We start from the raw sequence: 56548 nt of genomic DNA on the forward strand, positions 1-56548 counted from the left end.
GTACTCCGTGATGTGGAGCGAGCACTGCTCCTACAAGTCCTCCAAGAACCACCTGCGCCAGTTCGGCGAAAAGGTGACCGAGGAGATGAAGAAGGACATGCTGGTCGGCATCGGCGAGAACGCCGGCGTAACCAACCTCGGCGACGGCTGGGCGGTGACGTTCAAGATCGAGTCGCACAACTCGCCGTCGTTCGTGGAGCCTTACCAGGGCGCCGCGACCGGCATCGGCGGCATCGTCCGCGACATCATCTCGATGGGCGCCCGCCCGGTGGCCGTGATGGATCCGCTGCGCTTCGGCGCGATCGACCACCCGGACACCGCCCGCGTCATGCACGGCGCCGTGGCCGGCATCGGCGGCTACGGCAACTCCCTTGGCCTGCCGAACATCGGCGGCGAGATGGTCTTCGACTCCGTTTACCAGGGCAACCCGCTGGTCAATGCCCTCGCCGTCGGCGTCATGCGGCACGAGGACATCCGCCTGGCCAACGCCTCCGGCAAGGGCAACAAGGTGGTACTCTTCGGCGCCCGGACCGGCGGCGACGGCATCGGCGGCGCTTCCGTGCTGGCGTCCGAATCCTTCGACGACACCAAGCCCTCTAAGCGTCCCGCCGTCCAGGTCGGTGACCCTTTTGCCGAGAAGGTCCTGATCGAATGCTGCCTGGAACTGTTCAAGGGCTCGCTGGTGGAGGGCATCCAGGACCTAGGCGCGGCTGGCATTTCCTGCGCCACGTCTGAGCTCGCCTCCAACGGCGACGGCGGCATGCAGGTCGAACTGACGTCCGTGCTGCTGCGCGACCCCACCCTGACGCCGGGCGAGATTCTGATGTCCGAGTCGCAGGAACGCATGATGGCCGTGGTCACGCCGGAAAACGTGGCCGCCTTCGAGGCCGTCATGGACAAGTGGGCCGTGGAATACTCCTGGCTGGGCGAGGTTACCGACACCGGCCGGCTCATCATCACCTGGGACGGCGAAGTGATCGTCGATCTCGACCCCCGCACCGTCGCGCATGACGGCCCGGTCTACGACCGCCCGTACGCCCGACCGGAGTGGCAGGACGCCGTGCAGGGCGACACTTTCACCGGGTCCGTGCAGGACGCACGCCGCCCCGCCGCCCCCGCCGAACTCGCCGCCGCCGTCACCGAACTCGTGGCCTCGCCGAACATGTGCAGCAAGGCCTGGATCACCAACCAGTACGACCGCTACGTCGGCGGCAACACCGCCATGGCGTTCCCAGACGACGCCGGCGTGGTCCGGGTCGATGAGGAAACCGGGCTGGGCGTGGCCCTGGCCACCGACGCCAACGGCCGGTACACCTACCTCGATCCGTACTCCGGCGCGCAGCTCGCCCTCGCCGAGGCGTACCGCAACGTGGCAACCTCCGGTGCCATCCCGATGGCCGTCAGCGACTGCCTGAACTTCGGCTCGCCCGAGGACCCCGACGTCATGTGGCAGCTCGCCGAGTCCATCCGCGGGCTGTCCGACGCCTGCATGGTGCTCGGCATCCCGGTTACCGGCGGCAACGTCTCGCTCTACAACCAGACAGGCAGCGTTCCGATCCACCCCTCCCCCGTGGTGGCCGTGCTGGGCAAGCTCGATGACGTCGCCCGCCGCACGCCCTCGGGCTGGCGCGAGGACGGCCAGGCGATTTACCTGCTCGGCACGACGGCGGCGGAGCTGGACGGTTCGGAATGGTCCAACCTGCGCGGTCACCTCGGCGGCCGGCCGCCTGCAGTTGACCTCGCCGCAGAGCGCGAGCTCGGCGAGATCCTGATCAACGCCTCCCGTGACGGCATGGTCGATTCCGCGCACGATCTCTCCGAGGGCGGCCTCGCGGCGGCCCTCGTGGAGTCAGCGCTGCGCTACGGCGTCGGCGCCCGCATTTCGCTGCAGGACGTCCTGGACCGCGACGGCGTCGACCTCTTCACCGCACTGTTCTCCGAGTCCCAGGCCCGTGCCGTCGTGGCGGTGCCCCGCTCGGAGGAGATCCGGTTCAAGGACATGTGCACCGCCCGCGGCTTCGAGCACCTGCGGATCGGCGTCGTGGATGCCGAGAGCGGCACGCTGGAGATCAACGGCGTGGACACCCTCAGCCTGGAGACACTCCGCGAAGCCCACGAGGCGACCCTGCCGAAGTACTTCGGCTGACCCCAGCGCCACCGGGTTAGGCGCGAACGGACACTTGTGGCCCTTTTCGAAGGGCCCCAAGTGTCCGTTCGCGCTTATGCGGGGTCAGTCGTCGCTGCGCAGTTCACGCTGGCGGGCGCTGAGCAGCTCCAGCTCCGGCCGCGCGGCGACCAGGCGTTCGACGGCGGCTAGCACTTCCACGAGGTGGGCCCGGTCTGCAGCGACGAGCCCGGCGCCGATTACGGTACGCCGGTACTGGTCGTGGTACTCGGCCTCGGTCACGGAAACGTCGAAGCGGCGTTTGAGCTCGGCGAGCACGGGCCGGACCACGGACCGCTTCTCCTTCAGGCTGTGCACATCGCCGAGCAGGACATCGAGTTCGATCCAGCCGATCCACATGCCCCAAGCGTACCGAGACCGCAGCATGGGGTCAGATGGTGAGTTCGCCCATCAGGTCCCAGCCTTCGCCGTCGACCTGGCGGCTGACAATCCGGGGTGTTTCCTGCAGCGCCTGCGGCATGTCCGCCATGGCCTGCTTGAAGTGGCTGCTGTTGACGTGGTCTCCGGCGGCGTCATCCTTAAAGGCCTCGACCAGGACGAATTCGTTCGGGTCCTCCACGCTGCGGGACCAGTCGAACCACAGATTGCCCGGCTCCTGCCGGGTGGCGCGGGTGAAGTCCTCCACCAGGCCAAGCCAGCGCTCGGACCAGTCGGGCTTGACCTTGAATTTGACGACGATGAAGATCACGGCGGGCGCCTTTCGGTTGGGGTTTCGTTCTTCCATTCTGGCAACTGGGCATGGCGAGGTCACATCCGGACCAGCAGGAGGCGGAAGCTGCCCGGACGGGAGCCTGCGTGGCAGCTGCAGGAGGCAGGCTCAGCAGGTGCCGATGGCCGCCCGGGCGGCTTCCTGCTGCTGCGGGGTGCCGACCCGTTCGGCCCACTGCTCGGCGAGCTGGAATTCGACCATCGCCTCGGTGCAGCGCCCGGCCTCGTGCAGGGTCCAGCCAAGGTTGTTGTGCAGGGGGACCATCCAGCGTTTGGTCCGGGGGTCCTGCGCGGTGGACGCGTACTCCAATGCGCTGCGGGTCCAGGTTTCGGTATGTGCGGTGTCAGCGATCGCCAGCATGTGCAGGGCGTCTACCGCCAGGAAATCTTCGGCCAGGTGGTCCGCGAGTTCGGCGGCGTGTTCGAACAGCGGAACGGCCATTTGGGCTCGGCCGCCGGAGTTCAGCAGCCGGCCGCGTTCCAGCAACACCCGGACGGCCACGGTGGGTTCGTCGCCGTCGATTGATTCCAGCAGCGCATCGGCTTCCTCGAAGCGGCCCTGCAGCCCGATTGCGCGACCCAACTGGGTGGCGAACTCGGCGCGCTCATCGGCGTCGTAGGCCGGGTCCTCCATCGCTGCGCGGAAGCGGGACTCTGAGAGGCCCGGATCCTCGAAGTTCCACATGCGGTCAAGGGTCTGTTGGTCCAGCATCCACCTGCTCCTGATCAGTTCACACCTGCGGCCAGTTCCTGTGCACTTCTAACGTAGCGGGAAGTCACCAGCCGGCGTGCCCGGTCCGTTACGGGGCCGCCGACGGCATAAAACCAGTTAGCCGGCACGCCGAAGGCAGTGAGCTTGATCAGCACCTGCCCCTTTTCATCAAGGGAGATTTCGAACGACTCCTCACCGCGGACCGGGTGCCCGGGCAGCGTACCGTAGCCGAAGCCCGCCGACTGTGGCCCGGGGCCGGGGACGGGCCGGCGCACCCACACCACCTCGCAGGGCGCGTTGATCCGGAAGGGGCCGACGCCGAAGCCGCTCACGACCCGCGTCCCCGGCACCACGACGTCGGATTCCGCACGCACCCGCAGCCCGGCCCGCCGGTGCACCCGCCAAGTCAACAGCCCCTGCACCGCCCGCCGGTAGGCCGCTTCGCCGTCGCCCACGTACGCCTGGGTGATAAGACCCTTGCCGTCCTCCGGCAGCATGCCGGTCTCGGTGGCCCCGATCCCCGCATAGTTGAGCTCCCCGGCGGCGATCCGCTGCTCCCCCGTCACCAGGCCTCCCCGCGGGCAAACCGTGCCCAACCGAGCTGCAGCTGCTGGCGGCGGCTCAAGGTGGCGACCACAAGGTCGTACGAGTCCTCCACCATGTCGCGGATCATGGCATCGGGCAGCTCACCGTCGAGCCTGACCCCGTTCCAATGCCGTTTGTTCAGGTGCCAAGCCCCGGTGATCTCCGGATGCGCGGCACGCAACTGTTCGGCGAGTACGGGTTCACATTTCAGGCTCACGCTGAAGTCCTTCGGATCCATGGCGGACAAGGCGAACATTTTGGCTTGACGCCGGGTCCCGCCGGGCACCGCTGCGCGGACCTTGAAAACAGCGGTCTCAGGGCCGAACGGATAGTCCTCGAAGGCGCCGGGAAACCCCAGGCAGATCCCGCGGAGTGCTGCTGCGTCCATGCTGGAAGCTTACTTCCCGGCGCTGACATCTGCGGAGGGCCTGCGTCCGGGACCGGGCCTGGGGCTGGGGCAAGGGACGGGGACCTGGCTCAGGCGACGTCGAGGAAGTCCTCGAGCAACACCACTTCAAGACCCGCAGCAAGCTGGGCCGCCCGGAAGGCCGCGAGATCGGCGGCGAATTCCGGCCGGAAATGCATCAGCACGATCTCGCCCGGACGAAGGTCCTTGCCGTACTGGTAGTCCATGTGGCCGTCGTTTGCCTTGGCTTCCCAAGTGACGATGGCCTTCATTCCGGCAGCGGCGACGGCCTGCCGCATGGCGAGGGAATACGCGCCGCCGGGCGGCCGGAACAGCGTGGGGCGGCGGCCGAATTGCTGCTGGGCATAGTCCTGCATGGCGTTCATTTCCGCGAGTTGCTGGGCGTACCCCATCTGCGTGACCATGTTGATGTTGTGGTGCACGGTGTGGTTCTCCACGAGACTGCCGCGGGCGATGAAGTTTTTGAAAAAGGCCGGCTGGTCCGCAACAAAGTCCTTGGCCAGAAAGATCGACGCGGGGTAGTCGTACTCCGCCAGCAGCCGGATCATCTCGGGTGTCTTGGTGACACCGTCGTCGATGGTCAGGAAGACCACCGGCAACTTCGTCTCAATCTTCGTGATCACCGGGGCGAGTCCGTTTTGGATCGGCGGCAGCTTGAAATCCGGAGTGAACCCGGCCAGCCGGGGCCTGGGGCTGGGTCCCTCGGGAAGCACCGGCACCTGCAGGCGACCTGGTCGGACCGACGCCGGCAAGGGCGGCGGCGGCGCCGAAGGCTGCGGCGCCCCTGCCGGCCGGGGCCCCGGATCCCTGCCGGAGGTTAACGCCGTCGCCAGCGCAGCTCCCAGCAGGCCCAGGGCGCTCCTGCGGCCCAGGAGCGCCGGAGGCGCTATCCGGTGGCGTGCATACATGTTGTCTTCCCAGGGTCCGCAAAATGGGTCAGCCGCAGACTAGCAGAGCGAAGCCACAGTCGTCGGCAGGATGTAACTAACCGGCCGGACGCGCGTCACCGATGCTGTGTAGCCCCTCCGGAGTGGTTCCGTTAACTTCGTAATCACCGACCATCCGGGCCTTGAACACTGCCGGGTTATGGGTGGCCACTGTCCGCGCATTGCGCCAGTGCCGGTCCAGGGCCTTTGACTTGGAGGTCGATGAGGCACCTGTGACGTCGAAGAGCTGCTGCGCGGCCGAGAGCACCAGTTCCGGAACCAGCAGCTGGGCCTTCTCCACCGCCACTTCGCCTTTGGTGTACCGCTGCGCCAGGGTGAAGTCCAGGTCCTGGTCCGCTGCCGCGTCGAGCTCCCGGGCGGCTGCGCGCACCACGGACTCGGCCGCAAAAACCTTCGCGGAGAGCTGTCCCACCAGCTGAAGGATGAGCGGGTCATGGCGGAACAGCTCGCCCGAGCCGGTGTTGAAGGTCCGCTTGCGGTCCCGGACCAGCACCCGCGCGTCCGCGAGCGCCGCCCGGCCGACGCCGGCCAGGACAGCGAGCAGAACCAGCTGGAAGAAGGCCGGTTCGTGGGTCGTGGACACCGACCGCTGGATGATGTTCGCGTCGGGCACGACCGCGTCCCGGAAGACGGTGGTGCCCGTGCCGGTCAGTTGCTGGCCGAAGCCGTCCCAGTCGTCGAGGATTTCCACGCCAGGCGCGGTGGTGCTGACGACGGCGTACTGCCGGCCTTCAAGGCCTTCGGTGCTGGCGGTGACGGCGATCCAGTCGGCGAAGATCGTGCCGGTGGTGTAGAACTTTTTGCCGTTCAGCAGCCAGTCCCCACCGGCACGACTCAGCGTTGTGCCGGTGGCGCCGAGGACGTTCCCTGACCGCTCCGTGGCGGCGTTTCCGAAAATCTCGCCGGCAACCACCCGCGGGTACCAGCGCTCTTGAAATTGCTGGTCCTCCAGCCCGACCGTCTCGACGAAGGCGAAGTGCGACCGGTACAGGTGCGCCACGGACGGATCCGATTCTGCAAGTTCGATGAGCAGCCGGAAGAGCGGCTCGAAGCCGATACCGTCGCCGCCGTGCGCCGCGGGCACCCGCAACCGGCCGAAACCGGCCTCGTTCAGCCACCGGACCTGCTCGAAGGGCAGGACCCGGTCCTGTTCCCGGGCCAGCGAGCCTTCCGCGATGCGGGCGAAAACCGGCCTGAACCGTTCGGCGAGTGCCTCGTAGCCCGGTTCGGTGGATGTCGCTGGCGCCGTCGCTGGCGCCGCCGTTGATTTTGTCATTGGTTCTCCCTGGTCCTGGCAGCCGGGCTAGAGCTTGGCCACGTCGGCGGCCGGGTCCTGGTCCCACGGGGTGGGCAGGATCCCGCTCTGGTAGTTGGCGAACCAGGCCTTGACCTCAGATGACTGGTAAGCCTCCTTCAGGGCTGCGGCCTTTTCCGAACCGGCGAAGTCTTTCCGGCCGGCCACCACAATCCGGAACGGGACCTGGTTCGCGTCCGGTTCGAAAGCCAGAGCGTCGGCTCTGGTGTGCTTGACGTCGGCCGCCATCCGGGCGACCAGAAAGCCGGCGTCGACGTCGGGCAGGGTCTTGGCCAGGGATTGCTGGTCCACTTCTACGAACTGCAGTTTCTTCGGGTTGGCGGTGATGTTCTTTTGCGAGGTATGGATCACGGTGGCCTCGGAGAGTTCCAGCAGGCCCGCGTCCCGGAGCATGAACAGGGCCCGGCCGTTGTTGGCGGGGTCCACCGGAATGCCGATTTTGGCACCGTCCGGCAGTTCTTTCAGGGACTTGTACTTGTCGGACCAGATCCCCCCGGGGGCGCTGTAGACGTAGAAGAGACCGACGTTATCGAGGCCTTTGTCCTGGTTGAACTGCTTCAGGTACGCGTTGTGCTGGAAGAAGTTGGCGTCGAACTCGCCGTTCGCCACTGCCAGGTTGGGCTGGATGATGTCTGTGACGTAGGTCGGCTCCAGGGTCCAGCCTTTGGCTTCGAGGAGCTTCTTGGCAATCTTCGTAGGCTCTTGGTACGGAGCGGACTCGGTGACGATAATTTTGATGGTCTTTCCGCCGCCGGCCGCGCTGGCGCCGCCGGGGTTGACGAGGCCGCAGCCGGTCATCGTGGAAACGGTGACGGCGCCGGCACCGGCGAGGGCATACTTGAGGAAACTTCGACGCTGCATGGTTTTCGGTCCTTTGCGGGCTAAAAGCTGATGGCTAAACGCTGATGGTGGCGGGCTTGTTTTCGGCCGCGGCGGAAAATTCGGCGAAGGCTCCGCGGAACGCGGCAGCGGGATGCCTGTCGTTCAGACGCGGGCCCGCGCCGAACAGCTTCTCGCGCAGGGTTCCCTGCCCGTATTCGGCCTGGGCAAGGCCGCGGCCGCGAAGCTCGGGCAGTACGCCGCTGATAAAATCGGTGTAGGAACCCGGGAGGGTCTGGTTGATGATGTTGATCCCGTCGATCCCGGCGTCCTGCCATTCTTCAAGGCGGTCGGCAATCTGTTCCGGTGTACCCACCACGCGGTTGGCCCGGCTGCGGTAGAGCGCAATGTCCCGGAGCGTGGGGTCACCGTTTCGAACCGAGGCACGGATGGCCTCAAGATGGCCCCGGCTGCCTTCGGTGGCCAGGTCACCCAGCGGGGTGTCCAGCGGGAGCCCGCCCAGATCGACGCCGAATCCGCCGCCGACGTGCGCCAGCAGGGCTTCAATGTCCAGTGTCTCCTCAAGCTCGGCGGCCTTGCGGTTCGCCTCCGCTTCGGTGCCTCCGACCACAAAGTGCATCCCTTGGAGGAACTTCACGTCGTCCGGGCGGCGCCCGGCGGCAACCGCCTGCCCACGGACGGCGGCCGTGTACTTCGCTGCCGCATCGGTGCTGGGAGCCAGCGTGAAGGTGGCCTCGGCGTTGGCGGCGCAGAACTGCTGGCCCCGGCCGGAACTGCCGGCCTGGAAGAGCACCGGGGTGCGTTGCGGCGACGGCGCCGAAAGGTGCGGCCCGTCGATGGAGTACCGGGGGCCGCGGTGATAAATTTTGCTGACCTTTTCCGGGTCTGCGTGGACCCCGCCTTCCTTGTCGGTGAGGAGTGCCGCGTCCTGCCATGAGCCCTCCCACAGCTTGTAGGCTGCCTCGACGTATTCGTCCGCCCAGTCGTACCGTTCGTCGTGCTTGGTCAGCTCGGTGGCATTGAAGTTGCGGTGCGCGTTTTCCAGCACGCTGGTGACGATGTTCCAGGCCACCCGGCCGTTACTGATGTGGTCCAGGGTGGACATCTGCCGGGCAAACTGGAACGGATGGCTTTGGATGACGGACGACGTCGCCGCCAGCCCGATCTGGCGGGTCGCGGTGGCGAGTGCGGACAGCAGGATTAGCGGATCGTTGGAGGGCACCTGCAGCCCTTTTTCCAGCAGGGACGCCCAGCCGCCGTCGTAATCCCCGTAAAGGCCCACGACGTCGGCGAAGAAGATCGCGTCAAACTTCGCGTCCTCCAGCTCGCGCGCCAAATCGATCCAGAGTGGGAGTTCGTTGAAGCGGTGCTGCTGCGCTTCGGGGCGGCGCCACTGGCCTCCCATGATGTGGCTGGTTGTGTTCATTACGAAGGCGCTGATCAGCAGGCGCGGGCGGGGTCCGTCGAAGCGGGTACTGGTAATTTTCATGGGTTACTTTCGAAAGTCGGGTTGCATGGGCAGCGGGGAAGCAGGCGGTCAGAGCCGCTTGTCCAGGCGCCGGGCAAGGTAGGAGCCGCTGAGCTGGACGACGGTGACCAGCAGGATCATCAGGAGAATGGCCGTGATCATGAGGGGCGTTTCGTAGCGGTAGTAGCCGTACCGGATCGCAAAGTCACCGATTCCGCCGCCGCCCACCAGGCCTGCCATCGCCGAGTAGGAGACGAAGCTGACGGTCATGATGGTGATGGAGCTGACCAGCCCGGGTTTGGCTTCCACAATGAGCACGTCGCGGACGATCTGGGACCGGCTGGCCCCCATGGACCGGGCGGCCTCCACCACTCCGCCGCCAAGCTGGCTGAGGTTCTGTTCCACGAACCGGGCGAAGTAGGGGATGGCGTTGATGGTTAGCGGGACGATGACAGCTGCGGTGCCGATGGTGGTGCCGACGATGAACCGTGTCACCGGAATGATCGCGATGAGCAGGATCAGGAACGGGAACGACCGGACGAGGTTGACCAGGCCGTCCAGGACGCGGTGCAGCTTGGGTTTGTGCTTGAGCCCGTTCGGACCGATGGTGTACAACAAAATGCCCAGCGGTGTCCCCAGGAGCACGGCCAGCGGGATGGCGACGAGCAGCATGGTGAGCGTTTGCCCCATGGCCGTTGCGATTTCCGGCAGGACTTCAAGGATGCGGTCAAACATGAATCAGTCCTTCCGATGGGATCGCGGCAGGCACCTCGGCGGGGACGGCCCGTGCGGAGCGCTCCAGCTGGATTTTGTCGGAGATCAGGTAGCGCCCGATTGAGGTTGCCGGGTGGAAACCCGGCCGTTCCAGTTCGATGAGGTCGAATTGCTCCACGACGCGGCCGTCTTCCATGACCGCCACGTTGTCAGCGATGGCTTTGATGACGTTCATTTCGTGGGTGACCACCACGATCGTGATGCCGAACTTGGCGTTAACGTCCGCCAGGTACTGAAGCACGGACGACGTCGTACGGGGGTCAACTGCCGACGTCGGCTCGTCGCAGAGCAGCACTTTCGGTTCCGTGGCGAGCGCCCGGGCGATGGCCACCCGCTGTTTCTGGCCGCCGGAGAGTTTCGCAGGATAACTTGCCGCCTTGTCGGCCAGGTCCACAATATCCAGGGTCTCGGCGGCCCGGCGGCGGCGTTCCGCCTTCCCGACGCCGGCGAATTTGAGGGACAGTTCGACGTTTTCCTGGGCCGTCAGGTTGTTGAGCAGGTTGAAGTGTTGAAAGATCATTCCGATGCCGTGCCGGCTGTTCCTCAGTTCCCTGTCGGAGAGGGACATCAGGTCCACCCCGTCCACGAGGACGCGTCCCGACGTCGGGCGTTCAAGCAGGTTGATGTTGCGCAGCAGCGTGGACTTGCCGGCGCCGGAGAATCCGATGATGCCCTGGATACTGCCCCGCTTGATCCGCAGGCTGACATCATCGACGGCGGTAAAGGTGGTTCCGGCCGACGTGAAAGAGGTGGTGACATTCTGGACTTGAATCACAGGTCCCCACCTGCTGTCCGGGCTGGTGTTGGGTTGATGCGTGGGTTCATGATTTCCTCCGGGGTTCACCCAAGGAAGGCCCTGTGGTCCGGCACCAGGGCAGCGCCAAGCTCGGGCTGTTGGTGCCTAGAACACGTGGTTCTCCATCGGTCCTGGCGGTAGCACCGTCCTCAAAGGAGGGGGTTGCTGCGGCGTCACAGAGCCAGATCTCTCAGCCGCTCGGGATGGTTACACCACGAATCTCGCACACGCCGCGGCGGCTTGCGAAGCGGTGCGTCACACGCCGTAAAGGGCGCGTCATACGCGCCCTCACACGGCAGCCCGGCGCGTGGGACGCGGGCCCGCCGCCAGCTGGCCGGCTGTCAGAGGCCGAGGCGCGGCGCTTCCTGCGCGGGGCACGCGTTCATAATGACGTCCAGGCCGGCTGCCTTCGCCCGGGCCGCGGCAGCTTCGTCGATGACGCCCAGCTGCAGCCAGACGGCCTTCGCGCCGACGGCGATCGCCTGGTCGATGACGTCCCCCACTTTCCGGGAGTTCACGAAGCAGTCCACGACGTCGAGTGGGTGCTTGGACGCCGGAATGTCCGCGAGGCTGGAGTAGCCGGTCTCGCCATGGACGTCATCCCCCGGAAGGTTGACCGGAATGATCTCCATCCCCAGCCGGTCCCGGACTAACAGCGCAACATCGTAGGCGGCCCGCCATTCATTGGTGCTCAGGCCCACTATGGCCCACCTGCCCTTGGTGCGCAGGAGCCGTTCGAGTACTGCGGGATCGTTGACATGGGTCATGCGCCAAGCCTACTTCCCGCCGCCAGCGGCAGCACGGCACGAATGCAGCCGGACGAGGCTGCCGAAGATTCGACTGACGCGGCAGACCAGCCAAACGCGTGTCCGAATATTACGCGGCTCATTTGGCCTAATTCGTCCTTTCGGTTTTAGTAGGTAGTGACCATCCCGAGCGGCCGAGAGACCTGGATCGATGAAGCCGCAGCAACCCCCTCCCTTGAGGACGGTGCTACTGCCAGGACCGATGGAGTAACTCTATGACTGCTGTCCTGTACCCGACCTCCCCCGCGGCACCCGCAGACGTCCCTGTCGGCTGGCCCAGTTCCCCGGCACTGCCCGTGTCCTTCCGCTCCCTGCGGCGCACCTTTGGGTCCGGACCCGCGGCGCACACCGTCCTGCGGGACATCAGCTTTGACGTCCGCGCCGGTGAAGTCCTCGCCATCCTCGGCCCATCCGGCTGCGGGAAGTCCACCTTGCTGCGGGCCGCTGCGGGCCTGGACGCCCCGAGCTCCGGCAGTGTCGAGATTGGCGGCGTCCCGGTGCAGGGCGTCGATTCCCGCTGCGCCTTCGCGTTCCAGGAGCCACGCCTGCTGCCGTGGCATACTTTGCAGGCAAATATCGCTATCGGCCTGCCCGCCGCCACCAGCGCCCGGGACGGCAAGGCCAAGGTGGCCCGGCTCCTTGAACTCGTGGGACTTCACGACTTCGCCAAGCACCGGCCGCGCGAAGTCTCCGGGGGCATGGCCCAGCGCGCCGCTCTGGCCCGCGCACTGGCCCGCAACCCCGGAGTCCTGCTGCTCGATGAGCCGTTCGGCGCCCTCGACGCCCTGACCAGGATCAAGATGCAGGACCTGCTGCTGGAGGTCCACCGGGCCGAGCCGACCACAGTTTTGCTCGTAACCCACGACGTCGACGAGGCACTGCAACTCGCCGACCGCATCATCGTCCTGGGCAGCGATCCCCAGTCCCCCGCCGGAGCCGGCGAATCAGAGGTGCCGTCAACGGACCCGGCAGTTGCTCCGGCGCCCGGCGCTGCAATTGTCCGCACCGTCGTCGTCCCCGGCGAACGCCCCCGCGACCGGGCCTCGGCCGAGCTGGCCCGAATGCGCGCCTCGCTCCTGGCCAGTCTCGGCGTCGACGGTCACTGACCGCCTGCACTGTCCGGGCCCGCCGCCCTTCCGGACCTTCCGGCCGCCCATTCCGGCCCGGCTCCCCTGCTCTTTCCCCGCACCGCTCGCACCCGTTCTCGAAGGAACCCCATGCCTTTCGCACGCAAAACCACCCGCCGTTCACTCCTCACCGCCGCTGCCGTCTCCGCCGCCCTGGCGCTCACCGGCTGCGTCGCCGGTGAAGGCTCAGGCGGCCAGCAGGCGGCCAATGCCGCCGCTGCCGGCAGCGGCACCCTGAACATCGACTTCGCCACCTACAACCCGCTAAGCCTGGTGATCAAGAAGAAGGGCTGGCTCGAAGCCGCCCTCAAGGACCAGGGCGTAAGCGTCAAATGGGTCCAGTCGGCCGGGTCCAACAAGGCCAACGAAGCCCTGCGCTCCGGCGCGGTCGACGTCGGCTCCACCGCCGGCTCGGCCGCCCTCCTGGCCAAGGCCAACGGCTCACCGATCAAGACCATCGACATCTACTCCCAGCCGGAGTGGGCCGCCCTGGTCACCAAGGCCGGCAGCGGCATCAGCACCGTGGCCGATCTCAAGGGGAAGTCCGTGGCGGCCACCAAGGGCACCGACCCGTACTTCTTCCTGCTGCAGTCCCTGTCTGAGGCCGGCCTGTCCGCCAAGGACGTCACCGTGCAGAACCTCCAGCACGCCGACGGCCGCGCAGCACTCGAGAACGGCTCCGTGGATGCCTGGTCCGGCCTCGATCCGATCATGGCCGGGGCGGAGCAAAAGGGCGCCAAGCTGTTCTACCGGAATCTTTCTTTCAACACCTACGGCTTCCTCAACGCCACGGAAGCCTTCCTCAAGGACAAGCCGAAGCAGGCCCAGGCCGTCGTCAACGCGTACGAGAAGGCCCGCGCCTGGGCCGTCGCCAACCCGGACGAGACCGCCCAGATCCTCGCGGATGCGGCCAGCCTGGACCCCGCCGTCGCGAAGACCGTGGTGCTGCAGCGCAGCAACCTCGACGTCGACCCGGCCCCGGGCGAGGCGCAGCGCAAGGTCTTGGCCAAGATCGGCCCGACCTTCGTGGAGACCGGAGACGTCGCGAGCCAGCAGCAGATCGACGACGCCGTCGCGTCCCTGCTCGATGACTCGCTGGTGAAGAAGGCGGACCCGTCCGCCATCAAGGACTCCTGATGACACAGCTCGGAACCCCTGGCCTTGCCAGTAACAGAGTTACGCACGGCCGCGCTGCAACCGCGCCCGCAACCCCGGCAGATGCCGCACGGCCAACCACCGCCCCCGCCTCGGCTGGCGATGGGTCCCCGGCGAACGGATGGTCGCCCAACGGGATCCTGACCAGCGGCTGGGCGCGGCTGCTGCTTGGACTGGTCATTCCGGCAGCGGTGCTGGCCGCCTGGCAGCTCTCCACCGCTGCCGGAATGTTCAGCGCGGTGCAGCTTCCTCCGCCGGCCATGGTGCTGGAGGCAGGCCTTGACCTGCTGCAGCGCGGACAGCTCGGCCAGCACGTCGCCATCTCCACCCAGCGCGTGCTGATCGGCTTCGCCGCCGGGGCGGCGCTGGGCCTGGTGCTCGGTTCGCTGGTGGGCCTGTCCCGGTTCGCCGATGCCCTGCTCGCCCCAACGATCGGCGCGCTCCGGGCGGTACCCTCCCTGGCGTGGGTTCCGTTGCTCATCCTCTGGATGAAAATCGGTGAGGACTCCAAGATCACCTTGATCCTGATCGGCGCGTTCTTCCCGGTCTTCACCACGGTCTCGCTGGCGCTGCGCCACGTGGACCGGAACCTGGTTGAGGCGGCCCGGGCCTTCGGGCTCAAGGGCGTGAGGCTGCTGACGACGGTGCAGCTGCCCGCCGTGGTGCCGGCGGTGTTCTCCGGGCTGCGGCTGGCCCTGGCGCAGGCGTGGCTGTTCCTGGTGGCGGCCGAGCTGATCGCCTCCTCGATGGGCCTCGGTTTCCTGCTCACCGACTCCCAAAACAACGGCCGAACGGACCGGCTCCTGCTGGCCATCGTGCTACTCGCGGTGATCGGCAAGGCCACCGACGCCCTGCTGGGGCTTGCCGAGAAATGGGCGGTGAAACGGTGGGCGTAACGCTGACTGAATCCCCCGTGCGGGTCCCGCTGACCGAGGACGAGCGGATCGCGTTCTGGGAAGCGGCCGCCCTGCGGCTGGACTGGGAAGAAGTACCGGGCGGATCGTCCAGCACCGGCAAGCCCTGGCACACGGCGCACCGGTTCATCCCGGCCGATGCGCAGGCCGGAGCCGGCCCGCAGATCAGCTGGTTCGACGGCGGACGGCTTAACGTCGCCTATAACTGCGTCGACCGCCATGTAGCGGCGGGACGCGGAGACAAGGTGGCCCTGTTTTTTGAGGGCGAGCCGGGCGACCGCCGGACCATCACCTACGTGGACCTGCAGCGCGAGGTCTCCAAGGCCGCCAACGCCCTGCTGGACCTGGGGATCGGCAAGGGCGACCGGGTGGTCATCTACCTGCCGGTGATTCCGGAAACGGTGATCATCACCCTGGCCGTGGCACGGATCGGGGCCATCCACTCCTTGGTTTTCGGCGGCTTCTCAGCCGAGGCGCTGAGGTTCCGCGTGGAGGATACCGGCGCCAAGCTGCTGGTCACGACCGACGGCCAGTTCCGCCGCGGCGTTGCCGTCTCGGTCAAGGAGAACGCGGACGCCGCCGTCGCCGGGGACAACGCGATCGAGCACGTCCTCGTGGTCAACCGCACGACCGCACCGGAGCAGCTGGACACCGTCCCGATGACCGCCGGCAGGGATCTCTGGTGGCACGACGCCGTCGCGCACGTCTCAGACGTGCACGAACCCGAGGCGTTCGACGCCGAGACACCGCTGTTCATCATGTACACCTCCGGGACCACCGGCAAGCCCAAGGGCCTGGTGCACACCTCCGGCGGCTACCTCACCCAGGCCTCCTGGAGCTTTGAACACCTCTTCAGCAACCCCGACCCCGCACTGCGGGACTCAGATGTCCACTGGTGTACGGCAGATCTGGCCTGGGTCACGGCACATACCTACGAGCTCTACGGTCCGCTGTCCAACGGCGCCACCCAGGTGATCTTCGAGGGCACCCCCAACACCCCGCATCCGGGCCGGCACTTCGAAGTCATCGAGCGTTACCGGGTCACGCAGTACTACACCGCGCCTACCCTGGTCCGTTCCCTAATGGGCTGGTTCCCGGACGGCGTCCCTGACACGTACGACCTGTCCTCGATCCGCCTGCTTGGCACGGTGGGAGAAGCCGTCAACCCGGAAGCGTGGCGTTGGTTCCGCAGCCACATCGGTGCCGGCACCGCGCCGGTGGTCGACACCTGGTGGCAGTCCGAAACCGGCGCCACGATCCTCTCCCCCGCCCCGACCGACACCGAGTTCAAGCCCGGCTGCGCCGCGCGGCCGCTGCCCGGCGTCGGCACCCGGGTCGTGGACGAGGCAGGCAACACGGTCCCGCCCGGCGTGCACGGCTTCATCGTGGTGGACGCCCCGGGCCCCGCGATCGCCCGCACGGTGTGGGGCAACCCACGCCGCTACTTCGACTCCTACTGGCGGCAGTACCAGGACCAGGGCTGGTTCCTCGCCGGCGACGGCGCCAAGTACGACGACGACGGCGACATCTGGATCCTCGGCCGGGTGGACGACACCCTCAACGTCTCCGGGCACCTGCTGTCCACCATCGAGATCGAGTCGGCCCTCGTGACCCACCCGGATGTCGTGGAGGCCGGCGTCTGCCCCGTCGCGGACCCCAAGACCGGCCACGCGATCGTCGCGTTCGTGGTTCTGCAGGGTGCGGCTGCGATTTCCTCGGTAGCCGCGCATCGCGCGAGCGAGGACATCGCCGCCGACCTCCGCGACCACGTCGCCAAGGCGATCGGGCCGATCGCCAAGCCACGCGACGTCGTCGTTGTGGCCGATGTGCCGAAGACCCGCAGCGGCAAGATCATGCGGCGGCTGCTGACCCAGCTGTTCGAGGGCACCGAGCTCGGCGACACCACGTCACTGCAGAACGAACCCTCGATCGCCGGCATCCAGCAGGTGCTGCGTGAGCGCCTGACACCTGAGAAATACCAGAAGTAAGGAATACCCATGACTGACATCAGCAGCGTCGCCCGCCTGTCCGAACCGCTCAAGTTCGCGTACTGGGTCCCCAACGTCTCCGGCGGTCTGGTGGTTTCCACCATCGAACAGCGCACCGGCTGGGACTTTGAGTACAACAAGAAGCTGGCCCGCATCGCGGAGAACTCCGGCTTCGAATACGCCCTCACCCAGACCCGCTACGCCGCTTCCTACGGCGCGGACAAGCAGCATGAAGCCACCTCCTTCAGCCTCGGCCTGCTGGCCGCGACCGAACGGCTCAAGGTGATCGCCGCCGTCCACCCGGGGATGTGGCACCCGGGGGTGCTGGCGAAGTACCTGATCACCGCGGACCACATCTCCAATGGCCGGGCCGCCGTGAATGTCGTGTCCGGCTGGCTCAAGGCGGAGTTCGAGAACTTCGGCCTCGAATGGCTTGAACACGACGAGCGCTACGTCCGGACCGAGGAGTTCATCCGGATACTGCGCGGGCTGCTAACGGAAAAGAACTTCAGCCAGTCCGGCAAGTACTACAACATCAACGATTTCACGCTGCAACCGGCCCCGGTGGACGTGCCCGGCCGGGCCCACCCGGAGATCTTCTTCGGCGGCAACTCCACTGCGGCGCAGGCCACGGCGGGCCGGGTTGCGGACTGGTACTTCTCCAACGGCAAGGACCTTGAGGGCTTCAAGGACAACATCGTCGGCGTGGTGGCCGCTGCGGGCGAGGCCCGGCGGGGGTCCGAAGGCGCGCTGGCGGCGCCGAAATTCGGCCTGAACGGGTTCGTCATCGCCCGGGATTCCGAGAAGGAAGCCCGCGACACCCTCCGGGAGATCGTCGCGAAGGCGCACAAGCCCGCCGTCGAGGGTTTCCGCGACGCGGTCCAGGAAGCCGGCGCGTCCACCAAGGACGGCAAGGGCATGTGGGCCGACTCCAGCTTCGAGGACCTGATCCAATACAACGACGGGTTCAAGACCCAGCTGATCGGCACCCCGGAGCAGATCGCGGAGCGGATCGTGGAGTACAAGAAGATCGGCGTGAACCTGCTCCTCACCTGCTACCTTCATTTTCAGGAGGAAGTCGCCGCCTTCGGCCAGGACGTCCTGCCGATCGTGCGCGAACTCGAGGCTGACCTCGCCCGCAAGCACGGCACGGAGCTTGTCCCCACCACCGGCACTCCGGCAACCAAGATTGAGGTAAACGCATAATGGCCGACCGTACCTTCGGGTTCCGCACCCGCGCCCTGCACGCCGGGGGCACCCCCGACGCCGAGCACGGCGCCCGTGCGGTGCCGATCTACCAGACCACGTCCTTCGTCTTCAAGGACACCCAGGACGCCGCCAGCCTCTTTGCCCTGCAGAAGTACGGCAACATTTACTCCCGGATCGGCAACCCCACGGTCGCCGCGTTCGAGGAACGGGTCGCGTCCCTTGACGGCGGCATCGGCGCTGTCGCGACGTCGTCGGGCATGGCCGCGGAGTTCATCACCTTCGCTGCGCTGACCCAGGCCGGTGACCACATTGTGGGCCTCCTCCCAGCTGTACGGCGGCACGGTCACCCAGCTGGACGTCACGCTGCGCCGCTTCGGCGTGGACACCACGTTCGTGCCGGGCACCGACCCGGCCGACTACGCCGCCGCGATCCGGGAGAATACCAAGGCGATCTTCGTCGAGGTCGTGGCCAACCCGTCGTCGGAGGTCCAGGACCTGGCGGGGCTGGCGCAGGCAGCGCACGACGCCGGCATCCCGCTCGTCGTCGACGCCACCCTGAGCACCCCCTACCTAGTGCGGCCGATCGAGCACGGCGCGGACATCGTCATCCACTCCGCCACGAAGTTCCTCGGCGGACACGGCACCACCCTGGGCGGCGTCATCGTCGAAAGCGGCCGGTTCAACTGGGGCAACGGCAAGTTCCCCACCATGACGGAGCCGGTGGCCTCCTACGGCAACGTCTCCTGGTGGGGAAACTTCGGCGAGTACGGCTTCCTCACCAAGCTGCGCTGCGAGCAGCTGCGTGACATCGGTCCCGCGCTCTCACCGCAGTCGGCGTTCCAGCTGCTGCAGGGGGTGGAGACCCTTCCGCAGCGCCTCGATGAACACCTCAAGAACGCGCAGGCCGTGGCCGAGTGGCTTGAAGCCGACGAGCGCATCGCCTACGTGAACTATTCCGGACTGCCCTCCCACCCGCACTTCGAGCGGGCACGCAAGTACCTGCCGCTGGGGCCGGGCTCGGTGTTCTCCTTCGGGGTGAAGGGCGGCCGCGCCGCGGGCCAGAAATTCATCGAATCCCTGCAGCTGGCCTCGCACCTGGCCAACGTCGGCGACTCCCGGACCCTGGTGATCCACCCCGGCTCCACCACCCACCAGCAGCTCAGCCCGGAGCAGCTCGAGTCCGCGGGCGTGCCGGAAGACCTGGTCCGGATCTCGGTGGGTCTGGAGGACATCGAGGACATCCTCTGGGACCTCGACCAAGCCCTCGACGCCGCCTCGGCCTTTGGGGCCGAGGGGTCCCCCGCAGCCGGTGCCGATGCATTCTCGGCCGACACCTGCACGATCGGAGCAAACGCATGAGCAGCGAAGAAACCCGCACCTGGACCGGACCGTCCGCGCCGGAGCGGCTGAATCTGCTGCGGCAGGCAAAATCCATCGCCATTGTGGGCGCGTCCGACAAGCCCTCACGGGCGAGCTACTTTGTGGCGACGTACCTGCAGTCCTCCACCCGCTACAAGCTGTACTTCGTAAACCCGGTAGTCAAGGAGATCCTGGGCCAGCCGACGTACGCCTCGCTCGCGGATCTGCCGGAGAGCCCGGACATCGTGGACGTCTTCCGCAAGCACGACGACCTGCCCGGAGTCCTCGACGAGGCCATCGCCGCCGGCGCCAAGACGCTCTGGCTGCAACTGGGCTCGTGGCACGAGGACGTGGCGAAGGAAGCCGAAGCCGCCGGCCTCGACGTCGTGATGGACCGCTGCGTGAAGATCGAGCACGCCCGTTTTCACGGCGGGCTTCACCTGGCGGGCTTCGCCACCGGCGTCATCTCCTCCAAGCGGCAGGTCCTCGCCTAAAGCCGCGCGGCACCTCAAGCCGTTACAGGGAGGACTGCGCCGGGCCGCCGCAGGAGGTCGGCCGCGCAGGCCCGGCTAGGAGCCCGGGACCGTGGACGGGACTTCCGGAACCCCCGGGACCGTCGGGAGCGGACTGACTGGAATGCCGCGCCCGTTCTTGCCTTGGAAACCCGGCACGGCCGGGCGCTTGTCAGGCGTGGGAAGCACCCCGTCACGGCCGACCGCAGGAGGCGTCAGGGCCGGAGCGGGGTGTTGCGGCGCCGGGACGGTTGCTACCGGCGACGGCGGCGCCGGGACAGCAGCGCCGGGGGCGGCAGCGGCGGGAGCAGGGGCGGTTCTGGCCGGCGAAGTTTCGACCGGAACGGGCCACTGGGCAGCCGGAATGTCCGTGGGCGCGGTCCCGGCGGGCTTAGGCGCCGGGGCGGGCGTCGGCGTCGGTGCTCCCGGCTTGAAAATGACGGTGAACGTGTGACCCAGGTTCTCTCGGAAGTCCTGACTGGAGGCGGCCACGGCACCGGCACCCAGGCTCATGGCGCCGACGACGGCGCCGCCGATCAAGGCCATCCGGCGTTTGCGGTTGCGGCGATCCGCCAAATTCGGCACGCTCGCGGTGGTGGTGCCGGTATCGGTGTCGGCCGGTGCGCCAGCCTCGGCCGGTGCGCCGGTTACTGCGGGGACGCCGGCCGTCAGCAACGCCGCGAGGTCGCTGCGGGGCACGGGCGCCTCGTCCGGGACCAGGGTCTGGAGTTTTTCGAGGGTGCTGCGGAGCTCGACGGCATCTTCGAGGCCGGAATCACGGAGCATCGCCTGGATGCTGCCATCCTGCTGGGGGTTGCGCGTGCCGGTCATGATGCTGCGTGGTCCTTTTCGGTTACCAGTTCGCGCAGGGCAGTGAGCCCGCGCCGCTGAAGCTGCTTGATGGCACCCGGGGTCTTGCCCATGATGCCGGCCACCTGTTCGATGGAAAGGTCCGCGATGATCCGCAGGACCAAGACCTCCCGTTGCTCCTCGTTGAGCCGGGAAAGTGTGTGGGTCAGGCCGCCGAGCGATCCGAGGGCTTCGTCTTCCGCGGAGGCAGTTAGCCGCGCGTCGTTCAGCGGGTCGTACTCTGCCAGGTGCGGCGTCCGTTCGGAGCGCCTGTGGTGGTCAACCAGCCTGGCATGGGCCACGGAAAAGATGAAGGTCCGCAGACCCTTCTGGCCGCCGGTGATGCCTGCGAGTTTCGGCAGTACATCGACGAAGACGTCCTGGGTCAGCGCCTCGGCGTCGTCGACGCCTTTGGCCCGGAAATAGCCAAGCACCGCGGGGGAAACCACAGTGTAGACAGCGCTGAAGCCCGAGGGGTCGCCAGCGAGCGCGGCTGACAGTTCGTCATCGCTCAGCTGGTCTGCCAAGAGGCGTTCCTTCCGTTACTGCAGGGGGTGCGGCCCCCGATAGCTTAGTGGCCGCACCCCGTCACCTCCGAAGAGAGGCGTTCCGTCTTACTTGTCGAGCTTCGGCAGCTCGACCGACGGTTTGGCCGGAACGGCCGGGACAGCGCGCGTGGCCGCTCCGCCGTCAGCGGCGGGGATAGCCGGGGTGGCTACAGTCACGCCGGCGTGGGCCTTGGCTTCGGCAGCACCCTTGGCGTTGGCAGCGCCGGCGGCACCGGCTACGGAGGCGTCAACAGCGGCGCCGTCCTCGTCGGCGGTGACGGAGCCCTCGGCGGTGCCTTCGGCGTCTTCGGTGCCCTCGACAGCGGCGTCGCCCTTGGCAGCGCCGTCAACGTTCGGAACGGCAGGGGCGGCCGGAACAGCCGGAACGGCCGGGGTGGCGGGAACTGCGGGCAGCTCCGTGGCCGGAGCGGCGGGAACAGCGGGGGTGGCGGGCGTAGCCTGGTTCACTTCAGCCTGCTGGGTGTTGGAAACCTGGGCCGCGTTGGCCAGGCCGATTCCGGAGAAACCTCCGACCGCGAGAATCGCGGCGCCGACAGCAATCTTGGTGGTCTTGCTAACACTCTTCATGAAAAACGTACATCCTTTGGTTGGTTGAAGGCTGGCCGGCGCCTGATGGGGGCAGGCGCCGGCCTGCACTTGCACTCGAGGTCCGGTCGGCTCCTGATGGGGCAGGTGCCGGCCGGATCCTTCTTTCGAAGCCCGCGGCGCCCGATGGGGCAGGCGCGCGTCGGATCTTTCCCTGTAAGGCCGGTCGTCCGTGGTGGGGGGACCAGGTTCCGTTTGGCGCTTACAAAGCTGTAATCGCCGGGACGCCCCGAAAGGTTACGCAGGGACCGGAATTTCTTTTTTCTTACCGCAACCCGCGCAAAACGACGGCGGCGACCCACCTTCCCGGGTGGGCCGCCGCCGTCGTGGGTCTGCGGGTCCTGTGCTGGCGCTGAGGCCAGCGGTACTAGTCGTTGATCAGGTCGTTGACGACAATGGTCTGGTCGCGGTCCGGGCCGACGCCGATCGCGGAGAAGCGGGTGCCGGAGAGCTTCTCGAGCGCCAGCACGTAGTTCCGGGCGTTCTCCGGCAGGTCGTCCAGGGTGCGGGCGCCGGTGATGTCCTCGGTCCAGCCTTCGAAGTACTCGAAAATCGGCTTGGCGTGGTGGAACTCGGTCTGGGTCATCGGCATCTCGTCGTGCCGGACGCCGTCGACGTCGTAGGCCACGCACACCGGGATCTGCTCGATGCCGGTGAGTACGTCGAGCTTGGTGACGAAGTAGTCGGTGAAGCCGTTGACCCGGGAGGCGTGGCGGGCCAGCACGGCGTCGTACCAGCCGCAGCGCCGCGGGCGGCCGGTGTTGACGCCGAACTCGCCGCCGGTCTTCTGCAGGTACACGCCCATCTCGTCGAACAGTTCGGTGGGGAACGGCCCGGCGCCGACGCGGGTGGTGTACGCCTTGATGATGCCGATCGACCGGGAAATCCGGGTGGGGCCGATACCCGAGCCCACGGACGCGCCGCCGGCGGTCGGGTTTGAGGAGGTCACGAACGGGTAGGTGCCGTGGTCGACGTCGAGGAACGTGGCCTGGCCGCCCTCCATGAGGACCACCTTGCCCTCGTCGAGCGCCTTATTCAGCACAAAGGTGCTGTCGATGACCAGCGGGCGGAGGCGTTCGGCAAAGGACAGGAAGTAGTTCACGATCTCATCCACCTCGATGTCGCGGCGGTTGTAGACCTTGACCAGCAGTTCGTTCTTCTGCCGCAGCGAGCCTTCGACCTTCTGCCGCAGGATGGACGCGTCGAAGACGTCCTGGACGCGGATGCCGAGGCGGGCCACTTTGTCCATGTAGGCCGGTCCGATGCCGCGGCCGGTGGTGCCGATCGCACGGCTGCCGAGGAAGCGCTCGGTGACCTTGTCCAGCACCTGGTGGTACGGGGCCACGAGGTGGGCGTTGGCCGAGACGCGCAGCTTGGAGGTGTCCGCGCCGCGGGCCTCGAGGCCGTCGATCTCCTGGAAAAGGGCTTCAAGGTTCACCACACAGCCGTTGCCGATCACCGGGACCGCGTTGGGGCTCAGGATGCCGGCCGGAAGGAGCTTCAGCTCATACTTCTCACCGCCCACGACGACGGTGTGGCCGGCATTGTTGCCGCCGTTTGGCTTAACGACGTAGTCGACTCGCCCACCGAGCAAGTCGGTGGCCTTACCTTTGCCTTCGTCGCCCCATTGGGCTCCGACGATCACGATTGCTGGCATGGGATCCTCCCCCATTCGTTCGGGCCAAGCTCCGTATGAGCCACCGGGCTTGATCCACCAGGTGGTCAGCGCAGCTCAGCGCCGTTCATGAGAATGCCCCGAATCTACCGCTGTGCGCAGTACCACCACGATCTGTACCACCAACGCCGGAGTCCGGGGCTCTTACCACCCAAGTTTAGCCGAAGTCGGCGTCCGGCACCTTTTTTGGCCGCCACGGGACGGCGACACATACCGGCAACTACTTGCGGGACGGCCCGCAGTGGAATTAAGTGAGAGTGACCATCCCGAGCGGCCGAGGGACCTGGACCGTTGACGCCGCAGCAACCGCGCCGGACCGGCCCGCTTCGTGCGGGCGCCGGAACCGTCGACGGTGCTACCGCCAGGACCGATGGAAAGGAAGACCGCCATGTCCGAAAACGCGCCGTCCCCCAGCACAGCGGACCACAGCACCGACCACATCCGTGTCACCCACGCAGGTTCCCTGCCCCGCACCCCGGAGTTGATCGCCGCGAACGAGGCGAAGGAAGCCGACGGGATCACGGCCGAGTTCCTGGACCTGCTGGAGACCTCAGTGGTTGACGTGGTGCAACGGCAGAAGGACCTCGGAATCGACATCGCCAACGACGGCGAGTACGGGCACACCATGTCCAGCTCGGTCGACTACGGCGCCTGGTGGAACTACTCCTTCTCCCGGCTCGGCGGCCTCGAGCCGACCGACGTGGACCGCTGGGCGGACGCCAAGGTGCGCCGGTCCTCACCCGGGCACATCGTCCTGACTTCGTTCCCGGACCGCCGGGACCGGCAGTTGTTCAATGACGCCTACAACGACCCCTCCTCCGGGATCTTGGCGCACCGGAAGAGTGTCACCCAGCCCAAAATCGCCGGCCCGCTGACCTACACCGGGCAGGCGCTTGTCGCCTCGGACATCGCCAACCTCAAAACCGGCCTGGCCGCGGCCGGGCTGGCGGAGGGGTTCGTGGCTTCCCTCTCCCCCGGCTCCTGCGCACGGGTTGCGAACGAGTACTACCAAAGCGATGAGGAGCTGCTCTACGCCTGCGCCGACGCGATGCGGGAGGAGTACAAGGCAATCATCGATGCTGGCCTCACGGTCCAGCTCGACGACCCGTCCCTGGCCGAAAGCTGGGACCAGATCAACCCCGAGCCGAGTCTGGCGGACTACCTGAAGTTCATCCAGCTCCGGGTCGAAGCCACAAACTGGGCGCTGCGGGACCTGCCGCAGGAGAAGATCCGGCTGCACGTCTGCTGGGGCTCCTGGCACGGCCCGCACACCACGGACATCCCCTTCGCGGACATCATCGACTCGGTCCTGCAAGTTAACGCCGGCGCGTACTCCTTCGAGGCGGCCAACGTGCGGCACGAGCACGAGTGGCGTGTCTGGGAGGACACCAAGCTGCCGGAGGGCAAATCCATCATCCCCGGCGTCGTATCCCATGCCACCAACGTCGTGGAGCACCCCGACCTGGTCGCAGACCGGATCGTGCGCTTCGCGGAACTCGTCGGCCGGGAAAACGTGATTGCTTCGACTGACTGTGGCCTGGGCGGCCGGGTCCACCCGCAAATCGCGTTCGCCAAGCTGGAAGCGCTCGGCGAGGGTGCCAGGCGGGCCACTAAGCGGCTCTGGTAGCCGCGAGGGCCGGGCTGCTACCGGGAGCAGGCCGGCCTTCCGGGCCTACTCGGCGGGCATTTCGCCGGGCTTGATAGACTGGTAAAGACCGAACAGGAATCGGTCCACACCACATTTTCAAACCACACCGGCCGCAGCGCGCCCTTCCTTTGGCGTGCCCGCAGCGGGGTGGCAGCTTTACCAATCCCGCAGGAGACCCAGCAATATATGACAGCCCTGGCCACTGAAAATTTCCGCGAACAGCTCCTGAGCCGCCGTTACGAAGCTAACGTCGCGCCGGTCAACGAACTGTGCGACACCCTGCAGACCGCCAAGACTGGTACCGCCGTCCCCTATGTGGACCCCGCGCACGACGTTGACGAGTGCCGCATCGTCAGCCTGTACTCCAACATCGGGCTTGCCGATCCGTCCGGCTTCATCACTGCCGGCGACGAGGAAGCCGCCACCCGCATGCTCGGCATCCAGTGGAAACTGGGCCTGCGCCCCGAGTTCGTCATGCCGTGGAACGTCCACCCCTGGCACGTGCCCGGTGAGCCGAACGGCAAGTTCACCCCGGACCAGATCTCCGCCGGCCTGAAGCCGCTGCTGAAGTTCCTCGCCCTGGTCCCGCGGGCCTCCGTCATCGTCGCGCACGGCACCGAAGCCAACCGGCTGGCCAACCTGCTGCTCAAGACCGAGGTGCCGATGATCTGGCGCCGCGGCCTCAAGACGTACAAGGTCCGCTCGCTCAGCGGCCGCGCCTTCGCCGGCACCCCGGCCCGCCAGGAGCAGTACCTTGAGGAAATGCGCGTCGCGTACGCCGACGCCATGGCCCGCACCGGCCTGGCTAAGGCCTGATCCCCCACTCGCAAGTAAACGACGACGGCGGGCGCCCACCTTTCGGTGAGAGCCCGCCGACGTCATTTAACCCGTTGCCTGGCGGGTGAGCTCAGCCTACGCTTCGATGGCCGCCTTGGCGGTGGGGTCCGAATCGTTGAGGAACTTCTCGATCCGCTCCGGCTCCTCGGCCTCGCCGATCGCCGCCGAAGCCCGGCCCAGGGAGTACAGCGCGCGCAGGAATCCGCGGTTCGGTTCGTGCTCCCACGGAATCGGGCCGACGCCACGCCACCCGTTGCGCCGCAACGAATCCAGGCCGCGGTGGTAGCCGACCCGGGCATAGGCGTAGGAATCGATGGTGCGGCCCTCGGACCAGGCTTCCTCGGCCAGAACGGCCCAGAGCAGTGACGAGGTCGGGTACTTCTCCACCAGGTCCAGCGCTTCCTGGCCCGCGTCCAGGCCGGCGTTGACCTCTGTCTCGGCGGGCAGCAGCGTCGGCTCGGGACCCATCAGGTTCCGGCGGAATTCGTCCGACACGGCTAGAAGGTCTTGCCGGTGGAACCGAGCTGCTGGGCAGCCTCAACCACGCGGGCGGCCAGGCCCGCCTCGGCGGAGGCGCCCCAGACCCGTGGGTCGTACATCTTCTTGTTGCCGACCTCACCGTCGACCTTCAGCACGCCGTCGTAGTTGCGGAACATGTGGTCCGCGACCGGGCGGGTGTAGGCGTACTGGGTGTCGGTGTCGATGTTCATCTTGATCACACCGTAGGAGACGGCGTCGGCGATTTCCTGCTCGGAGGAGCCGGAACCGCCGTGGAAGACGAGGTCGAACGGGCTGGTCTTGCCGATCTTGGCACCGACCTGCTCCTGGATGTCCTTGAGGATCTCCGGGCGCAGCTTCACGCCGCCGGGCTTGTAGACGCCGTGCACGTTACCGAAGGTCAGGGCCGTGATGTAGCGGCCGTTCTCGCCGGTGCCGAGCGCGTCGATGGTCGCGAGGGCGTCCTCGACCGTGGTGTAGAGCTTTTCGTTGATGGCGTTCTCGACGCCGTCTTCCTCGCCGCCGACCGTGCCGATCTCAACTTCGAGGATCATCTTGGCAGCAGCGGTGCGCTGGAGCAGGTCACGCGCGATCCGCAGGTTGTCCTGCAGGGTCTCGGCGGAGCCGTCCCACATGTGCGAGTTGAACAGCGGGTTGCGGCCGGCCTTGACCTCGGCCTCGGATGCGGCGAGCAGCGGCATGACGAAGCCGTCCAGCTTGTCCTTCGGGCAGTGGTCAGTGTGCAGGGCGATGTTCACGCCGTAATTCTTGGCGACCTCGCGGGCGAACGCGGCGAAGCCGAGGGAACCGGCGACCATGTCCTTGGTGGAGGCGCCCGACCAGTAGGCCGCGCCGCCGGTGGAGACCTGGACGATGCCGTCGGACTCGGCCTCGGCGAAGCCGCGGAGGGCGGCGTTCAGGGTCTGGGAGGACGTGACGTTGACGGCCGGGAACGCGAAGCCGCCCGTCTTGGCGCGGTCGATCATCTCGGAGTAAATCTCTGGCGTTGCAATGGGCATGCTGACTCCTAAAGTGAATTTCGTCTGCGGGCTGGGTTGACCCTGGGGTGAACCTCGTCGGCTAGAACCCATCCTAGCCATTCGTGTGCCGCCGCAGTGGTTCCGGTCACGCCCGGGCTGTAACACTGGCCGCCGACCCTGCCGCGCGCCGAGTTTGCATTTCGCGGCAGTCCCGCGACCCGACCCCGCGCCGAGTTTGCATTTCGCGGCAGTCCCGGAGCCCGACATTGCCGTGAAGTGTCAACTCGCGGGCCAGCCGCGACTCTCCAGCGCGCTGCGGACCTTGCGCAGGGCTGCCGGATGCCCGCCCTCCAGATCCAGCCGGGAGACGCGGACCTCCAGCCAGCCCAAGCGAAGCGCCGTGTCGGCCCGGCGAATGTCCCGGAGATACTGGTCCTCCCCGTTGTGGTGGACGCCTTCGTATTGGAGCGCAATGCGCCGGCGCGGGTAGGCGGCGTCCGGCCACAGGACGGCGGCGCCGTTGCCGCCCCACTGGTCCTCCTCCCGGACCACGTGGTTCAGTACGGGCTCGGGCAGCCCGGACCGAACGAGCAGCAGGCGGAGCCGCGTCTCGGGCGGCGAATCGGCACCTACCCGGACGAGTTCGACGGCGGCCCGCGCCTTCCGCACTCCACGGCTTCCCGGGTGCCGCGCCACCATCTCCCGCAGATCCTCGATGCCGCATAGGGCCGCCCGGGGAACGGGAAACTCTGGACCGTGCGCACAGACCAAGGAATCCCCCGCGGCCACCAGGTCGTCGATGTCGAGGACCGAGGCGAGGTCGAGCCAGGTCCGGGCAGGCGAGGTGAGCCGCACGCCGTCGAGCTCTACCACTTCGTCCGGAAGCAGGCTCAGCTGGTGGCCCACAACGTTGGCCCGGCGGGGCGTGCTGCGGCCCCGGGGCCGGGCAAGGTGGATCCGCCAGTCCACCTCGAGGCGGCCGGAAAGGGGTGCACGCCAAAGACGCGCCGCCGACGCGAGGGTGAGGATGCAGTCGTCGTCGAGGTCGGTGTAGGCCCGCAGCGCCGCGGGACCGGCCGCAGCCGAGCGCACCGGCACCCGGATGCCGCGGGAGACGGTCACCAGGTCGCTGGCCGCGGTGCGCGTGCGAGTGACGCCGGCCTTGTCCACGGCACGTAACGAAAACGAACCAGTGGCCAGGTGGAGTGGAAGCGGTGCCCTGCGCATGGCCCATTCTGGCGGTTTTCGCCAGGTCCGGCTGGAGTTTTCCACAGCCCGCGCTCCTTGGCCGCGCCGAGTTTGCATTTCGCGGCAGTGTCTGCCGCCGGCATTGCCGTGAAGTGCAAACTCGACGGCGAGAGCTACCCGGGGAGCTGGTTGAAGACGTGCCGGCGGATCCAGGCGTGCATCGCGATCGCGGCAGCGGAAGCGGCGTTGATGGACCGGGTGGAACCGAACTGCTCGATCGACAAGGTGTCCACGGCGGCGTCATGGACCTCCGGCGTCAGGCCGGGGCCCTCCTGGCCGAACACCAGCACGCAGTCCCGGGGCAGTTCGTAGGTTTCCAGCGGAACAGAATCGGGGAAAATGTCGATCCCGATGATGGCCAGCCCCTCCCCCTGCGCCCAGCTGACGAATTCGGCCACGCTGGGGTGGTGGCGGACGTGCTGGTAACGGTCGGTGACCATGGCGCCGCGGCGGTTCCACCGGCGTCGGCCGATGATGTGGACTTCCTTGGCCAGGAACGCGTTGGCGGTGCGCACGACCGTGCCGATGTTCATGTCGTGCTGCCAGTTCTCAATCGCGATGTGGAAGGTGTGGCGCCGCGAGTCCAGCTCCGCGACGATCGCCTCGTGCTTCCAATAACGGTACTTGTCCACCACGTTGCGCCGGTCACCGTCCGCCAGCAGGTCGGGGTCCCAGTGCTCACCCTCCGGCCACGGCCCCTGCCAGGGGCCGACGCCGACCTCCGCCTGCGGCTCCGCGCCGCCGTCCGCGGCGGTTTCCATTCCGGTCTCAGTGCGGGTGGACGGTTCGCGGTGGGTCTCGGGCTCAGTCACGAGTCAACAGTAGACTGGGAGCTGTTGCGGCACACTATCGGCGGAGGGCACCATGGCGGACCAGCAAGACCACGGGACAGAGCAACGGACAGACGCCGACGACGTGCGCTCCTCATCCTCGGTGTACCGCAGCGGCCAGGAGATCGAGTGCTGGCTGACGGACATGGACGGCGTACTGGTGCACGAGAACCAGCCGATCCCGGGCGCCTCCGAGCTCATCCAGCGCTGGGTGGACACGTCCAGGCGCTTCCTGGTCCTGACGAACAACTCCATCTTCACGCCGCGGGACCTCGCCGCCCGGCTCAAGAGCTCGGGACTGGAAATCCCGGAAGAGAATATCTGGACGTCCGCGCTGGCGACGGCCCAGTTCCTCAAGGACCAGGTGCGCGGCTCCGAGTCCGGCAACCGCGCCTACACCATCGGCGAGGCGGGACTGACGACGGCGTTGCATGAGGCAGGCTTCATCCTCACCGACCAGGACCCCGACTTTGTGGTGCTCGGCGAAACCCGCACCTATTCCTTCGAGGCCATAACCATGGCCATCCGGCTGATCCTGGGCGGTGCCCGCTTCATCGCCACCAACCCGGACGCCACGGGCCCCTCCAAGGACGGCCCGATGCCGGCCACCGGTGCAATCGCCGCGCTGATCACCAAGGCAACCGGCCGGGAGCCCTACATTGTGGGCAAGCCCAACCCGATGATGTTCCGCTCAGCAATGAACCAAATCGATGCGCATTCGGAGACCACGGCCATGATCGGGGACCGGATGGACACCGACATCATCGCCGGGATGGAGGCAGGGCTGCACACGGTGCTGGTGCTTAGCGGCATCACGCACAAGGACGATATCGCCGCTTATCCGTTCCGGCCCAACCAGATCCTGAACTCCGTGGCGGACCTGAAAAACCAGATCTAAAGAACCAGGTCTAAGCACCAGATCTAAGAACGGGCTCCGGAGCACCGGCCCGGACAGGCAGCACCGCCCGCGGCCGCCCGGACCGCACCAGCAGCGCCGTCCGCTGCTAGAACGCGGTCTTCCTGCCCCCGCCCGAAGGCAGCGGGAGAAACTCGTCCTGGAGGTCCTCCACCAGGACGCGGTAGATGCCCGGGTTCCATTGCGGGCTGGCGTGCGCCGGCCGCGCGCCGTCGGTCTGCAGCGAGTCGGAGACCATGTTCGCCTTGAACCGCAGCATCCAGGTGTCCCGGGCCGTTTCGTAGCTCACGGTCTGGTCCTTTGGATTGCCGATGAAGGCCATCTTGGCGTCCCCGAGCTTGCCGACGAACCGGTTCAAGTCGAAATGGTAGATGTAGGCCGACTCGGTCTGGATCAGCACATTCGACGGGGCGATCGGCGAGAGCTGCTCCAGGGTCTGGTCCAGGATCTGGCCCCAGCTGCGTTCGTGCTTGTTGAGCACCCGTTCGCCGAGTTCGTAGCCCCCGCGCAGCACTGTCGGGAAACGGACGCCGCTCTCGTACAGGAACACCACTCCCTCGAACCAGCTCTGATCCAGGACGTCGCTCCTGCTGGATGGACTTGAGTCGAGCAGAATGAACGCCACTTTAACCCCGTGCAGTTCCAGCAGCCTGGCCGCAACCTGCACGGCCACCATGCCGCCGAAGCTGTGGCCGTAGAAGTAGAGGGTGTCGAGCTGGTGCGCGCGGACGTGTTCGATCACGGCGATCACGATCTTGTCGATTTCGAGGCCCTGGTTGGAGTAGCCGACGGCGGCCAGCTGGCCCCGCTTTGTCAGTCCGCCGCGCAGTGAGTTCAGGATCCACTGCGCCTCCTCCCAGCTCGTCTTGTACCCGGGGAAAAGGAACCAGCTGGCACGGGGAAAGTAGAGCTCGGCGTCTTCGTCGGGGACGACGAGGATCTTGTTGACCCGGCGTTCGGCCTGCACACGCCGGGTGAAGAGCATGTCCGCGGCGAGTACGGAGGCGGCGCCGGCTCCGGCGAGGAAGTTCCGGCGGGAGAACCGTTCCAGCTCCGCGGCGTGCCGGAGTACGCGGGCAGCCGCGTCTGCGGGTGGGTCCCCGTTTGATTCCGTCTTCCGCGGCACCCCTCTACCGTAACTACTGCTGATGTGCTGCAGTAAATGCGGCGCTCGCGCGGCTCCGGGCTAGGCCGTCTCGGTTTCGCGGCCGGATTCTCGCAGTGTCATCTCCACGCTGATGTCCTCGTACTGGGCCAGGAGCTCCGAGGGCTGTACAGCGCCCGGGTCATCGAGCCTGCCGAATACCAAATCACTCGCGGCCAGTAGTTCGTCGTCGGAGAAGCGGGCCAGCGGACGCGTCCCGGAAGGATCTACCGAGGCCGCGAACTCTCCGGGCAGCTCGACGGTCTGGAACACGCGGCCAAAGTCATCGGCAAAGATCTGCAGGTCCAGTGAAACACCGGCAGGGGCAGGCATCGCCCCGGCCGCCTCCAGCTCGGCTGAGTTGCCATCGATGAAGTTCAAATCGTGGCGAAGTCCAGCCAGGGCGGAGGATTCGACGAACACCGCGGAAGCGAGATCTACACGGATGTGAGAGCTAAGGCCGGCTCGGCGGATGCGCTGGATCAGCTGTATCAAGACCGCGCGCGAGCAACGGTTGAGGCTTCCCCGGACATCAATCCGGACGACATCCGAGAGGGCGTCGAGCTTGATTTGGGCGTTAAGAGATTGGTCCATAGGAACTCCAAATAATGGTGTCTATGGCCGACGGCTCAACCTTGACCAGCGTAACCGCCCGACGGTGGTGGCACAAGTCATCGGAGACTATCCGGCCGTGTGCCGTCCCGGTTCCTGGAAGTGCGTGCGGGGCGCCATTCCGCCGACAGTTTCGACCAGTGACGTGGCAATATCCCGCAGTTTCACGTTGCCGTTGCTGGACGCCTCGGTGAGAATCCGGACCGCCGCCTCCTGGCTGCACCGGTTCTGGGCCATCACGATACCCACGGCCGTGTCGATCACCGTCCGCGACTCCAACGTCGCCCGCAGGTTGGTGGCGCTGTCGGTATGCAGCGAGAAACGGACGGCCAGCCGGAGCGCCCGGGAGATCTGCCGGGTGAAGTACCGCGCCCGAGCCGCCATTTCCCCATCAAACTTGTGCGGCGCGTCCGAATACAGGTTCAGCGCAGCCTGCGCTTCTCCCTGAAGGTGGAAGGGCACGGACAGCACGGACCGCAGACCGTGCGAGGCCACCGCGCTGGCATAGTCAGGTCCCCAGCGGTTCTCTTCCAGAAGGTCGGGAACGTAAACCTCGCGTTCCTCCTGCGCGGCCGTCAGGCACGGCCCCTGCGACAGCCGGTACTGGATCTCGTCCACCTCCCGCGCGTCATCGCTGCTCCACCCGATGGTCACCGCTTTCCGGTCCCGCAGCAGAGTGATTCCGCACAGCGCGTCGTCGCCCTCACCGGCTACCTGATGCGCGGAAAAACGAGCGAGGTCGTTGAGGAACTCTTCAAAGTCGGTGCTGTCGAGGATGAGGTTCTGAACCTGGTCGACAGTGCTGATGGGTGCCGGACTCAGGTCTTCCTGGGGCGGGAGCATAGCGCATTTCTCCAACTACGGGTGCGAGACGCCGACGGGCGTCTGGAAAATCATAAAACGCCACGCAACGGCCGTCCACCGGCGTACGCTCCGGGCGAAACCTAGCTCAGGCCCAGCTCGTCCTTGCCAAAGGCGAAGAGGTAGGGGACGCCGGCTTCGGCTTCGATCTTTTCCTTGGCGCCGGTAGCGCGGTCCACGATCACCGCGACGGCCACAACATTGCCGCCTGCCTTGCGGACACCCTCGACGGCGGCGAGCGCGGAACCGCCGGTGGTGGAGGTGTCCTCCAGTACCAGGACCTTGCGGCCCTCCACCGCGGGGCCCTCGACCTGGCGGCCCATGCCGTAGGACTTCTGCGCCTTGCGGACCACGAACGCGTCCACCGTACGGCCGGCGTCGACGGCGGCGTGCATCACGGCGGTGCCGACGGGGTCTGCTCCCATGGTGAGCCCGCCGGCGCACTCAAAGTCGATTCCGGAGTCGTCCATCAGGGACAGCATGACTTGGCCGACGAGCTTGGAAGCCTCATGGTGCAGTGTGATGCGGCGCAGGTCGATGTAATAGTCGGCCTCGGCGCCGCTGGAGAGGGTGACCTTGCCGCGGACCACGGCGAGCTCCTTAATCAGTTCCAGGAGGCGGGCGCGGGCGGCAGCGGCGTCGGCTGCAAAGTTCCGGGTGGCAGTCATGGCACCCACTTTAGTGGCTGGGCGCAGTCTCCCCCGCCGAAACCCATCCGTGGCTCCATAACGGCCGTTTTGGTGCCCCAAAAGGGCCGATACGGAGCGCTCGACGGCGAAGGAAGGCTAAGGCTGCGGCTGCGGCCGGGCTGCAGGGCGCCGGGCGAACCCTGGGGCGTGCTCCGGCCGCGGCCCGAAGCCGATCAGCCTCGGCATGATGCGGCGGACCGCCGGGACCCGCCGGGCCACGAACAGCACCGCACCGGGAATCTTTGTCCGTTTGCCGGCCATGACCGGGCCAAAGACCGTCCGGTGCATGAGCCGCTGGGCGGTCTGCACGACGACGGTGGGCGGGCGCCGCCGTCGTTCGACCTTCCTGAGGTCGGCCGAAGTGACCCGGCCCCGGAGCAGAGCGGGTGCGAGGAGGTCTGCCGTTGCGACGGCGTCCTGGATGGCGAGATTGATGCCGACGCCGCCGGCCGGGGACATCGCATGGGCGGCGTCCCCGATGCACAGTAGGCCGTTGATGTGCCAAGAATGCAGCCGGTCAAGGCGCACGTCAAGCCAGTGCAAGTCGTCCAGGGCGCGGATGGCGTCAACGCGGTCGGCGAGGTCGGGGCGGAGTGCAGCGATCCGCCGTCGAAAGCCGTCGACGCCCTCTGCCCGGATCCGGGCGTCCGCACCCTTCGGTGCGAGGTAGGCGATCTGGTAGTAGTCGGTGCGGGTCAGGGCAACCAGCGCCTCGCCGGGTCCGAGTGCTGGAATCAGACCCGCGATTTCGCCTGCTTCTTCTGGGTGGCGGGGCAGCCGGAACCACCACGTGTCGAAGGGCACCGGGAAATCCGTCAGCGCCAGGCCGGCAGCGGCGCGCAGCGCGGAATGCCGCCCGTCAGTGGCCACCACCAGCTCCGCGAGCAAGTCAACGGAGGTGCCGTCGGGGCGTTTAACGTGGACGCCGCGGACCCGGCCGCCGTCGCGCACCAGCCCCGTGACGGTGTGGCGCATGAGCAGGGTGAAGCCTGGCTCCTCGGCTGCGGCGGCGGCCAGGAAGTTCAGGAAATCCCATTGCGGCATCATCGCGATGTAGTTGTAGGGCGGCCGCAGCGATTCAAAGTCGCCCAGCGTCACCGGCGGCCCGCCAGGGACCGGCAGCACGACACTCTTCAGGCGGCTTTGCGGCAGCCGGCGGAACTCCTCGCCGAGGCCCAGTTCGTCGATCAGCCGGACCGTAGAGGGGTGGACGGTGTCGCCCCGGAAGTCGCGCAGGAAGTCGGCGTGTTTTTCAAGGACGGTCACTTTGACCCCGGCGCGGGCCAGCAGCAGGCCGAGCATCATGCCTGCCGGCCCGCCGCCCACCACCAGGCAGCCTGTCTTCTCCATGGCCATACGCTACGCCGGTGCGGCGTCCGCCGGGAGGAGTTTTCCGCGCCGGTTTTTCGCCCGCGCCACGGTTTCGCACCGGGGCTGCGGGGATCCGGGGCGCACTCGTCCAGAAGTGCCGCACTTTTCCGGAAACGGGCCGCCCAGGACTGCGGCGCCGGCAACAGTTGGGCATGATTGACAGGGCTGGCTAGGCTGAGTGGCATGCGTGAACTTCAGGCAAAGATCATCGAAGAAATGGGCGTGCAGCCCCGGATCGACCCTGCCGAGGAGGTGCGCAAACGCGTTTCGTTCCTCAAGGAGTACATCAAGGCCAGCCATACCAAGGGCTTCGTCCTCGGCATCTCCGGCGGCCTCGATTCCACCCTGGCGGGTCGGCTGGCGCAGCTTGCCGTCGAGGAGCTCGACGCGGAGGGGGTGGAAGCGAACTTCGTGGCGGTGCGGCTCCCGTACGGCGTGCAGCACGACGAGGACGACGCCCAGGCGGCCCTGAACTTCATCCAGGCCAAGACGGAGTGGACGTTCAACATCGCGGCCGCGGTGGACGGCTTCGAGAATGAGTTCGAAAAGACCACCGGCGACGGCATCTCCGACTTCCATAAGGGCAACACCAAGGCCCGGACCCGCATGACTGCCCAGTACGCCCTGGCCGGCGAACACAACTACCTGGTGATCGGAACGGACCACGGAGCGGAATCGGTCACCGGGTTCTTCACGAAGTACGGCGACGGCGGCGCGGACATCCTTCCGCTGTTCGGGCTGAACAAGCGTCAGAACCGGGCCCTGCTCGCCGAGCTCGGCGCCCCCGCCCGGCTCTGGGAAAAGGTGCCCACGGCCGACCTCCTGGACGACAAGCCCGGGCGCACCGACGAGGAGGAACTTGGCCTGAGCTATGACCAGATCGATGACTACCTTGAGGGCCGCGAGATCGACGAGGCGGCAGCGAAATTGATCGAGCAGAAGTACCTCGTGACCCGGCACAAGCGCACCGTTCCGGTGTCCATTTTTGACACCTGGTGGAAAAGCCCCGGTCCAGAGGAGCCCCGGGCCGGCCTCTGAGCCCGTCCGAATGACGCCGCGGCACTTCGGAACCACTCACCCGTTCACGAGGGGCCAGGCCGACAGCAGTGCCGCGCCCGCGGGGGCACTTTGGGGTGCGAATCCAACCCCGGTCTTGGGGTGCGGCGTGTCCGCGTCAAAATGCCCCCCGGACGGCGGACGGTTCCGGCGCCCGGCCGGCCGGCCGGGTGGCCCCTAAGTTCGGGATCAGTCCCGGACTTCCACCGTCCCCACCATGCCCATGAAGTCGTGCAGGGCGCAGATGTAGTCGAACTCACCGGCCTTTGTGAAGGTCACGGTGTAACTGCTGTGCGGCGGCATAATTCCTGAGTTCAGGTCCCCTCCGCCGTAGTGCGCCGGGTCGCCGGCCGGGGCAGCGAAGTTGGCCGGCTCCTTGCCGAACGTGACGGTGTGCGGTGCGCCCATGCCGTTATTGACGAACGTGACGGACTCCCCCACCCGGACTTCGATCTTCTGCTGGACAAAGCGCATCACCATCGACGTCCCGTTATCCGTTCCGGCGATGACAGTATGCTCGTCGGCAAGGTCCCGGGCGTCGTCCCACTGCCGATAGCCATCCCGCAGGATGGCCCGTTCCTGCTTCTCCGCCTTGCGATCGTACTGCGACTGGCTGAACGGGTAATCGGTTCCCGCCGCCCGGACGTGGACCGTTCCTTTCATGGCCATGCCATGCACCAGGCAGTAGTAGGTGAAGTCCCCTTCATCCGGGAACCCAAGCGTGTACTTCCGGACCTGTGTGAACTCCGTGTCGGAGACGTTCGTCATGATCCCGGAGTTGTAGTACGAGTGCCCGTCGTAGTCCTTTCCGCCCATCTGGGTGATGTTCTCCGGCCGTCCGGGGTCGAAAGGCTGGGTGGACTCCAGGGACTGGCCCGCGGCCAAAAAGGTCACGGTATGGATTTCGGCGGAGTTGGCCCGCCAGATGACCTTATCGCCCGCGTTCACATAGATATTTTCGGGAAGGAAGGACATGCCCTGAATAGCTTGGTCCTGGGACTCGGAGCCAACCTGGACAGTCCATGTTCTGGACGAATTGCCGCCGTCGGCGGTGGCCGCTCCGCCGACGGCGACCGGCAACACCAAGGCAACGGCGAATGCGATGAAGAGGCGCAGCAAGTGCGGCGCGGAATGGATAGGTGTTTGACGAGTCATCAGACTCATTCCTTCTGAACTGGGGCTAGAGCCGGAGAACCGGCTGGGAAGGTGCGTCGCCGCCGCCACTCTCGACGGCGGTTCGCTCCGGCCTGGACAGCGTCCGCCGTGATCTTCTCTCACTCCCAGTCCCCAGCATCAAGGCGGGGAAGTATATTCGCGCCAGACACGCCACCGGACAAGGGGGCAGGCGCTCTGCGCATGCAGCCAAGGCTGCAGTTTTCATCGTGCTCCGCTGCGACCGGTTTGTCGAGGCATTTGGCCTGACTGCTGCGGCCTGGCCTGCGTCTCCGCCTGAGACTCCGGCTCAGGCTCCCTGGAGCTGCAGTGAGATCCGGTGCGCCTCGTCCATCAGCAGCCGTCCCAGTTGCTCGCGCCGGTCCTCACGGAAGCGGGGTTCGATCCCGGTCAGCGACAGCGCCCAGGCCGGGCGGCCGTGCCGGTCGAAAACGGCGGCTCCCATTCCCCAGCTGCCCTCCAGCACCAGGCCCGGGTTGACGGAGTAGCCTGCCTGCCGCGTAGCCTCCAGGTTCGCCCGGACCAGTTCTTCGGTGTGGACCGCGGCAAAGCCGCCGGCATGCTCGGACCAGCCGGCCAGCAGTTCCTCCTGCTCCGCCTCCGGCAGGAACGCCATGATGGCAGTGCCGGCGGAGGCGACGCCCAGCGGAAAGCGGACTCCCTCATGCAGGACGAAGGAGCGGACCGGAAAGCTGCCCTCCTCGCGGAGCAGGCACACTGTCTCGCCGCCGCGTCGGATCGAGAAGAAAGCGCTCTCCCCGGTCTCCTCCGCCAGCCGGCGCAGGCTGGGCCGCGCGACCTCCTCCAGCGGAAAACGGGCCGAAGCCACCGATCCCATGAGCAGGATTTCCGGCCCCAGCACCCAGTTGCCGTTAAGCGGGTCCTGGTCCAGCAGACCCTCGCGCCGCCAGCGAAGTGAGCAGGCGGTAGGCGGTAGGCCGGGTAAGCCCGGATTCACGGACCAGTTCCATGAGGGGACACCCTTCCGGCTTCCGGCCCACAATTCTGAGCAGACCCGCCACACGGCTCACCACTTGGGCCCCTTGGACCGGAACTGAGCTCATCCTTTTCCTCTAATCCTCACCTCGTTGCGCTACTAAGCATCCATAATATGGACAAACAAAAGCATACCGTCCACAGTGTAAAAAGGCTCGGCGGCGCGGAAATCACTGCCATTGACAGTGTTCCACGCCACACTCTAAGCTCCTTCTTCAGGTGCACAGTCCATAAAGTGGATCACGACAGCGGCCCCGGCCGACCGATCGTAATCCGAAAGCTCAATGAGGAGATGCGATGTCAAAGGTGAAATCGGGCGCGGCTGCCGCGCTGCAGGATGTACTGCGGGACGGCATGACGCTCGCCGTCGGCGGCTTCGGCCTCAGCGGCATCCCGGCGGACCTGATCGAGGCCGTGCGCGACTCCGGGGTCAAGGACCTCACCGTGGTGTCAAACAATATGGGCATCGACGGGAAGGGTCTGGGCGTGCTGATCGAAGCCGGCCAGGTCCGCAAGGTAATCGCTTCCTATGTCGGTGAAAACAAGCTGTTTGCAGAGCAGTACCTGGCCGGCAAACTCGAGGTTGAGTTCACCCCGCAGGGAACCCTCGCCGAGCGTCTCCGCGCCGGCGGCGCCGGCATCCCGGCCTTCTACACCAAGACCGGTGTCGGGACCCTCGTCGCCGAAGGCAAGCCGCTCGCGGAGTTCGACGGCGAAACCTACGTCCAGGAACGGGCCATCAAGGCCGACGTTTCGCTGGTCCACGCCCACACCGCCGACACCGACGGCAACCTGATCTACCGCTACACCGCCCAGAACTTCAACCCCGTCGTCGCCACCGCAGGCGCCGTCACGGTGGCCGAAGCCGAAGTCATCGTGGAGCCCGGCACACTCGACCCCAACCACATCGTCACCCCCGGCGTCTTCGTCCAGCGCCTGGTCCAGGCCAGCGACCGGGTCAAGGACATCGAACAGCGCACCGTGCGCCCGCGCGGCGAGACCGCCGACACAGCATCCGCCGTCGCCGTCTAATCACCCCCAAAGCGCTGCCCGACACACTTTTAGGAGAACCACCATGGCTTGGACCCGGAACGAAATGGCCGCAATCGCGGCGGAAGAACTCAACGACGGCGATTACGTGAATCTCGGCATCGGCATTCCCACGCTGGTTGCCAACAACCTGCGTGAGGGCGTCCGCGTCGTGCTGCAGAGCGAGAACGGCCTGCTCGGCATGGGGCCGTTCCCGTACGAGGGCGAGGAGGACGCCGATCTGATTAACGCCGGCAAGCAGACCGTCACCGTCCTGCCCGGCGGCAGCATCTTCGATTCCACAACCTCCTTCGGCATGATCCGCGGCGGCCACGTCAAAGTCGCCATCCTGGGCGCCATGCAGGTCTCCGGCGCCGGCGACCTCGCCAACTGGACCATCCCCGGCAAGATGGTCAAAGGTATGGGCGGCGCCATGGATCTGGTCGCCGGCACCCCGCGCGTCGTGGTTCTCACTGAACACAACGCCAAGGACGGCACCGCCAAGATCGTCAAGGAATGCACCCTCCCGCTCACCGGGCTCAGCTGCGTCGACCGCATCATCAGCGACCTCGCCGTGTTTGACCTGGTAAAGGTCGACGGCGGGCGCCGGCTCACCCTCACCCGGCTCGCTCCCGGCGTCACTGTCGAGGAGATCCGCGAAAAGACGGAAGCGGAGTTCGACGTCGATCCCTCCCTCGCCGAAACCGCCGCCACAGCGTCCACTCCCCTCGAAGGAGCAACAGCATGAGCCTCAAGGACCAGTTCGGCAAGGACGTCCTGCTCACCGGCTGGGGGCACAGCCGGTTCGGCAAGCTCACCGACGAGACCCTCGAGTCGCTGATTGTGCAGGTCGCTACCGAGGCGATCGGCAACGCCGGGATCGAACCGGGCCAGATCGACGAGATCTACGTCGGCCAGTTCAACTCCGGCATGATGCCGCTGGCCTTCCCGTCCTCGCTGGCGCTGCAGGTCTCGGAGCAGCTCGCCAACGTGCCATCGACCCGGGTCGAAAACGCCTGCGCCTCCGGTTCTGCGGCGTTCCAGCAGGGCACCAAGTCCCTGCTGGCCGGGACCGCCCGGACCGTCCTCGTCATCGGCGCCGAGAAGATGACCCACGCCGGGGCCGACGTCGTGGGTGCGGCCCTGCTCGGCGCGGACTACGACATGGCAGGCAAGCCCTCCAGCACCGGCTTCACCGGCCTTTTCGCCGAGGTCGCGAAGCATTATGAGAAGCGCTACGGCGCTGGCGCAGGGAATCTGTCCGATGTGCTCGGCAGCATCGCCGCGAAGAACCACCGCAACGGCGTCGACAACCCCTACGCCCAGCTCCGGAAGGACCTCGGCGAGGAGTTCTGCCAGACCGTCTCGGACAAGAACCCGATGGTCGCGGATCCGCTGCGCCGCACCGACTGCTCCCCCGTCTCCGACGGCGCCGCCGCCGTCGTGCTCAGCCTCGCCCCCACCGGAGGCGCCACCGCGCCGGTCCGGCTGGCCGGCTTCGGCCAGGCCAACGATTTCTTCCCCGCCGACCGTCGGGACCCCACCGCCTTCGCCGCGACCCGCGTCTCCTGGCAGCGCGCCCTGGGTATGGCCGGCGTCGGACTGGAGGATCTGGACTTCGCCGAGGTACACGACTGCTTCACCATCGCCGAACTGCTGATGTACGAGGCCATCGGCCTGACTGAACCGGGCCAAGGCGCCCGCGCCATCAAGGAAGGCTGGGTCTTCAAGGACGGCAAGCTGCCGGTCAACGTTTCCGGCGGGCTCAAGGCCAAGGGCCACCCGGTGGGCGCCACCGGCGTCTCCCAGCACGTCATCGCCGCCATGCAGCTCACCGGCACGGCCGGCGACATGCAACTGGCCACAGCGCGCCGGGCCGCGGTGCAGAACATGGGCGGCGTCGGCATCGCGAACTATGTCAGCGTGCTTGAAGCCGTCTGAGTGCCCGCCCGTGGAGCCGGTGCTTCAGGGCCACCGGGGGCTCAGGACTAGACTCGGTTCGACCCCATCCAGCCCCACGCGAGGAGCCCCCATGCGCGCCACCATCATCCACGGCCCCGGTGATATCCGGGTCGAAGACCGCGACTACCCCACCATCTTGCAGCCCACGGACGCCGTTGTGAAGGTCACCGCCTCCTGCGTCTGCGGCTCCGACCTCTGGCCCTACCGCGGGGTGCGGCCCACCCATGAGCCGCGCGCAATCGGGCACGAGTTCATCGGCCTGGTCGAAAGTATCGGCGACGCCGTTACGGACCTTGCGGTGGGCGATCTGGTGATCGCGCCGTTCGTCGTCAGCTGTGGAAACTGCCCGCAGTGCCTCACGGCGTCACCGTCGCCTGCGACCACCTGGCCGGCTGGGGCGGCAAGGACGACACCGGACTGCCGATCGAGGGCGGTCAGGGCCAGGCGGTCCGAGTGCCGCTGGCGGACGCGACCCTGGTTAAGGTGCCGGGCGTGACCGAGCCTGACGACGCGCTGCGCGCCAGCCTGTTGACCCTCTCCGATGTCATGGCCACCGGCCACCACGCCGCCCTTGCTGCGAAAGTAGGTCCCGGCCGGACCGTCGTCGTGGTGGGCGACGGCGCCGTCGGCCTGTGCGGTGTCCTGGCCGCCAAGCGGCTGGGTGCTGAGCGCATCATCGCCATGTCCCGGCACGCCGACCGGCAGGCCTTCGCGCGGGAGTTTGGCGCGACGGACATTGTGGTCGAACGCGGCGAGGACGGCGTCGCAAAGGTCCGCGAACTGCTCGGCGGGGTCCTGGCCGATTCCGTGCTGGAATGCGTCGGCACCAAGGAGTCCATGGAGCAGGCGCTGCACAGCGTCCGGCCCGGCGGCGCCCTTGGCTTTGTCGGTGTGCCGACCGGCGGGGGCGAAGTTCCCCTTCGCTACCTCTTCGACACCAACATCACCATCGGCGGCGGCATGGCCCCGGCACGCACCTACATTCCGGAACTGCTCGCTGACGTGCTGGACGGCAGCATCAATCCGGGACGGGTCTTCGACGTCGTGATGCCGCTAGAGGAGGCGCCCGAGGCGTACCGGGCGATGGATGAACGGCGCGCCATCAAGGTCCTCCTGACCCCCTAGCCCGGCCGGTCGGCCGACGCCCGCCCACCGCTTCGGGACGCTCTTGCACTGCCGGGACAGCGGGTCTAGCGTGAGGCGCATCAGCACCCGCAGCCGTCAAGGAGCCGTCATGGCCAGGTTTGTGCAGATCATCGAATTCCAGTCCTCCCGCCCCGAGGAAATCGAAGCGCTCGGCAGACCCTCCCGGGCGGAGGGAGGAACCCCGCCGACCTTCCGGCGGCTTGTAGCCACCGCGGACCGCGACCGGCCGGGGACGTACCTCACCATCGTCGAATTCGACTCCTATGACTCGGCGATGGAGAATTCCAGCCGTCCGGAGACTTCCGAATTCGCGGCCCGGATGGCGGCGCTGTGCGACTCCCCTCCGGTGTTCCGCAACCTGGACGTCCTATGGGAGGACGCCGGCGACACAGCGACCGCCTAGGCGGTCGCCATGCACACCGAACAAGACCACTCCGCGCCTGCCGGCGGAGGGAAGGACAGTTCTGAGCCGGACACCCACCTGACCGGCGGCGACGGCGTGGACGGTTTCATTCTGGACTTGGCCCAGGCCGGTTCCGCACCGCTCCGCCTGGTCGGCGGCAAGGCGCTGAATCTCGGCAAGCTCACCGCCGCTGGCCTTCCGGTGCCGGCTGGCTTCTGCCTGACCACGGACGCCTACCGGTTGTCAGCTCCAACCGGCCTGCAGGCACTTGCCGCCCGCCTCGACGGCGTTACAGCAGGGGCGTCCGACGGCGGCACCTTCGACGTCGGCGCTTCCGACGCCGGGGCCACTGCAGCGGAGCTCGACGGACTGCCGGCCCGGGCGCGTGCGCTGATCGGCGCAGCCGCTGTCCCGCCAGCCGTCGAAGCCGCACTGCGGTCCGCCTACGCCGCCCTCGGGGCGGAGCCGGCGGTTGCCGTCCGGTCTTCCGCCACCGCGGAGGACCTGCCCTTCGCCAGCTTCGCAGGCCAGCAGGACTCCTACCTGGACATCACAGGCGCCGACGCGGTTGTGGACGCCGTCAGACGTTGCTGGGCCTCGCTCTGGAGTGACCGGGCGGTGGCGTACCGCTCCGCCAACGGCGTCAGCCACCGGGACGTGGGGCTCGCCGTCATCGTGCAGGTCATGGTGGATGCCGCTACCGCGGGCGTGATGTTTACCGCCAACCCGGTCACTGGCACGCGGACCGAGACCGTGGTCAACGCCAGCCCCGGGGCAGGACAGGCGGTGGTCTCGGGCGCGGTGAATCCGGACCAGTTCACCCTCGCCACGGCGTCGGCCGCGGTCCTGCGCCGGGTGCCGGGCGACGATGACCCGGAGCGGTGGTGGAGCCTCGACGACCCTGAGCTCGCCCGCTTGACCCGGCTGGGCGACGCCGCGCAGCGCCTCTTCGGCACGCCGCAGGACGTGGAGTGGGTGCTCGACGCTTCGGACAAGGTCTGGCTGACTCAATCCCGGCCAATCACCTCGCTGTATCCGCTGGAGGATCCGTTCTCTCCCGGGACGCCCGCTATCGGCGGTGACCCAGACGGTGACCCAGACGGAGGCAAAGGGACGCGGGTCTACCTGTGCGGGACGCTGCTGCAGGGACTTACCCGCCCGATCACGCCGATGGGGCTCGTGGCCCTGAGCAAGGCACGGAATGACAAGGGACCGTGGCAGTACGCGAACCCGGGGCTGCGCATGTTCGTAGACCTGACGGCAATGACGCAGAACAAATGGGGGCGCCGCTACCTGACACAGATGCTCCCGCTCGCTGACGGCAGATCAGCCGCCCTCGTCCCGGAGCTGCTGGCTGATCCAAGGTTCGCGGTCCGGAAGCACACCCACACAATCCCCGGAGCGACGCCCCACAAGCCCCGGCTCCGGAAGCCCGGCAAGGAGGCCGCCGCCAGCCTGCGCATGGTTCTGGGTCTGATCCCGGCGATGCTCGGCGCCGCGCTCCGTCCGGAAGCGGAACTTCGCCGCGCTGAGGCCTACGGGCAGCGGCTGGAAGCGGATTTGGTACTACCCGAACCGGCCACCGCTCGGCAGCGCCTCGACTACTCAGAGCGGCTCCTGCGACGGACGATCGACGGGCTGATCCAGGCCACCCTGCCCGGCCCCTCCGTCGGCTACATTATGCTGGCCGTCGCCCGGCGCTTGCTGCGTGGCATTGCCGCGCCGCGGGAACTGGAAGCCGTGCTGCGCGGCCTGCCCCACAACGTGACCACAGAGATGGATTTGGAGCTCTGGCACCTGGCGGTGGACATCGGCGCCGACCAGGCCTCACGGGACGCCTTTCTGGCGCGGGAACCGGCCGACCTCGCGGCAGCCTACCGGGCCGGCCTGTTGCCTGCCGTCGGCCAGGAGGGAGTGCAAGCCTTCCTGGCCCGGTACGGCCACCGCGCGGTGGCGGAGATCGACCTCGGCATGCCGCGCTGGTCCGAGCAGCCTGACCACATCCTGGGCATGATCACCAACTACCTGCGCGTGGAGGACCCGGAACAGGCTCCGGAGCAACAGTTCCGCCGGGCAGCGGAACACGCGGAGGAACGGATCCGCAGTCTGGTGGCCCAGGCCGGCACCCGCGGCCGGTGGCGCGCCAGAGCACTCGAACTGTGCCTGCGGCGGGTCCGGCAGCTGTCCGGCCTGCGCGAGCTGCCCAAGTTCCACATCGTGACGATTCTGGGCGAAATGCACCGCCAACTGCTGCTCGTCGGCGCCGAGCTGGTGCGTGCCGGCGTCATCGTCGACGCCGAAGATGTGTTCTTCCTGGACTTCGATGAGCTCCGCGTGGCACTGCGGGGAGCCCGGATGCACCCCCTCGTCGCCAGCCGCCGGCGGTTGTACGACGTCGAACTCCGCCGCCGCCACATCCCGCGCGTGCTGCTCTCCGACGGGACCGACCTGGAAGCAGCCGTGATGGCGAAGGCGCCACCGTACGGCGCCCTGAGCGGCACCCCCGCCTCGGCTGGCACCGCAACAGGGAGGGTCAGGGTAATCACGGACCCGGTGGGGGCGCGGCTTGAGCCAGGCGAGATCCTGGTGGCCCCCTCCACGGACCCCGGCTGGACCCCGCTTTTCCTGACAGCGGGTGCCTTGGTCATGGAGATGGGCGGCGTCATCTCGCACGGGGCAGTCGTCGCCCGCGAGTACGGCATCCCGGCGGTGGTGGGGGTGCCTGATGCGACCACCCGGCTGCGCACCGGCCAGAGCGTCACTGTCGACGGCGCGGCCGGCACCGTCCGCGAGCTGCCGGACTAAGAGCCCGCCAAGCTACAAACCGCCGTCCGGGCTGGCCGACGCGCCGGGCGTTATCTTTAGTCCATGGTGTCAACAGGCCGCGCGGTCCCCGGCGCACCCGAACCGGACCCGGAAGTTTTCGGGTCAGGGCTCATCGACGTTGCTGCCCGGCTGGATGCCGCAATAGCCACTGCGGACTGGTTCGCGCTGCCGGCGGGCGCGGTCCGCGGTGAGTTCCAAGCACCCAGCGGGGCCCTGGCCACGCTGAGCATGGGTAATCCGGGCAATCCGCCGGTTTTGCTGGTCCCGGGCGCCACCGGGTCCAAAGAAGACTTTGCGCTCATGCTGCCCCAGCTTGCGGCCGCCGGCTACTTTGTCCTCAGCTGCGATATCGCCGGCCAGTATGAATCGGCCGGTGCCGGCCCGGAGCACCTCGTCCCGCCGCGGGAACACTACGGCTACCAGCTGTTCACCGGGGACCTAATCGCTTTGCTTGAGGCCGGCACTGGTCCCGCGCACGTGGTTGGGTACTCGTTTGCCGCCATCGTCGCCCAGTTGGCCTTCGTGCAGCGGCCCGAGCTGTTCCGCAGCCTGACTCTGCTCAGTTGCCCGCCCCACTCGGGCAACTGTTTCCGCGGCGTACAGCGGATCGGGCGGTTTAGCGCTCTGGCGAGCCCCAGGGTCGGTGCGGCGCTGATGATTTGGGGCATCCGCAGCAATCTCGTCCGCGTCGCCCCCTCCCGGATCCGTTTCGTAAGGTCGCGCTTCCGCCTCACCCGCCGGGCTTCGGTGCGCGACATCTTCGGTCTGATGCAGCACGTTCCGGACCTGCGTCCGGAGCTGGCCGCTGCGACCCTGCCGAAGTTTGTCGCCGTCGGGGAACACGACCTCTGGCCGCTGGCGTTGCACCGCCGCTTCGCGCAGGCAATCGGCGCGAAAATCGCGGTCTACCGCGGCGGCCACAGCCCAAGTGAAACGTCGCCGCACCAGATGAGCCGGGATCTGATAGCCCTCTACGCCGAGGCCGGTTGAGAGAAGGACGGGGCCGGGGGCCCGGGCGCCGGTCGGGCGGGGATTCCGGAGGAGCTGGCGCCGGAAGTTAGCGACCCGAAGGACCCGCTTCGGCCGTCACGGGAAATTAAGCCAGCACTCAGACCCTTGCACCCGGGCGCCGCGCCCCGTACGTTGGGGGCAGCGGAAGAATGTCTCCGCAGCCGTTGGCCTTGCATGGCCGCCGGAGATCAGCAGCGTTTCAGAAGGATAAAGCATGGCTACAGGCACAGTTAAATGGTTCAACGCCGAAAAGGGTTTTGGCTTCATTGCCCCGGATGACGGGTCAGCCGACGTTTTCGCCCACTACTCGGCAATCGCCAGCAGCGGCTACCGCTCGCTGGACGAGAACCAGAAGGTCGAGTTCGACGTCACCCAGGGTCCGAAGGGCCCGCAGGCCGAGAACATCCGTCCGCTCTAAACTTTCAGGAATGGCCCGCACCGCCGGGCCGTAACTCCTAGAAAACACCGCAGCCCCTCCGGAGTACGTATCCGGAGGGGCTGTTGTGTTCCTAGCCGACGTGGACCCAGGGCCGTCGGGTAACGTCGGGTTCGGCTTCGCGCAGCACCTCGCGGGTGACCGGCGCGATTTCCCCTTCGCCGAACGCGAGGAAGCGCAGCAGGTTGGTGACCGGGTTTCCCTCGGTCCAGCGGAAGTAGATGTGCGGCATTAGACCGGTCACGTCCCGGATGTGCAGCAGCACCGAGGCGATCGTGTTGGGGACCACGGGGCCGTGCACTTCCAGGATCCGGTATCCGTGCCGCATGATGCCCCTAACCTCGAGTTCGGTCTCGAAGTCGGAGGAATCGTCCACGATCACTTCGAGGAAGACGGCACGGTAGTCCAGCGGAAGGTGGCTGACTTCGATGGCTGAGTCGAGTTTTTGCCGGTATGCCTCTGCGCTGAGGCGCAGCGGTTCGTGGGCGACGATCTGCAGCGGACCTTCCAGTTCATCGGACATAAACTCCAGCGCCTGCCGGTCCAGGTGGACGTGGGTGGCGTGCAGTTCGAAGGAGCGCCCGGCGCGGGAAAGCAGGGAGATCACGATGATGCCGAGGATGAAGATCGATGCGATCCGGATGCCTTCGGGGCGTTCAATGATGTTTGCCACGGTGGTGTAAATAAAAACAACGGCAACGATGCCGAAGCCCACCGTCCGCTTACCTTGCCGCTGCCTGCGGGCCGACAGGGTCACGGCGACTGCCGCGGAAGTCATCAGCACCAGCACGCCGGTGGCGTAAGCACCGCCCTGCGCGTCGACGTCGGCGTCGAAGATCCACGTGATGAGGAAACCGATGAGGGTGAAGACCAGGACGAGGGGACGGACAGCCCTCGCCCAGCCGGGGGCCATCCCGTAGCGGGGCAGGTACCGCGGTACGAGGTTGAGCAGCCCGGCCATGGCGGAGGCGCCGGCGAACCAGAGGATCGCGATGGTGGAGAGGTCATAGACGGTGCCGAAGCCCACGCCTAGCTGCTCGTGCGCCAGGAAGGCCAACGCGCGGCCGTTGGCCTGGCCGCCGGGCTGGAACTCGCGCTCCGGAATCAGCACCACCGTGGTGAAGCTGCTAACTATCAGGAACGTGCTCATGATGAGCGCTGCGGTGGTCAGCAGCCTGCGGGCGCCCCGGATCCGGCCGGCCGGGAAATCTTCGGTGTCGTCAGCATGGCCCTTGATCTGCGGCATCACGGCGACCCCGGTCTCGAACCCGGACAGGCCGAGGGCAAGTTTGGGGAACACCAGCAGCGCGAAGCCGACGGCCAGGAGCGGATTCCCGTGTGAGGTAGAGATCGCCTGCCACCAGTTGCCCACAGCAAGCGGATGCGTCAACACCTCCCAGAGAGACACGCCGACGACCACGACGTTCAGACCCAGGTAGAGTCCCACAATCACGACGGCGACGCCGATCGCTTCCTTGAAGCCCCGAAGGAACACGGCCGCGAGCATAGCGAGCAGGATCAAGGTGATGGGGACGTTCTGACCCTGCAGCCAGCTAGGCGCTACCGGATTCTGGATAAGGTGCGCGGTTGCGTCAGCGGCCGACAGTGTCATAGTGATCGTGAAGTCTGTCGCTGCGAACCCGAGCAGGACCAGGACGAAGAGCTTGCCGCCCCACCGTGGCATCAATCGTTCCAGCATGGCAATGGATCCTTCACCGCGGTGGCTCTCGCCGGCAACACGGCGGTAGACCGGCAGTGCGCCAAGTAAGGTGATGGCCACCAGCACCAGCGTGGCGAGCGGCGAGATCACCCCGGCCGCGAGCGCGGCGATTGCGGGCTGGTAGCCGAGGGTGGAGAAGTAGTCGACGCCGGTCAGGCACATGACCTGCCACCACGAGTGTTTCTTTTCGTGCTCGGTAGGCACCCCGCCCGGACCCTGATGTGCGCCTTTGCTGTCCTGCAGCCCGACGAGCAGCCACTTCCGCAGCACGGTCCTGCGGCCGGGGCGCGGTGCCGACGGATCGGCCGGCGGCCTGCTCAGCGTTGTCATGGTGTCCCTTCCTCCCGGCGCCTCCCTAAAGGGCGGACGCCGCTTGCTGTCCTCACTTGCGAAGCTAGCAGCGGGCTTTGCGCCGCCCATTACCGGGGCAGGGATATTGATGAATCCTTGACGCCACCCGCCCCAGCTGGACTCCTGAAGGGATGGAAGAATGACTGCATGGCACGTGGAACGCTCCGCATCTTCCTGGGTGCGGCCCCGGGAGTGGGCAAAACCTACGCCATGCTCCGGGAGGGCCACCGGCTCCGGTCCGCCGGTGAGGACGTGGTCGTCGCGGTGGCCCGTGACCGCGGCCGCCGGGACACCCGGAAAATGCTTGAGGGCCTCGAAGTGATCGAAACCAGGCGGTTGCCCCTGGGCCCGGTGGAGGTGGAGGAACTCGATCTGCCCGCGGTGCTCCAGCGGGCGCCAGCGACCGCGCTCGTCGATGAATACGCCCACACCAACGCCCCGGGAAGCCGGAACCAGTTCCGCTGGCAGGACGTCGACGAATTACTGGCCGCCGGCATCAACGTGTTCTCCACGCTGGACATCCAGCAGCTCGCCTCCCTGACCGACGTCGTCAGCGCGATCACCAGGGGCCGGCCGGCCGAAACCGTCCCCGACGAAATCGTCAGGCGGGCCGACCTGCTGCAACTCGTGGACCTCTCCCCGGAGCTTCTGCGGCTTCGGCTCGCGGCCGGAAAGATCGTGCCGGCCGACAGGATCGATGCGGCACTTTCCGACTTCTTTCGCCCCGGCAACCTCGCGGCCCTCCGGGAGCTTGCCCTGTTGTGGCTGGCGGACCGGGTGGATGAAGGCATGGCCAGTTACCGGGCAGGCAACCGGATCGACGCCAGCTGGCCCACACGGGAGCGCGTCGTCGTCGGCCTGTCCGGCGGCCCTGAAGGCGCAGGGCTGATCCGTCGCGGCGCGCGGTTGCTCCACCGTGCCAGCGGCGCCGATCTGCTCACCGTCCATGTCATCTCCGCGGAAGGCGCGGCCGCGGAGTCGCCGCAGGTTTTGGAAGCACAGCGGAAGCTGGTCCAGGACCTGGGTGGAAGCTTCCACGTCGTCACCGGGGATGACCCGGCGGCGGCCCTACTGGATTTTGCGCGCAGCGTCAATGCCACCCAGCTGGTACTCGGCGTTTCCCGCGCCGGTTTAGCGGCACGGATGCTAGCCCTCTTGCGGGGCGGGGACACTACCGCGCGGGTGCTTCGCGGTTCTGGCGGTATTGATGTCCATCTGGTCCCGCAGGAGGGCCAGCAGCACGGCCGTCGGCCGAGACGGGAGTGGGACCTGGGCCGGCGGAGGGTCCGTGCCGGGTTCGGGCTGGCCCTCACCGTGCCGATGCTGCTCCAGCTGCTGCTGGGACTCAATCCGGACCCGAACCTGGCCACCTCCATGCTGGTCCTGCTCACAGGCTCCGTGGCGGTGGCACTGGTCGGCGGGCTCTGGCCCGCGGTTCTCGCCGCGCTGTGGAGCAGTGTGCTCGTGAACTACTTCTCCACACCCCCAATCGGCAACCTGACCATCAGCGACGCCCAGAATGTCCTCGCCCTGCTGGTATTCGCCGGCGTGTCAGGCACTGTCGCCGTCGTCGTCGACCGCTCCGCGCGGCGGTCCAAGGAGGCGGCCCGCGCGCGGGCGGAGGCCACCGCCCTGGCCCAGCTGGCACGCGGCGCCCCAGGCACGGAAGACACGGTCACGGGCCTGCTGGAACAAGCGCTGGATGTCTTCCAGGTCCGCGGCGCCGCGCTGTTCGGCCTCGTCCCCGGCAGTGACGCCCCCGGTCCGGGCGCCGCGGAACCGTCGGGCGCCGTCCCGCCGGCGGTAAGGGAGCGGTGGCGGCAGCTTGCCGGCGCAGGGGAGCTCTCACCAGCCGCCGGGCCGGACAGCGGGGTGCCGGCTGCCCCGAGCGGGGACAACGTCGAACAGATCAACGCCACCACGCGTCTGGTCCTGTCCGGGCGGGTGCTGGCAGCAAGCGACCGCCGCCTGCTCGGCGCCTTCGGCGTGCATCTGCTGGCTCAACTGGAAAACCAGCAGCTGCTGGCCAGCCGAAGCCAGCTCCGGCGCCTGGCCGAGAGTAACTCCATGCGCACCTCGCTGCTGCGGGCTGTCTCCCACGACCTGCGCACTCCCCTGGCCGGTATCAAACTGGCGGTAGGAGGCCTCCGCCAGGCCGGAGTCCGCTACACCAAGGAAGAGGAACAAGAACTGCTGGAAACCATTGAGGAGTGCTCCGACCGGCTGGACGGCCTGGTGGCGAACCTGCTGGACATGTCACGGATCACCTCCGACGCCGTCCAGCCCCTGCTTCGGCCCGTGCGCTGGTATGACGTGATCAGCGGCAGCCTGCACAGCCTCCCGGCTGCCCGGGTACGGGCCCGGGTCCGGGTGGAGCTACCCGCCAACATGCCCGAAATCGAAGCTGATCCGGGCATGCTCGAGCGGGTCATCGCGAATATCGTCGAGAACGCCCTCAAATACGCCCCCGATTCGGACATTGTGGTGACGGGCACGGCCGGCGGTCTCAGCCCGGCATCGGTGGACGGGCGTCCCGCCGGGGAACTGCGGATCATCGACCATGGCACCGGCATTCCTGCCGACAAGGTGGTGGAGATGTTCCGTCCCTTCCAGCGCCTGGATGACGGGAGCGCCAGCGGTGTGGGCCTGGGCCTGGCCATTGCCAGAGGGTTCACCGAGGCGATGGGCGGCCGGCTCAAAGCGGAAGCCACCCCCGGCGGCGGTCTAACCATGGTGGTCAGCCTGCCCCTCTCCGAGGGCGCCCCCTTCCAGCAGCACGCCGGGCAGGCACCGCTGGAACCTCAGTCGCTCCTCACCGGCCGCCACCACCTCCCGCCGCTCCTCTCCTCCCCCACAGACGCGCCATGACCGCCGTCCTCGTCGTCGACGACGACCCCTACCTGTTGCGTGCCCTCCGGATCACGCTGCGGGCCCACGGCTACGAGGTCACCACGGCGGCCGACGGGCAATCCGCGCTCGTGGCTGCCGCGCAGACGCCGCCGTCGCTGGTCATCCTGGATCTGGGCCTGCCCGATATGGATGGAACGGCCGTGCTGGCGAAGCTCCGCCGCTCCAGCCGGGTTCCCGTGCTGGTCCTCTCGGCCCGCCACGGTTCCACCGACAAGGTCCAGGCCCTGGACGCCGGAGCGGATGACTACATCACCAAGCCGTTCGGGCTGGACGAACTGTTGGCCAGGCTGCGGGCACTGTTGCGGCGCAGCCCGGATGGTTCGGACCGTCCGGTCGTCACCACCGACGCCTTCACCGTGGACCTCGGAAAGCACCGGGTCACCCGCGACGGCGGGGACATTCGGCTCACGCCGACGGAGTGGAAAATGCTGGAGGTACTGGTCCGCCACCCCGAGAAGCTAGTCACCCAGCAGCAGCTGCTGTCGGAGGTGTGGGGGCCCGCCTATGCAAAGGAGACCAACTACCTCCGGGTGTACATGGCCCAGCTGCGCCGCAAGCTGGAACCCGACGCCGCCGCTCCCCGGCACCTGATTACTGAGGCCGGGATCGGGTACCGCTTCCTACCTTGAGGCCCGCCGCCTGTGGGCCTGCCGGCCGCCGGCTGAAGCGCGGTTTAGACGAATGCAGACTTCCCGGTCACCGCCCGGGCCACGATCAGCGAATTGATTTCATAGCTGCCCTCGTAGGTGTAGAGAATTTCAGCGTCGCCGAAGAGCTTGCCCATCTCGTAGTCGCTGCTGATCCCGTTGCCGCCCAGCAGCGAGCGCCCCATCGCAACAGAGGCCCGGGCCAGGCGGGTGGTGGTCGACTTGGCCATGGCTGCCTGCACCATGTCCAGTTTGCCCTCCTGCTGGATCCGCGCGAGCTGGGCCATCAGGGCCAGCGACACACTGGCGTTGCCCAAGATTTCGGCCAACTGCTGCTGAACCAGCTGAAAGCGGGCCAGTTCCCTGCCGAATTGCTTGCGTTCCAGCGCGTAGGCGCGGGCGACGTCGAACGCGGCCAGCTGGATTCCGGCGCCCTGCCAGCCCACCCAGGCCCGCGAGTCCCGCAGCAGCTCGTTGGCGCGGGAAAAGTTCGTCGCTCCCGGAAGCAGGTTGGATTCGGGAATTCGGACTTCGTCGAGCACGATGTCGGCGTTCTGCATGATCCGCAGCCCGATCTTGTTCGCGATCTTGGTGGCCGTGTAGCCGGGCCGGTCCGTCTCCACGATGAAGCCCTTTATTTGCTGGTCCGCGACGTCGCGGGCCCAGACCAGGGCGAAGTCGGCGATGGTTCCGGCGCCGATCCAGCGTTTGGCCCCGCTGATCACCCACTCGCCGTCGTCGAGCCGCGCCGTGGTGGACAGGCCGCCGGCAATGTCCGAGCCGTGGTCCGGTTCGGTCAGGGCGAAGGCACCCAGCTGGGTGAACGCCGTCAGCCCCGGCAGCCAGCGGGCTTTCTGCTCGGCCGAGCCGAGCTCATCGATCATGCCGACAATCAACTCGTTGTGGATGCCCACCAGCGCCGAGAGCGAGACGTCGGCGCGGGCCACCTCGACGTACATGAGTCCCTTGAAAAGCTTGGATGTGCCGTCCGTCTGCAAGCCGCCCAGACCGTACTTGCCCAGCTCCGCGAGCAGGTCGAACGGGAATTCTTCGCGGTTCCAGTAGTCGATCGAGGCGGAGCGGATCCGGGCCTGCAGAAACTCACGGATCTCCTGGTAGCGGGCCCGCTCGTCCGGGGACAGCAGATCCGTAATGTACATAAGGTCGGCGTCCGGAAACGGCGGTACGACGGGCGTGGGGACCAGAGTTTCCTTCTCACCCTCGCCTGCGGCTGCTTGGAGCGCGGTCTGTCCGCTGGCACTTCCTGGTGACTGCACGGGCACGCATCCCTTCGTTCTGTGCCGCGCATCGGCAGCAACGTCGACTCTTCCAAACCCTTGGATGTCCTAGTATATTGCACAGTGATGTTGATCACTAGGGATGTTGATCGCTGCGAAAAGTGATCACCCGGCCGGCGGCGGCCGTCTTGGCTGCTGTCGGCCACCGGCTGCGAAAGGTGCACCCATGACCGTCACTGAGGAATTCCGCGCCGCGAGGGACCGGCTGCTGGCTCTGCGGGAAAACTACGCCGCCGCCCGCGAAGAATTTCAATGGCCGCGCTTCGAAGAGTTTAATTTCGCTCTCGACTGGTTCGACCAGCTCGCCGCCGACCCGGCCAAGGCCGACCGGCCCGCCCTGGTCATCGTGGAGCAGGACGGCGCGGCGACCCGACGCAGCTTCGCCGACCTCTCGGCACGCTCCGCCCAGGTCGCCAACTGGCTCCGGGCGCAGGGCGTCCGGCGCGGGGACCGGATGATCATCATGCTCGGCAACCAGGTAGAGCTGTGGGAATTGATGCTGGCCGGGATCAAGCTCGGCATCGTCATGATCCCGACCACCACCCTGATGGCGCCGGCGGACCTGCAGGACCGGGTGGAACGCGGCGGGGCGCACTGGGCCGCCGTCGGAAGCGCCAATATCGCCAAGTTTGCCGACGTGCCGGGCGACTACACCTTGATCGAAATCGGCGAGGGCGGCGGCACGGAGTCCACGGCCCTGCAGTACGCCGATGCGTCCGCGAGCGCGAAGGACTTCGTCCCGGACGCGCCGACCCGGGCTGATGAGACCCTGCTGCTGTACTTCACCTCCGGCACCACGTCCAAGGCCAAGCTGGTGGAGCACACCCACACCTCCTACCCGGTGGGTCACCTCTCCACGATGTTCTGGATCGGCATGGAACCGGGCGACGTGCACCTGAACGTAGCCTCCCCGGGCTGGGCGAAGCACGCCTGGTCCAACGTCTTCACGCCCTGGATCGCCGAGGCCTGCGTGTTTATCTACAACTACGACCGCTTCGACGCAAAGGCGCTGATGGAGCAAATGGACCGCGAACGGGTCACCAGCTTCTGTGCGCCGCCGACGGTCTGGCGGATGCTGATCCAAGCCGACCTGACCCTGCTGAAGAATCCGCCCACCAAGGTGGTCTCCGCGGGTGAGCCGCTGAACGCCGAGGTGATCGACCAAGTGAACCGGGCGTGGGGCCAGACCATCCGGGACGGTTTCGGCCAGACCGAAACCACCGTGCAGATCGCCAACACCCCGGGCCAGCCGATCAAGATCGGCGCGATGGGCAAACCGCTGCCCGGCTACGACGTCGTCCTCGTCGATCCCGCTACCGGCGAGGAGGCGGACGACGGCGAGCTGTGCCTGCGCCTGGACCCGCGTCCCGTCGGGCTGATGAAGGCCTACTACGGCGACCCGGAAAAGACGGCGGAGGCCTTCCGGGACGGCTATTACCACACCGGCGACATGGCGAGCCGGGATGAACGAGGCATCATTACGTACGTCGGCCGGGGCGATGACGTGTTCAAGTCCTCCGACTACCGGCTTTCCCCCTTCGAACTGGAAAGCGTGTTGATCGAGCACCCTGCGGTGGCGGAGGCCGCCGTCGTGCCCTCCCCCGATGCCCTCAAGCTGTCTGTGCCCAAGGCGTTCGTGGTCCTGGCCGCGGGCCACGAACCCGGACCGGAACTGGCAGAGGACATCCTGCGCTACTGCCGGGAGCACCTGGCCCCGTTCAAACGGATCCGCCGGCTGGAGTTCACCGAACTGCCCAAGACCATCTCCGGCAAGATCCGGCGGGTGGAACTGCGCCGTCACGAGGAACTGCGCCACGGCACCAGCAGCATGCCCGAAGGCCTTGGCACCGAGTACTCCGAGGACGACTTTCCGGGACTCAAAGGGCAGGGCTAGGCATGGGCGCCCCGTTGCCACGTGACCCGATCGCCGACGCCCAGCGGAACTGGGAGCGGCACGGCTGGGCCGACGTTGCCGCGCCGATGGCGGCGATCACGGCCATTATGCGGACCCAGCAGATCCTGCTGGCCCGGATCGAGACCGCGCTGAAGCCGTTCGGCCTGACGTTCGCGCGCTATGAACTGCTGGCCCTGCTCAGCTTTGCCCGCAGCGGCGCACTGCCGATGAACAAGGCGAGCGCGCTGCTGCAGGTCCATCCCACCTCGGTGACCAATGCCGTGGACCGGCTGCAGGAGGCGGGGCTGGTGCTGCGGTCCCCGCACCCCACGGACGGCCGGACCACGCTGATCGAGCTCACCTCCGAGGGACGCACACTGGCGAAGCGGGCGACTGCGGTGCTGAACTCCGACGTCTTCGGCCAGTCCGGCTTCGAGCCGGACGACGTGGAGCAGTTGATCCGGATTTTGGGCGACTTCCGGCGAAACGCCGGAGACTTCAGTAGCTGACGGCCAGGCGGCGGGGCCTGGGCTCACGACGCGCAAATGCGC

The 56548-nt window shown here is 67.2% G+C and carries 50 protein-coding genes, 3 pseudogenes and 2 riboswitches (1 of these 55 running past the window's edge); of the genes and pseudogenes, 24 read left to right on the forward strand and 29 right to left on the reverse strand.

Features of this window, described 5'->3' with window-relative positions; translation table 11 throughout:
• Positions 1-2146 carry the 3' portion of a phosphoribosylformylglycinamidine synthase subunit PurL gene (purL, locus tag QFZ61_RS01835; RefSeq protein WP_307032779.1) on the forward strand. Its footprint begins 188 nt before the window's first position, so the window shows 2146 of its 2334 coding nt (coding positions 189-2334); the start codon falls outside the window, past its left edge; its stop codon occupies positions 2144-2146.
• Positions 2147-2230: 84 nt separating this feature from the next.
• On the opposite strand, the gene QFZ61_RS01840 is transcribed toward purL, so the two are convergent.
• The 12 genes from QFZ61_RS01840 to QFZ61_RS01895 all read right to left on the reverse strand — a co-directional run bounded on the left by QFZ61_RS01840 (position 2231) and on the right by QFZ61_RS01895 (position 11524).
• The gene (locus tag QFZ61_RS01840; RefSeq protein ID WP_307032781.1) at positions 2231-2524 is read right to left on the reverse strand and encodes a DUF503 domain-containing protein; all 294 of its coding nucleotides are present in this window, start codon (positions 2522-2524) and stop codon (positions 2231-2233) included.
• A 31-nt stretch (positions 2525-2555) separates the two neighbouring features.
• Positions 2556-2873 (reverse strand): putative quinol monooxygenase, encoded by a 318-nt coding sequence (locus QFZ61_RS01845; RefSeq protein ID WP_307032783.1) that lies wholly within the window; start codon positions 2871-2873, stop codon positions 2556-2558.
• A 129-nt stretch (positions 2874-3002) separates the two neighbouring features.
• Positions 3003-3605, reverse strand: coding sequence for a hypothetical protein (locus tag QFZ61_RS01850; protein ID WP_307032786.1), 603 nt, complete (start codon positions 3603-3605; stop codon positions 3003-3005).
• 14 nt (positions 3606-3619) lie between these two features.
• A complete protein-coding gene (locus tag QFZ61_RS01855) occupies positions 3620-4171 on the reverse strand; it encodes a DUF1990 family protein (RefSeq protein WP_307032788.1) in 552 nt (183 codons plus the stop codon).
• Complete coding sequence (locus tag QFZ61_RS01860) at positions 4168-4578, reverse strand: MmcQ/YjbR family DNA-binding protein (protein WP_307032790.1); 411 nt, start codon at positions 4576-4578, stop codon at positions 4168-4170. Before QFZ61_RS01860 ends, QFZ61_RS01855 begins: the two co-directional genes overlap by 4 nt.
• A gap of 89 nt (positions 4579-4667) precedes the next feature.
• Positions 4668-5330, reverse strand: a complete 663-nt coding sequence (locus tag QFZ61_RS01865) for a polysaccharide deacetylase family protein (protein WP_307032792.1) — start codon at positions 5328-5330, stop codon at positions 4668-4670.
• A 271-nt stretch (positions 5331-5601) separates the two neighbouring features.
• A complete protein-coding gene (locus QFZ61_RS01870; RefSeq protein WP_307032794.1) occupies positions 5602-6840 on the reverse strand; it encodes an acyl-CoA dehydrogenase family protein in 1239 nt (412 codons plus the stop codon).
• A 27-nt stretch (positions 6841-6867) separates the two neighbouring features.
• A complete protein-coding gene (locus tag QFZ61_RS01875; RefSeq protein WP_307032796.1) occupies positions 6868-7740 on the reverse strand; it encodes a MetQ/NlpA family ABC transporter substrate-binding protein in 873 nt (290 codons plus the stop codon).
• A gap of 34 nt (positions 7741-7774) precedes the next feature.
• On the reverse strand, positions 7775-9208 hold the full coding sequence (locus QFZ61_RS01880; RefSeq protein WP_307032798.1) for an LLM class flavin-dependent oxidoreductase: 1434 nt from the start codon (positions 9206-9208) through the stop codon (positions 7775-7777).
• A 48-nt stretch (positions 9209-9256) separates the two neighbouring features.
• Entirely contained in the window at positions 9257-9922 is a 666-nt protein-coding gene (locus QFZ61_RS01885) for a methionine ABC transporter permease (protein ID WP_307032800.1), read from the reverse strand.
• A complete protein-coding gene (locus QFZ61_RS01890; protein WP_307032802.1) occupies positions 9915-10736 on the reverse strand; it encodes a methionine ABC transporter ATP-binding protein in 822 nt (273 codons plus the stop codon). Before QFZ61_RS01890 ends, QFZ61_RS01885 begins: the two co-directional genes overlap by 8 nt.
• 140 nt (positions 10737-10876) lie before the next feature.
• Positions 10877-10967: riboswitch (SAM riboswitch) on the reverse strand.
• A 131-nt stretch (positions 10968-11098) separates the two neighbouring features.
• Positions 11099-11524, reverse strand: a complete 426-nt coding sequence (locus tag QFZ61_RS01895; RefSeq protein WP_307032804.1) for a CoA-binding protein — start codon at positions 11522-11524, stop codon at positions 11099-11101.
• 157 nt (positions 11525-11681) lie between these two features.
• A riboswitch (SAM riboswitch) is annotated at positions 11682-11772 on the forward strand.
• 6 nt (positions 11773-11778) lie between these two features.
• Between QFZ61_RS01895 and QFZ61_RS01900 the strand changes: the two genes are divergently transcribed.
• The 7 genes and pseudogenes from QFZ61_RS01900 (at position 11779) to QFZ61_RS01930 (ending at position 19809) form a co-directional block, all read left to right on the forward strand.
• Entirely contained in the window at positions 11779-12669 is an 891-nt protein-coding gene (locus QFZ61_RS01900) for an ABC transporter ATP-binding protein (RefSeq protein WP_307032806.1), read from the forward strand.
• A gap of 111 nt (positions 12670-12780) precedes the next feature.
• Complete coding sequence (locus QFZ61_RS01905; protein ID WP_307032807.1) at positions 12781-13827, forward strand: aliphatic sulfonate ABC transporter substrate-binding protein; 1047 nt, start codon at positions 12781-12783, stop codon at positions 13825-13827.
• Positions 13827-14741 carry an ABC transporter permease gene (locus QFZ61_RS01910; protein ID WP_307032809.1) on the forward strand — a complete coding sequence of 305 codons (915 nt, stop codon included), beginning with the start codon at positions 13827-13829 and terminating at the stop codon, positions 14739-14741. The genes QFZ61_RS01905 and QFZ61_RS01910 overlap by 1 nt, the downstream gene beginning before the upstream one ends.
• Positions 14717-16747: an acetate--CoA ligase gene (gene acs, locus QFZ61_RS01915; protein ID WP_307032810.1), complete on the forward strand. Its 2031-nt coding sequence runs from the start codon at positions 14717-14719 to the stop codon at positions 16745-16747. Before QFZ61_RS01910 ends, acs begins: the two co-directional genes overlap by 25 nt.
• A gap of 9 nt (positions 16748-16756) precedes the next feature.
• Positions 16757-17953: a dimethylsulfone monooxygenase SfnG gene (sfnG, locus tag QFZ61_RS01920; RefSeq protein WP_307032812.1), complete on the forward strand. Its 1197-nt coding sequence runs from the start codon at positions 16757-16759 to the stop codon at positions 17951-17953.
• Positions 17953-19315: pseudogene (locus QFZ61_RS01925) on the forward strand (O-acetylhomoserine aminocarboxypropyltransferase/cysteine synthase family protein). Before sfnG ends, QFZ61_RS01925 begins: the two are co-directional and overlap by 1 nt.
• The gene (locus tag QFZ61_RS01930) at positions 19312-19809 is read left to right on the forward strand and encodes a CoA-binding protein (RefSeq protein ID WP_307032814.1); all 498 of its coding nucleotides are present in this window, start codon (positions 19312-19314) and stop codon (positions 19807-19809) included. Before QFZ61_RS01925 ends, QFZ61_RS01930 begins: the two are co-directional and overlap by 4 nt.
• A gap of 75 nt (positions 19810-19884) precedes the next feature.
• Here QFZ61_RS01930 and QFZ61_RS01935 read toward each other — a convergent pair whose 3' ends face one another.
• The 4 genes from QFZ61_RS01935 to QFZ61_RS01950 all read right to left on the reverse strand — a co-directional run bounded on the left by QFZ61_RS01935 (position 19885) and on the right by QFZ61_RS01950 (position 23487).
• Positions 19885-20658 (reverse strand): hypothetical protein, encoded by a 774-nt coding sequence (locus QFZ61_RS01935; protein WP_307032816.1) that lies wholly within the window; start codon positions 20656-20658, stop codon positions 19885-19887.
• Positions 20655-21203, reverse strand: a complete 549-nt coding sequence (locus QFZ61_RS01940) for an RNA polymerase sigma factor (RefSeq protein ID WP_307032817.1) — start codon at positions 21201-21203, stop codon at positions 20655-20657. Before QFZ61_RS01940 ends, QFZ61_RS01935 begins: the two co-directional genes overlap by 4 nt.
• An 87-nt stretch (positions 21204-21290) precedes the next feature.
• Positions 21291-21812 carry a hypothetical protein gene (locus tag QFZ61_RS01945; RefSeq protein WP_307032819.1) on the reverse strand — a complete coding sequence of 174 codons (522 nt, stop codon included), beginning with the start codon at positions 21810-21812 and terminating at the stop codon, positions 21291-21293.
• Positions 21813-22197: 385 nt separating this feature from the next.
• Positions 22198-23487, reverse strand: a complete 1290-nt coding sequence (locus QFZ61_RS01950; protein ID WP_307032821.1) for an adenylosuccinate synthase — start codon at positions 23485-23487, stop codon at positions 22198-22200.
• 406 nt (positions 23488-23893) lie between these two features.
• Here QFZ61_RS01950 and QFZ61_RS01955 point away from each other — a divergent pair, with 406 nt between their 5' ends.
• Positions 23894-25132 (forward strand): cobalamin-independent methionine synthase II family protein, encoded by a 1239-nt coding sequence (locus QFZ61_RS01955; RefSeq protein ID WP_307032823.1) that lies wholly within the window; start codon positions 23894-23896, stop codon positions 25130-25132.
• A 207-nt stretch (positions 25133-25339) separates the two neighbouring features.
• Positions 25340-25969 (forward strand): uracil-DNA glycosylase, encoded by a 630-nt coding sequence (locus QFZ61_RS01960; protein ID WP_307032825.1) that lies wholly within the window; start codon positions 25340-25342, stop codon positions 25967-25969.
• 96 nt (positions 25970-26065) lie between these two features.
• On the opposite strand, the gene QFZ61_RS01965 is transcribed toward QFZ61_RS01960, so the two are convergent.
• The 4 genes from QFZ61_RS01965 to QFZ61_RS01980 all read right to left on the reverse strand — a co-directional run bounded on the left by QFZ61_RS01965 (position 26066) and on the right by QFZ61_RS01980 (position 29477).
• Positions 26066-26485 carry a DUF3151 domain-containing protein gene (locus tag QFZ61_RS01965; protein ID WP_307032827.1) on the reverse strand — a complete coding sequence of 140 codons (420 nt, stop codon included), beginning with the start codon at positions 26483-26485 and terminating at the stop codon, positions 26066-26068.
• A gap of 2 nt (positions 26486-26487) precedes the next feature.
• Positions 26488-27507 (reverse strand): class II fructose-bisphosphate aldolase, encoded by a 1020-nt coding sequence (gene fbaA, locus QFZ61_RS01970; RefSeq protein ID WP_307032829.1) that lies wholly within the window; start codon positions 27505-27507, stop codon positions 26488-26490.
• Between the two features lie 240 nt (positions 27508-27747).
• Entirely contained in the window at positions 27748-28695 is a 948-nt protein-coding gene (locus tag QFZ61_RS01975; RefSeq protein WP_307032831.1) for a hypothetical protein, read from the reverse strand.
• 134 nt (positions 28696-28829) lie between these two features.
• Positions 28830-29477 carry a TrmH family RNA methyltransferase gene (locus QFZ61_RS01980; protein ID WP_307037951.1) on the reverse strand — a complete coding sequence of 216 codons (648 nt, stop codon included), beginning with the start codon at positions 29475-29477 and terminating at the stop codon, positions 28830-28832.
• Positions 29478-29580: 103 nt separating this feature from the next.
• On the opposite strand from QFZ61_RS01980, the gene QFZ61_RS01985 reads away from it, so the two are divergent.
• Positions 29581-30444 (forward strand): HAD-IIA family hydrolase, encoded by an 864-nt coding sequence (locus QFZ61_RS01985; protein ID WP_307032833.1) that lies wholly within the window; start codon positions 29581-29583, stop codon positions 30442-30444.
• Between the two features lie 106 nt (positions 30445-30550).
• Here QFZ61_RS01985 and QFZ61_RS01990 read toward each other — a convergent pair whose 3' ends face one another.
• The 5 genes from QFZ61_RS01990 to QFZ61_RS02010 all read right to left on the reverse strand — a co-directional run bounded on the left by QFZ61_RS01990 (position 30551) and on the right by QFZ61_RS02010 (position 35118).
• Positions 30551-31588 (reverse strand): thioesterase domain-containing protein, encoded by a 1038-nt coding sequence (locus QFZ61_RS01990; protein ID WP_307032835.1) that lies wholly within the window; start codon positions 31586-31588, stop codon positions 30551-30553.
• 60 nt (positions 31589-31648) lie between these two features.
• On the reverse strand, positions 31649-32200 hold the full coding sequence (locus QFZ61_RS01995; protein WP_307032837.1) for a hypothetical protein: 552 nt from the start codon (positions 32198-32200) through the stop codon (positions 31649-31651).
• An 87-nt stretch (positions 32201-32287) separates the two neighbouring features.
• A complete protein-coding gene (locus QFZ61_RS02000) occupies positions 32288-33061 on the reverse strand; it encodes a GAF and ANTAR domain-containing protein (RefSeq protein WP_307032839.1) in 774 nt (257 codons plus the stop codon).
• 101 nt (positions 33062-33162) lie between these two features.
• A complete protein-coding gene (gene pyrE, locus QFZ61_RS02005) occupies positions 33163-33747 on the reverse strand; it encodes an orotate phosphoribosyltransferase (RefSeq protein ID WP_307032841.1) in 585 nt (194 codons plus the stop codon).
• Between the two features lie 117 nt (positions 33748-33864).
• Positions 33865-35118, reverse strand: coding sequence for an FAD-dependent oxidoreductase (locus QFZ61_RS02010; RefSeq protein WP_307032842.1), 1254 nt, complete (start codon positions 35116-35118; stop codon positions 33865-33867).
• Between the two features lie 204 nt (positions 35119-35322).
• Here QFZ61_RS02010 and nadE point away from each other — a divergent pair, with 204 nt between their 5' ends.
• The gene (gene nadE / locus QFZ61_RS02015) at positions 35323-36177 is read left to right on the forward strand and encodes an ammonia-dependent NAD(+) synthetase (protein ID WP_307032845.1); all 855 of its coding nucleotides are present in this window, start codon (positions 35323-35325) and stop codon (positions 36175-36177) included.
• 207 nt (positions 36178-36384) lie between these two features.
• Here the strand turns inward: nadE and QFZ61_RS02020 are convergent, their stop codons facing one another.
• Positions 36385-37350, reverse strand: a complete 966-nt coding sequence (locus tag QFZ61_RS02020) for a plastocyanin/azurin family copper-binding protein (RefSeq protein ID WP_307032847.1) — start codon at positions 37348-37350, stop codon at positions 36385-36387.
• A gap of 307 nt (positions 37351-37657) precedes the next feature.
• A pseudogene (locus QFZ61_RS02025) lies at positions 37658-38432 on the reverse strand (IclR family transcriptional regulator).
• A 229-nt stretch (positions 38433-38661) separates the two neighbouring features.
• Between QFZ61_RS02025 and QFZ61_RS02030 the strand changes: the two are divergent.
• The 8 genes and pseudogenes from QFZ61_RS02030 (at position 38662) to QFZ61_RS02065 (ending at position 47159) form a co-directional block, all read left to right on the forward strand.
• Positions 38662-39396, forward strand: a complete 735-nt coding sequence (locus QFZ61_RS02030; RefSeq protein WP_307032849.1) for a CoA transferase subunit A — start codon at positions 38662-38664, stop codon at positions 39394-39396.
• 43 nt (positions 39397-39439) lie between these two features.
• Entirely contained in the window at positions 39440-40141 is a 702-nt protein-coding gene (locus tag QFZ61_RS02035; RefSeq protein WP_307032850.1) for a CoA transferase subunit B, read from the forward strand.
• A complete protein-coding gene (locus QFZ61_RS02040) occupies positions 40138-41334 on the forward strand; it encodes an acetyl-CoA acetyltransferase (protein WP_307032852.1) in 1197 nt (398 codons plus the stop codon). The genes QFZ61_RS02035 and QFZ61_RS02040 overlap by 4 nt, the downstream gene beginning before the upstream one ends.
• Positions 41335-41425: 91 nt before the next feature.
• Positions 41426-42480: pseudogene (locus tag QFZ61_RS02045) on the forward strand (zinc-dependent alcohol dehydrogenase family protein).
• A 109-nt stretch (positions 42481-42589) separates the two neighbouring features.
• Positions 42590-42904 carry a hypothetical protein gene (locus QFZ61_RS02050; RefSeq protein WP_307032854.1) on the forward strand — a complete coding sequence of 105 codons (315 nt, stop codon included), beginning with the start codon at positions 42590-42592 and terminating at the stop codon, positions 42902-42904.
• Positions 42905-42913: 9 nt separating this feature from the next.
• Positions 42914-45709, forward strand: a complete 2796-nt coding sequence (locus QFZ61_RS02055; RefSeq protein WP_307032856.1) for a PEP/pyruvate-binding domain-containing protein — start codon at positions 42914-42916, stop codon at positions 45707-45709.
• A 63-nt stretch (positions 45710-45772) separates the two neighbouring features.
• Positions 45773-46720 (forward strand): alpha/beta fold hydrolase, encoded by a 948-nt coding sequence (locus QFZ61_RS02060; protein WP_307032858.1) that lies wholly within the window; start codon positions 45773-45775, stop codon positions 46718-46720.
• Positions 46721-46955: 235 nt separating this feature from the next.
• Positions 46956-47159 (forward strand): cold-shock protein, encoded by a 204-nt coding sequence (locus QFZ61_RS02065; RefSeq protein WP_013599688.1) that lies wholly within the window; start codon positions 46956-46958, stop codon positions 47157-47159.
• A gap of 91 nt (positions 47160-47250) precedes the next feature.
• Here QFZ61_RS02065 and QFZ61_RS02070 read toward each other — a convergent pair whose 3' ends face one another.
• Positions 47251-49227, reverse strand: a complete 1977-nt coding sequence (locus tag QFZ61_RS02070) for an amino acid transporter (protein ID WP_307032860.1) — start codon at positions 49225-49227, stop codon at positions 47251-47253.
• Between the two features lie 168 nt (positions 49228-49395).
• Between QFZ61_RS02070 and QFZ61_RS02075 the strand changes: the two genes are divergently transcribed.
• Both QFZ61_RS02075 and QFZ61_RS02080 read left to right on the forward strand, forming a co-directional pair.
• On the forward strand, positions 49396-52116 hold the full coding sequence (locus QFZ61_RS02075) for a DUF4118 domain-containing protein (RefSeq protein ID WP_307032862.1): 2721 nt from the start codon (positions 49396-49398) through the stop codon (positions 52114-52116).
• A complete protein-coding gene (locus tag QFZ61_RS02080) occupies positions 52113-52787 on the forward strand; it encodes a response regulator (protein ID WP_307032864.1) in 675 nt (224 codons plus the stop codon). Before QFZ61_RS02075 ends, QFZ61_RS02080 begins: the two co-directional genes overlap by 4 nt.
• 44 nt (positions 52788-52831) lie before the next feature.
• Here QFZ61_RS02080 and QFZ61_RS02085 read toward each other — a convergent pair whose 3' ends face one another.
• A complete protein-coding gene (locus tag QFZ61_RS02085; RefSeq protein ID WP_307037952.1) occupies positions 52832-53965 on the reverse strand; it encodes an acyl-CoA dehydrogenase family protein in 1134 nt (377 codons plus the stop codon).
• A gap of 304 nt (positions 53966-54269) precedes the next feature.
• Between QFZ61_RS02085 and QFZ61_RS02090 the strand changes: the two genes are divergently transcribed.
• Positions 54270-55997, forward strand: coding sequence for an AMP-binding protein (locus QFZ61_RS02090; protein ID WP_307032866.1), 1728 nt, complete (start codon positions 54270-54272; stop codon positions 55995-55997).
• A gap of 2 nt (positions 55998-55999) precedes the next feature.
• Positions 56000-56506 (forward strand): MarR family winged helix-turn-helix transcriptional regulator, encoded by a 507-nt coding sequence (locus QFZ61_RS02095; protein ID WP_307032867.1) that lies wholly within the window; start codon positions 56000-56002, stop codon positions 56504-56506.
• Positions 56507-56548 lie beyond the last annotated feature (42 nt).

Origin of the sequence: Arthrobacter sp. B3I4 (assembly GCF_030816855.1) — a bacterium.
In the GTDB taxonomy this organism is placed as follows: Bacteria; Actinomycetota; Actinomycetes; order Actinomycetales; family Micrococcaceae; genus Arthrobacter.

Excerpts from the sequence above, each read along its gene's own strand:
- QFZ61_RS01840 (WP_307032781.1), bottom strand. The coding sequence starts at position 2,524 with ATGTGGATCGGCTGGATCGAACTCGATGTCCTGCTCGGCGATGTGCAC.
- QFZ61_RS01850 (WP_307032786.1), bottom strand. The coding sequence starts at position 3,605 with ATGCTGGACCAACAGACCCTTGACCGCATGTGGAACTTCGAGGATCCG.
- QFZ61_RS01860 (WP_307032790.1), bottom strand. The coding sequence starts at position 4,578 with ATGGACGCAGCAGCACTCCGCGGGATCTGCCTGGGGTTTCCCGGCGCC.
- QFZ61_RS01870 (WP_307032794.1), bottom strand. The coding sequence starts at position 6,840 with ATGACAAAATCAACGGCGGCGCCAGCGACGGCGCCAGCGACATCCACC.
- QFZ61_RS01875 (WP_307032796.1), bottom strand. The coding sequence starts at position 7,740 with ATGCAGCGTCGAAGTTTCCTCAAGTATGCCCTCGCCGGTGCCGGCGCC.
- QFZ61_RS01880 (WP_307032798.1), bottom strand. The coding sequence starts at position 9,208 with ATGAAAATTACCAGTACCCGCTTCGACGGACCCCGCCCGCGCCTGCTG.
- QFZ61_RS01885 (WP_307032800.1), bottom strand. The coding sequence starts at position 9,922 with ATGTTTGACCGCATCCTTGAAGTCCTGCCGGAAATCGCAACGGCCATG.
- QFZ61_RS01895 (WP_307032804.1), bottom strand. The coding sequence starts at position 11,524 with ATGACCCATGTCAACGATCCCGCAGTACTCGAACGGCTCCTGCGCACC.
- QFZ61_RS01900 (WP_307032806.1), top strand. The coding sequence starts at position 11,779 with ATGACTGCTGTCCTGTACCCGACCTCCCCCGCGGCACCCGCAGACGTC.
- QFZ61_RS01905 (WP_307032807.1), top strand. The coding sequence starts at position 12,781 with ATGCCTTTCGCACGCAAAACCACCCGCCGTTCACTCCTCACCGCCGCT.
- QFZ61_RS01910 (WP_307032809.1), top strand. The coding sequence starts at position 13,827 with ATGACACAGCTCGGAACCCCTGGCCTTGCCAGTAACAGAGTTACGCAC.
- acs (WP_307032810.1), top strand. The coding sequence starts at position 14,717 with ATGGGCGGTGAAACGGTGGGCGTAACGCTGACTGAATCCCCCGTGCGG.
- sfnG (WP_307032812.1), top strand. The coding sequence starts at position 16,757 with ATGACTGACATCAGCAGCGTCGCCCGCCTGTCCGAACCGCTCAAGTTC.
- QFZ61_RS01930 (WP_307032814.1), top strand. The coding sequence starts at position 19,312 with ATGAGCAGCGAAGAAACCCGCACCTGGACCGGACCGTCCGCGCCGGAG.
- QFZ61_RS01935 (WP_307032816.1), bottom strand. The coding sequence starts at position 20,658 with ATGACCGGCACGCGCAACCCCCAGCAGGATGGCAGCATCCAGGCGATG.
- QFZ61_RS01945 (WP_307032819.1), bottom strand. The coding sequence starts at position 21,812 with ATGAAGAGTGTTAGCAAGACCACCAAGATTGCTGTCGGCGCCGCGATT.
- QFZ61_RS01950 (WP_307032821.1), bottom strand. The coding sequence starts at position 23,487 with ATGCCAGCAATCGTGATCGTCGGAGCCCAATGGGGCGACGAAGGCAAA.
- QFZ61_RS01955 (WP_307032823.1), top strand. The coding sequence starts at position 23,894 with ATGTCCGAAAACGCGCCGTCCCCCAGCACAGCGGACCACAGCACCGAC.
- QFZ61_RS01960 (WP_307032825.1), top strand. The coding sequence starts at position 25,340 with ATGACAGCCCTGGCCACTGAAAATTTCCGCGAACAGCTCCTGAGCCGC.
- fbaA (WP_307032829.1), bottom strand. The coding sequence starts at position 27,507 with ATGCCCATTGCAACGCCAGAGATTTACTCCGAGATGATCGACCGCGCC.
- QFZ61_RS01975 (WP_307032831.1), bottom strand. The coding sequence starts at position 28,695 with ATGCGCAGGGCACCGCTTCCACTCCACCTGGCCACTGGTTCGTTTTCG.
- QFZ61_RS01980 (WP_307037951.1), bottom strand. The coding sequence starts at position 29,477 with ATGGAAACCGCCGCGGACGGCGGCGCGGAGCCGCAGGCGGAGGTCGGC.
- QFZ61_RS01985 (WP_307032833.1), top strand. The coding sequence starts at position 29,581 with ATGGCGGACCAGCAAGACCACGGGACAGAGCAACGGACAGACGCCGAC.
- QFZ61_RS01995 (WP_307032837.1), bottom strand. The coding sequence starts at position 32,200 with ATGGACCAATCTCTTAACGCCCAAATCAAGCTCGACGCCCTCTCGGAT.
- QFZ61_RS02000 (WP_307032839.1), bottom strand. The coding sequence starts at position 33,061 with ATGCTCCCGCCCCAGGAAGACCTGAGTCCGGCACCCATCAGCACTGTC.
- pyrE (WP_307032841.1), bottom strand. The coding sequence starts at position 33,747 with ATGACTGCCACCCGGAACTTTGCAGCCGACGCCGCTGCCGCCCGCGCC.
- QFZ61_RS02010 (WP_307032842.1), bottom strand. The coding sequence starts at position 35,118 with ATGGAGAAGACAGGCTGCCTGGTGGTGGGCGGCGGGCCGGCAGGCATG.
- nadE (WP_307032845.1), top strand. The coding sequence starts at position 35,323 with ATGCGTGAACTTCAGGCAAAGATCATCGAAGAAATGGGCGTGCAGCCC.
- QFZ61_RS02020 (WP_307032847.1), bottom strand. The coding sequence starts at position 37,350 with ATGACTCGTCAAACACCTATCCATTCCGCGCCGCACTTGCTGCGCCTC.
- QFZ61_RS02030 (WP_307032849.1), top strand. The coding sequence starts at position 38,662 with ATGTCAAAGGTGAAATCGGGCGCGGCTGCCGCGCTGCAGGATGTACTG.
- QFZ61_RS02035 (WP_307032850.1), top strand. The coding sequence starts at position 39,440 with ATGGCTTGGACCCGGAACGAAATGGCCGCAATCGCGGCGGAAGAACTC.
- QFZ61_RS02040 (WP_307032852.1), top strand. The coding sequence starts at position 40,138 with ATGAGCCTCAAGGACCAGTTCGGCAAGGACGTCCTGCTCACCGGCTGG.
- QFZ61_RS02050 (WP_307032854.1), top strand. The coding sequence starts at position 42,590 with ATGGCCAGGTTTGTGCAGATCATCGAATTCCAGTCCTCCCGCCCCGAG.
- QFZ61_RS02055 (WP_307032856.1), top strand. The coding sequence starts at position 42,914 with ATGCACACCGAACAAGACCACTCCGCGCCTGCCGGCGGAGGGAAGGAC.
- QFZ61_RS02060 (WP_307032858.1), top strand. The coding sequence starts at position 45,773 with ATGGTGTCAACAGGCCGCGCGGTCCCCGGCGCACCCGAACCGGACCCG.
- QFZ61_RS02065 (WP_013599688.1), top strand. The coding sequence starts at position 46,956 with ATGGCTACAGGCACAGTTAAATGGTTCAACGCCGAAAAGGGTTTTGGC.
- QFZ61_RS02070 (WP_307032860.1), bottom strand. The coding sequence starts at position 49,227 with ATGACAACGCTGAGCAGGCCGCCGGCCGATCCGTCGGCACCGCGCCCC.
- QFZ61_RS02075 (WP_307032862.1), top strand. The coding sequence starts at position 49,396 with ATGGCACGTGGAACGCTCCGCATCTTCCTGGGTGCGGCCCCGGGAGTG.
- QFZ61_RS02080 (WP_307032864.1), top strand. The coding sequence starts at position 52,113 with ATGACCGCCGTCCTCGTCGTCGACGACGACCCCTACCTGTTGCGTGCC.
- QFZ61_RS02085 (WP_307037952.1), bottom strand. The coding sequence starts at position 53,965 with ATGTACATTACGGATCTGCTGTCCCCGGACGAGCGGGCCCGCTACCAG.
- QFZ61_RS02090 (WP_307032866.1), top strand. The coding sequence starts at position 54,270 with ATGACCGTCACTGAGGAATTCCGCGCCGCGAGGGACCGGCTGCTGGCT.
- QFZ61_RS02095 (WP_307032867.1), top strand. The coding sequence starts at position 56,000 with ATGGGCGCCCCGTTGCCACGTGACCCGATCGCCGACGCCCAGCGGAAC.